General features: G+C 49.5%; 49 protein-coding genes, 2 tRNA genes and 3 pseudogenes (1 of these 54 running past the window's edge). 34 read left to right on the plus strand and 20 right to left on the minus strand.

Translation table 11 applies throughout. The annotated features are described in order from the left end of the window. Nucleotides 1-141: pseudogene (locus H6F76_RS23400) on the plus strand (photosystem II q(b) protein); the annotation flags it as partial. 130 nt (nt 142-271) lie between these two features. Further along, on the plus strand, nt 272-1,201 hold the full coding sequence (locus tag H6F76_RS23405; protein WP_190511908.1) for an alpha/beta fold hydrolase: 930 nt from the start codon (nt 272-274) through the stop codon (nt 1,199-1,201). Nucleotides 1,202-1,641: 440 nt separating this feature from the next. Here H6F76_RS23405 and H6F76_RS23410 read toward each other — a convergent pair whose 3' ends face one another. Beyond that, the gene (locus H6F76_RS23410) at nt 1,642-2,031 is read right to left on the minus strand and encodes an SH3 domain-containing protein (protein ID WP_190511910.1); all 390 of its coding nucleotides are present in this window, start codon (nt 2,029-2,031) and stop codon (nt 1,642-1,644) included. Nucleotides 2,032-2,201: 170 nt separating this feature from the next. On the opposite strand from H6F76_RS23410, the gene H6F76_RS23415 reads away from it, so the two are divergent. The 3 genes from H6F76_RS23415 (at nt 2,202) to H6F76_RS23425 (ending at nt 5,062) form a co-directional block, all read left to right on the plus strand. After that, complete coding sequence (locus H6F76_RS23415) at nt 2,202-3,272, plus strand: alcohol dehydrogenase catalytic domain-containing protein (protein WP_190511912.1); 1,071 nt, start codon at nt 2,202-2,204, stop codon at nt 3,270-3,272. 300 nt (nt 3,273-3,572) lie between these two features. Continuing rightward, entirely contained in the window at nt 3,573-4,067 is a 495-nt protein-coding gene (locus H6F76_RS23420) for a hypothetical protein (protein ID WP_190511914.1), read from the plus strand. 35 nt (nt 4,068-4,102) lie between these two features. Further along, nucleotides 4,103-5,062, plus strand: coding sequence for a hypothetical protein (locus tag H6F76_RS23425; RefSeq protein WP_190511916.1), 960 nt, complete (start codon nt 4,103-4,105; stop codon nt 5,060-5,062). A gap of 292 nt (nt 5,063-5,354) precedes the next feature. Here H6F76_RS23425 and H6F76_RS23430 read toward each other — a convergent pair. The 3 genes from H6F76_RS23430 to H6F76_RS23440 form a co-directional block, all read right to left on the minus strand. After that, a tRNA-Ser gene (locus H6F76_RS23430) sits at nt 5,355-5,446 on the minus strand. A gap of 162 nt (nt 5,447-5,608) precedes the next feature. Next, nucleotides 5,609-6,703, minus strand: coding sequence for a phospho-N-acetylmuramoyl-pentapeptide-transferase (mraY, locus tag H6F76_RS23435; protein WP_190511918.1), 1,095 nt, complete (start codon nt 6,701-6,703; stop codon nt 5,609-5,611). Between the two features lie 90 nt (nt 6,704-6,793). Further along, nucleotides 6,794-7,033: a DUF3134 domain-containing protein gene (locus H6F76_RS23440; protein WP_190454316.1), complete on the minus strand. Its 240-nt coding sequence runs from the start codon at nt 7,031-7,033 to the stop codon at nt 6,794-6,796. A gap of 298 nt (nt 7,034-7,331) precedes the next feature. Here H6F76_RS23440 and H6F76_RS23445 point away from each other — a divergent pair, with 298 nt between their 5' ends. From H6F76_RS23445 to hpxO, 12 genes and pseudogenes are all read left to right on the plus strand, one after another. Then, nucleotides 7,332-7,916, plus strand: a complete 585-nt coding sequence (locus tag H6F76_RS23445; RefSeq protein ID WP_190512305.1) for a PAP/fibrillin family protein — start codon at nt 7,332-7,334, stop codon at nt 7,914-7,916. 146 nt (nt 7,917-8,062) lie between these two features. Continuing rightward, complete coding sequence (locus H6F76_RS23450; protein ID WP_190511920.1) at nt 8,063-8,983, plus strand: PD-(D/E)XK nuclease family protein; 921 nt, start codon at nt 8,063-8,065, stop codon at nt 8,981-8,983. 82 nt (nt 8,984-9,065) lie between these two features. After that, nucleotides 9,066-9,641, plus strand: coding sequence for a GNAT family N-acetyltransferase (locus tag H6F76_RS23455; protein WP_190511921.1), 576 nt, complete (start codon nt 9,066-9,068; stop codon nt 9,639-9,641). Nucleotides 9,642-9,716: 75 nt separating this feature from the next. After that, nucleotides 9,717-10,340, plus strand: coding sequence for a TVP38/TMEM64 family protein (locus tag H6F76_RS23460; protein ID WP_347276101.1), 624 nt, complete (start codon nt 9,717-9,719; stop codon nt 10,338-10,340). Nucleotides 10,341-10,585: 245 nt separating this feature from the next. Continuing rightward, complete coding sequence (locus tag H6F76_RS23465; protein ID WP_190511923.1) at nt 10,586-11,419, plus strand: beta-1,6-N-acetylglucosaminyltransferase; 834 nt, start codon at nt 10,586-10,588, stop codon at nt 11,417-11,419. A 6-nt stretch (nt 11,420-11,425) separates the two neighbouring features. Further along, complete coding sequence (locus tag H6F76_RS23470) at nt 11,426-12,757, plus strand: P-loop NTPase fold protein (RefSeq protein ID WP_190511925.1); 1,332 nt, start codon at nt 11,426-11,428, stop codon at nt 12,755-12,757. A 238-nt stretch (nt 12,758-12,995) separates the two neighbouring features. Further along, complete coding sequence (locus tag H6F76_RS23475; protein WP_190511927.1) at nt 12,996-16,166, plus strand: ATP-binding protein; 3,171 nt, start codon at nt 12,996-12,998, stop codon at nt 16,164-16,166. A 113-nt stretch (nt 16,167-16,279) separates the two neighbouring features. Beyond that, complete coding sequence (locus H6F76_RS23480) at nt 16,280-17,068, plus strand: HAD family hydrolase (protein ID WP_242036816.1); 789 nt, start codon at nt 16,280-16,282, stop codon at nt 17,066-17,068. A 519-nt stretch (nt 17,069-17,587) separates the two neighbouring features. Next, nucleotides 17,588-19,901, plus strand: a pseudogene (locus H6F76_RS31610) (NACHT domain-containing NTPase). Between the two features lie 1,335 nt (nt 19,902-21,236). After that, a complete protein-coding gene (locus H6F76_RS23490) occupies nt 21,237-21,773 on the plus strand; it encodes a response regulator (RefSeq protein WP_190511929.1) in 537 nt (178 codons plus the stop codon). Beyond that, a complete protein-coding gene (locus tag H6F76_RS23495) occupies nt 21,766-22,107 on the plus strand; it encodes a histidine kinase dimerization/phospho-acceptor domain-containing protein (protein WP_190511931.1) in 342 nt (113 codons plus the stop codon). Before H6F76_RS23490 ends, H6F76_RS23495 begins: the two co-directional genes overlap by 8 nt. 105 nt (nt 22,108-22,212) lie before the next feature. Continuing rightward, nucleotides 22,213-23,376 (plus strand): FAD-dependent urate hydroxylase HpxO, encoded by a 1,164-nt coding sequence (gene hpxO, locus H6F76_RS23500; protein WP_190511933.1) that lies wholly within the window; start codon nt 22,213-22,215, stop codon nt 23,374-23,376. Between the two features lie 317 nt (nt 23,377-23,693). Here the strand turns inward: hpxO and H6F76_RS23505 are convergent, their stop codons facing one another. Both H6F76_RS23505 and H6F76_RS30695 read right to left on the minus strand, forming a co-directional pair. Beyond that, nucleotides 23,694-24,563 (minus strand): DUF3298 and DUF4163 domain-containing protein, encoded by an 870-nt coding sequence (locus H6F76_RS23505; RefSeq protein ID WP_190511935.1) that lies wholly within the window; start codon nt 24,561-24,563, stop codon nt 23,694-23,696. Between the two features lie 107 nt (nt 24,564-24,670). Then, nucleotides 24,671-27,613: a tetratricopeptide repeat protein gene (locus H6F76_RS30695; protein ID WP_242036819.1), complete on the minus strand. Its 2,943-nt coding sequence runs from the start codon at nt 27,611-27,613 to the stop codon at nt 24,671-24,673. Between the two features lie 204 nt (nt 27,614-27,817). On the opposite strand from H6F76_RS30695, the gene H6F76_RS23515 reads away from it, so the two are divergent. From H6F76_RS23515 to H6F76_RS23560, 10 genes are all read left to right on the plus strand, one after another. After that, entirely contained in the window at nt 27,818-28,684 is an 867-nt protein-coding gene (locus tag H6F76_RS23515) for an ABC transporter permease (protein ID WP_347276103.1), read from the plus strand. A 7-nt stretch (nt 28,685-28,691) separates the two neighbouring features. Continuing rightward, nucleotides 28,692-29,951, plus strand: a complete 1,260-nt coding sequence (locus tag H6F76_RS23520; protein WP_190511937.1) for an ABC transporter ATP-binding protein — start codon at nt 28,692-28,694, stop codon at nt 29,949-29,951. Nucleotides 29,952-29,970: 19 nt separating this feature from the next. Then, nucleotides 29,971-30,753 carry a TylF/MycF/NovP-related O-methyltransferase gene (locus H6F76_RS23525; RefSeq protein ID WP_190512315.1) on the plus strand — a complete coding sequence of 261 codons (783 nt, stop codon included), beginning with the start codon at nt 29,971-29,973 and terminating at the stop codon, nt 30,751-30,753. Beyond that, nucleotides 30,743-31,612 (plus strand): methyltransferase domain-containing protein, encoded by an 870-nt coding sequence (locus H6F76_RS23530; RefSeq protein WP_242036820.1) that lies wholly within the window; start codon nt 30,743-30,745, stop codon nt 31,610-31,612. Before H6F76_RS23525 ends, H6F76_RS23530 begins: the two co-directional genes overlap by 11 nt. Beyond that, entirely contained in the window at nt 31,609-32,874 is a 1,266-nt protein-coding gene (locus H6F76_RS23535; RefSeq protein WP_190511939.1) for a glycosyltransferase family 4 protein, read from the plus strand. Before H6F76_RS23530 ends, H6F76_RS23535 begins: the two co-directional genes overlap by 4 nt. A 23-nt stretch (nt 32,875-32,897) precedes the next feature. Then, complete coding sequence (locus H6F76_RS23540; protein ID WP_190511941.1) at nt 32,898-33,794, plus strand: glycosyltransferase family 2 protein; 897 nt, start codon at nt 32,898-32,900, stop codon at nt 33,792-33,794. Nucleotides 33,795-33,806: 12 nt separating this feature from the next. Beyond that, a complete protein-coding gene (locus H6F76_RS23545) occupies nt 33,807-34,715 on the plus strand; it encodes a glycosyltransferase family 2 protein (protein WP_190511943.1) in 909 nt (302 codons plus the stop codon). Beyond that, the gene (locus H6F76_RS23550; protein WP_190511945.1) at nt 34,699-35,625 is read left to right on the plus strand and encodes a glycosyltransferase family A protein; all 927 of its coding nucleotides are present in this window, start codon (nt 34,699-34,701) and stop codon (nt 35,623-35,625) included. The genes H6F76_RS23545 and H6F76_RS23550 overlap by 17 nt, the downstream gene beginning before the upstream one ends. A gap of 75 nt (nt 35,626-35,700) precedes the next feature. Beyond that, the gene (locus tag H6F76_RS23555; RefSeq protein ID WP_190511947.1) at nt 35,701-36,465 is read left to right on the plus strand and encodes a WecB/TagA/CpsF family glycosyltransferase; all 765 of its coding nucleotides are present in this window, start codon (nt 35,701-35,703) and stop codon (nt 36,463-36,465) included. Nucleotides 36,466-36,581: 116 nt separating this feature from the next. Continuing rightward, nucleotides 36,582-39,953, plus strand: a complete 3,372-nt coding sequence (locus H6F76_RS23560; protein WP_190511949.1) for an SMC family ATPase — start codon at nt 36,582-36,584, stop codon at nt 39,951-39,953. 99 nt (nt 39,954-40,052) lie between these two features. Here H6F76_RS23560 and H6F76_RS23565 read toward each other — a convergent pair. The 3 genes and pseudogenes from H6F76_RS23565 to H6F76_RS23575 form a co-directional block, all read right to left on the minus strand. Then, nucleotides 40,053-40,250, minus strand: a pseudogene (locus tag H6F76_RS23565) (ABC transporter permease); the annotation flags it as partial. Between the two features lie 98 nt (nt 40,251-40,348). Beyond that, nucleotides 40,349-42,097, minus strand: coding sequence for an EAL domain-containing response regulator (locus H6F76_RS23570; RefSeq protein WP_190511953.1), 1,749 nt, complete (start codon nt 42,095-42,097; stop codon nt 40,349-40,351). Further along, complete coding sequence (locus H6F76_RS23575; protein ID WP_190511955.1) at nt 42,075-42,260, minus strand: hypothetical protein; 186 nt, start codon at nt 42,258-42,260, stop codon at nt 42,075-42,077. The genes H6F76_RS23570 and H6F76_RS23575 overlap by 23 nt, the downstream gene beginning before the upstream one ends. Nucleotides 42,261-42,722: 462 nt before the next feature. Here H6F76_RS23575 and H6F76_RS23580 point away from each other — a divergent pair, with 462 nt between their 5' ends. Further along, entirely contained in the window at nt 42,723-43,175 is a 453-nt protein-coding gene (locus H6F76_RS23580; RefSeq protein ID WP_190511958.1) for a CAAD domain-containing protein, read from the plus strand. 184 nt (nt 43,176-43,359) lie between these two features. Here the strand turns inward: H6F76_RS23580 and H6F76_RS23585 are convergent, their stop codons facing one another. Further along, the gene (locus H6F76_RS23585; RefSeq protein WP_190511960.1) at nt 43,360-43,920 is read right to left on the minus strand and encodes a (2Fe-2S) ferredoxin domain-containing protein; all 561 of its coding nucleotides are present in this window, start codon (nt 43,918-43,920) and stop codon (nt 43,360-43,362) included. Nucleotides 43,921-44,253: 333 nt separating this feature from the next. Between H6F76_RS23585 and H6F76_RS23590 the strand changes: the two genes are divergently transcribed. Beyond that, entirely contained in the window at nt 44,254-44,670 is a 417-nt protein-coding gene (locus tag H6F76_RS23590) for a DUF1824 family protein (RefSeq protein ID WP_190511962.1), read from the plus strand. Between the two features lie 177 nt (nt 44,671-44,847). Here H6F76_RS23590 and H6F76_RS23595 read toward each other — a convergent pair. Together H6F76_RS23595 and H6F76_RS23600 are read right to left on the minus strand one after the other, a co-directional pair. Next, nucleotides 44,848-44,920 (minus strand) — tRNA-Glu (locus tag H6F76_RS23595). Between the two features lie 133 nt (nt 44,921-45,053). Next, nucleotides 45,054-45,332: an Npun_R1517 family heterocyst differentiation transcriptional regulator gene (locus tag H6F76_RS23600; RefSeq protein ID WP_190454208.1), complete on the minus strand. Its 279-nt coding sequence runs from the start codon at nt 45,330-45,332 to the stop codon at nt 45,054-45,056. Between the two features lie 1,004 nt (nt 45,333-46,336). On the opposite strand from H6F76_RS23600, the gene H6F76_RS23605 reads away from it, so the two are divergent. Together H6F76_RS23605 and H6F76_RS23610 are read left to right on the plus strand one after the other, a co-directional pair. After that, on the plus strand, nt 46,337-46,897 hold the full coding sequence (locus tag H6F76_RS23605; RefSeq protein WP_190512319.1) for a hypothetical protein: 561 nt from the start codon (nt 46,337-46,339) through the stop codon (nt 46,895-46,897). A gap of 75 nt (nt 46,898-46,972) precedes the next feature. After that, nucleotides 46,973-47,770, plus strand: a complete 798-nt coding sequence (locus H6F76_RS23610; RefSeq protein WP_190511963.1) for an ATP-binding cassette domain-containing protein — start codon at nt 46,973-46,975, stop codon at nt 47,768-47,770. A 181-nt stretch (nt 47,771-47,951) separates the two neighbouring features. Here the strand turns inward: H6F76_RS23610 and H6F76_RS23615 are convergent, their stop codons facing one another. Then, complete coding sequence (locus tag H6F76_RS23615) at nt 47,952-48,290, minus strand: P-II family nitrogen regulator (RefSeq protein WP_190454202.1); 339 nt, start codon at nt 48,288-48,290, stop codon at nt 47,952-47,954. A gap of 181 nt (nt 48,291-48,471) precedes the next feature. Further along, a complete protein-coding gene (locus tag H6F76_RS23620; RefSeq protein ID WP_190511964.1) occupies nt 48,472-49,041 on the minus strand; it encodes a hypothetical protein in 570 nt (189 codons plus the stop codon). 119 nt (nt 49,042-49,160) lie between these two features. On the opposite strand from H6F76_RS23620, the gene queF reads away from it, so the two are divergent. Next, the gene (queF, locus tag H6F76_RS23625) at nt 49,161-49,598 is read left to right on the plus strand and encodes a preQ(1) synthase (protein WP_199322352.1); all 438 of its coding nucleotides are present in this window, start codon (nt 49,161-49,163) and stop codon (nt 49,596-49,598) included. 103 nt (nt 49,599-49,701) lie between these two features. Here queF and H6F76_RS23630 read toward each other — a convergent pair whose 3' ends face one another. From H6F76_RS23630 to H6F76_RS23645, 4 genes are all read right to left on the minus strand, one after another. Beyond that, nucleotides 49,702-51,213, minus strand: a complete 1,512-nt coding sequence (locus tag H6F76_RS23630) for a GTP-binding protein (RefSeq protein ID WP_190511965.1) — start codon at nt 51,211-51,213, stop codon at nt 49,702-49,704. A gap of 95 nt (nt 51,214-51,308) precedes the next feature. After that, the gene (locus tag H6F76_RS30700; protein WP_347276104.1) at nt 51,309-51,965 is read right to left on the minus strand and encodes a DUF948 domain-containing protein; all 657 of its coding nucleotides are present in this window, start codon (nt 51,963-51,965) and stop codon (nt 51,309-51,311) included. An 8-nt stretch (nt 51,966-51,973) separates the two neighbouring features. Then, nucleotides 51,974-52,327, minus strand: coding sequence for a YtxH domain-containing protein (locus tag H6F76_RS23640; RefSeq protein WP_190454192.1), 354 nt, complete (start codon nt 52,325-52,327; stop codon nt 51,974-51,976). A gap of 318 nt (nt 52,328-52,645) precedes the next feature. Then, nucleotides 52,646-52,993, minus strand: a complete 348-nt coding sequence (locus H6F76_RS23645) for a hypothetical protein (protein WP_190511966.1) — start codon at nt 52,991-52,993, stop codon at nt 52,646-52,648. Nucleotides 52,994-53,304: 311 nt separating this feature from the next. Here H6F76_RS23645 and H6F76_RS23650 point away from each other — a divergent pair, with 311 nt between their 5' ends. After that, nucleotides 53,305-55,479, plus strand: coding sequence for an S-layer homology domain-containing protein (locus H6F76_RS23650; RefSeq protein WP_190511967.1), 2,175 nt, complete (start codon nt 53,305-53,307; stop codon nt 55,477-55,479). Nucleotides 55,480-55,559: 80 nt separating this feature from the next. On the opposite strand, the gene H6F76_RS23655 is transcribed toward H6F76_RS23650, so the two are convergent. Further along, a complete protein-coding gene (locus H6F76_RS23655) occupies nt 55,560-56,768 on the minus strand; it encodes a 4-hydroxy-3-methylbut-2-enyl diphosphate reductase (protein WP_190454182.1) in 1,209 nt (402 codons plus the stop codon). 255 nt (nt 56,769-57,023) lie between these two features. Between H6F76_RS23655 and H6F76_RS23660 the strand changes: the two genes are divergently transcribed. Continuing rightward, nucleotides 57,024-57,317 carry an RNA-binding protein gene (locus H6F76_RS23660; protein WP_190511968.1) on the plus strand — a complete coding sequence of 98 codons (294 nt, stop codon included), beginning with the start codon at nt 57,024-57,026 and terminating at the stop codon, nt 57,315-57,317. A gap of 138 nt (nt 57,318-57,455) precedes the next feature. Here H6F76_RS23660 and H6F76_RS23665 read toward each other — a convergent pair whose 3' ends face one another. Continuing rightward, nucleotides 57,456-57,671 carry the 3' portion of a TIGR03792 family protein gene (locus H6F76_RS23665; protein WP_190511969.1) on the minus strand. 102 nt of this gene lie beyond the right edge of the window, so only the last 216 of its 318 coding nucleotides appear in the window; the start codon falls outside the window, past its right edge; its stop codon occupies nt 57,456-57,458.

Here is a 57,671-nt window from a genome sequence, read left to right on the forward strand (position 1 = left end):
GGTACTTGGGCGGACATCTTGAACCGGGCGAACCTGGGGATGGAAGTGATGCACGAGCGGAATGCGCACAACTTCCCGTTGGACTTGGCTGCGGGTGAAGCGGCTCCGGTTGCTCTCTCGGCTCCTGCCATCAACGGTTAGTCCTGAGACTGTTCCACTGATGCAGTTGATTGCCTGATTAAGCAAAGAGCGCTTCCTCACGTGAGGAAGCGCTCTTTGCATTGGAGGAGTACAGTGTAATTCAAAGTGGTTGAATGCCAGGACGATCGCGATGATTAGCAGCAGAAATATGCGCTTTTACAGGCGGAAACAAGTGTTGCTCTTGATTAGTGCAGTTGCGATCGCTTACACGTTAGCCTGTCTTTTACTCTTCTTTGGGCAACGCTACTTGCTCTATCGTCCCAAGCCTGAGCTTACGATGCTGCCTAATGCAGCGGCGTTTAACTTGCCCTATGAGGATGTGTGGACGCCGATCGCAGGAACGCATGATCAACTACATGGTTGGTGGATACCCTCACCTTCTATACAAGAGCGCTATGCAGTAATCCCTGATGAGCCTGCGAACGTATTGACCGTGCCAAAAGTCATGCTGTATTTCTGTGGAGTAGGTCGCAACATGGGCGACTATAACTACCTTGCGAGAGTTGCTGCTTTCCATCAGCTTGGTTTTTCTGTCTTTGTGTTTGATTACCGGGGGTATGGTCAGAGTAAGGGATCATTCCCTCACGAACGCCAAGTTTATGAAGATAGTGAGGCTGCCTGGTCTTATCTCCACGAAAGCCGTCATATACCGCCTGAACAAATTTTGCTATATGGGGAATCGTTGGGAGGTGCGATCGCACTAGACTTGGCTGTGAAGCATCCTGAAGCGAACGGATTAATCATGCAAAGCTCCTTCACATCAATGGCTGATGTGTCCCAGCATCGGGGCTTCTCGCGGTTTTTTCCTGTACCTTGGCTGCTGACGGAGCGCTTTGATTCACTTTCCAAACTGCGATCGCTGCATATTCCTGTTTTGTTTCTGCATGGAACTGCTGATTCTGTCGTGCCGCCTGAGATGAGCCAACGTCTGTATGATGTCGCTCCTATGCCCAAACAGCTCTTTTTCATTACTGGCGCCGAACACGTTAGGCTTTACCAGCCTGGAGCACAGTCATATTTGAGAGCTATTCAGAGGTTTGTTGGGCTCTTGCCACCCTAATGTTGAGCAGTAGACCACGTGCCCTTCTGTGTTCTTATGGATTTGTCTGCGGGTGAAGCGGCTCCAGTTGCCCTTTCCGTGTCTAGCATCAACGGTCAGTCTCAAGACAGCTAGATTTCTGGAGGATTGATTACACAAGAAGCGCTTCCTCCTAGGAGGGAGCGCTTGTTGCATTTAGAGCCGAATAGCAAACTGACTCAGATAGGGTTCGATTAGGTTCAACCTTTCCCGTATTATGTCAGGCTTAGCTAAAAAACATTTTGACTACGGATTTGCAATTTCAAATCGTCTTAGAATGCTGAAACCTTTCAGCAGGGGCAAATAGCATAGCGTGGAACTGTGATCATTAATTCCCTGCAAGCCTCTTAGTGTCTGCCGTATGCAAGTTCCCTTGAACCGTAAAGGATTCATTAACTGGCTTCAACTTGATTAGAAAGGCTTTAGTCCCGGCATTCTACAGGAGGAAGTTGGACAAAATCTGCACGTACCCAGCCATACGCACGACTTGTAGGAAAGCCCACCTGATACCAAACCTTCCCACTTTTGTCTTTGCGACTCATCCATTGCTTGGGATCACCATTTTGACTTAAGAAGTCAACCCGGTCTCCTGAAATTCCATAGTGGCGCGCTTTGAAAGTAGTGCCAGGTCCTTCCCGCAGATTAATCTGTGCTTTGGCATCTTGAGCACGCAGTTTGGTGGAACAGTAGGTGCCATCTTTGGCTGGTGTATAGCCAGTGCCCGCGCCTGTCCCTCGCGCCTCTGCCACAGATGCAAAACTCAAGACGATCGCTAATCCTAACCCTGCACCTAAACACTGTTTAATTTTCATAGCTTCTAATGCTTTCTGTAGAGATTATTCATAAGTGTGCCCATGGCAATGCTACAAATCACGTTCTCAATCCAATCTCTATCTCTATACGGCTCTCTGATAGTCAGTCTGGTTATGGCTAGGTAAACCAGTAATATAAGTGGTGGTTGGATCAATAGAGTAGAAAAGCGTTGCTAGCAGCATTATTGTACGGTCAAGAAGATCTCCGATTAGAAACAGTTGAAGACCCAACTCCAGCGGCAGGAGAAGTCGTTATCCGAGTAGGATCAGCGACAACTTGTGGGACTGACTTGAAGGTCTGGCGTCGGGGTGGTCATGCTCGGATGCTGAAGCCGCCGACACTATTTGGTCATGAGGCAGCGGGTGAGATTGTGGCGATCGGTCACGGTGTAACGCACTGGAAGGTTGGCGATCGCGTGGTTGCTAACAACTCGGCTCCCTGCATGACTTGCTTTTTCTGCAAAAAGGTTGAGTATTCTCTCTGTCAGAACTTATTGTTCAACAATGGCACGTTTGCTGAATACCTTAAAATTCCAGCGGCGATCGTGCAGCATAACCTGTTGCCCATTCCAGATGCCTTGCCTGATGCTTTAGCGTCTATGACCGAACCGCTGGCGTGCGTGCTACATGGGGCAGCGCGATCAAACGTGAAGCCGGGCGATCGCATTGTGGTTTTGGGTGACGGTGCGATCGGTCTCATGTTTGTGGCAGCGCTGGCATCCGGTCAAGGTGAATGGTGCAACCAGCCATCAACAGTTAGCGGTCAGCCATTTGCTGAGGTCATTCTCTTTGGTGGCAGTGACCAGCGGCTACAGCTTGGCAAAACGCTGGGTGCGGTCAAAACGTTTAACTACCGTCAAGTAGAAAATGTGCCAGCACTGGTGAAGGAATTAACAGAGGGGTGGGGAGCCGATGTTGTGATTGAGGCAACGGGCGTACCATCCGTTTGGGAGATGGCGATCGCCTGCGCACGACCGGGAGCGACTGTTAATTTATTCGGTGGCTGTCCTCGTGACACCAGTATTACAGTGGATACAGAACGCCTCCACTACAGCGAGTTAACGGTCAAAGGTGTCTTTCATAACACCCCAACCTATGTTCGAGCCGCGCTGAAACTACTGGCAAGCCGTGCGTTGCCCTTTGAGCATCTGATTACCGAGCAGCAACCACTGGCGCAGTTAGGTCAGGTGTTTGAGGCGATGAAGCAGCGAAAAGTGGTGAAGGTGGCGATCGCACCCTAACCAACTTTTACAACTGTGTGCGATCGCCCGTACTGAGCGAAGTGTAACGCTGGAGCAAGCATACTAAGCCCTCAGTGAAAGCGTTGAAGGCAGCGAAGCCTTTAAGCAGCCTTAAGCAAGAGGCGGACTGGTTCAAGTGAAAACGCCTGCCCCTTGAAAGTTTTCGCCGCCGATTCGTACAGATGTACTATAATTGTGGAAACGATCGTTCATGGCTAATGGGGCGGTCGTTTTCCTACGTTTGGTTGCTGTATGAATGCTCCACTGAGCCTGCTACAACGCGCGAAGCAAGGAGACGCTATGGCTATTGCAGTGCTGATGAATGATGCCTTGCAAGCTCAAGATATTTGGGTAAAAGCCATACTAGACGGCAGTTGCCTTCAGGTCATGTTAAAGGGACAGATGCCATTGCATCAGGCTAACTGCGTTGCGTTTATCCGGCGAGGTTTACTGCGTCTTCAGCCAAAAGCGATCAATCAGGTCGTTGCTTACGGCTGGATGGTTGGCGATACATTCCCGCTGTGGATCGCAGCCTTTTCCCTGGAGCAATCTCTGCTGCCACAAAAGCCGCTCCACACTCTAGCAAGCGGGGCGACAGAACCAGCGCTGGAGCATCCACTGCCTCCCACAACTGTTCCTGATACCAATACACGACCCAATCAAACGACCGTTCAGCAACCGATCGTATCGCTGGCTAAGTCTTCCAATACTGCCAAGCAACGCTCTGAACTTCTCAAGCTTGGTGTCGTCATTGTATTAACGACGGCAGTTTATTTTATGGTAACGGGCGTGTAGTTCCGGCGGTAGGAGGGAATAATGCGGGTAGAGGTATGGTGCCAGGAGGCGCAAACTCGATGATACAGCCCGATCGCCTTTCAACTACCAAGCGGCTTGCCAAGCAGGGCGATCGCGCTGCCCTTGCCCAACTCATCAGTTATGCCGTTGCCCATAAGCAGATTGCTGCTACCGTAGCGTTTGATGCTGATCGTCTGCACGTTGGCCTGGAAGGGGTAAGCATTCCTAACCAGCAGATTGCTACGACGCTGATTGAGCGAGAGCTAGTAAGTCTTAGACAGGATGTAATTACAACCGTTGTCATCAACGGCACCCAGACTGGAGCTAGTGAACCAGCCTGGGTGCATGAACTTCAGCTTGAGGCACCAGTACCAGTTGTTGCTAGACCGCTGAGACGATCGCCCTATGCAGCGCACCGCTCGCGTTGTCAAAAACCTTTTACCCTTACGGTGAACGATGTCCTGACGTTTTTGGCAACGTTTGACCCACTTAAAGCAGTCTTCGTCAGTCTTCTAGCGCTCTATGGCTTCTTTGGAGCTTCCAATTACACGGTAGACGGTTTCCTGGAAGGTTCCGATCGCATCATGATGTTTCTGCACGGCGTAAATTTGATTTTTCACGAAGCTGGGCACACCATCCTGGCTATCTTTGGGCGCTTTCTACACATTCTAGGCGGCTCGCTGATGCAGGTCATGGTGCCAGCGGTCATTGCAGGTTATTTTGTGGTGACACGCCAGATGTATGCAAGTGCGATCGCCCTCTGCTGGACGGCACAAAACCTTTGGGATGTATCCATCTACATCAAAGACGCGCAGGTGCGCTCACTGCCGCTGTTGGGTGGTGAAGGTGTGTTGCATGACTGGCACTTTCTGCTGCTCGACTTACATCTGCTGACTCAAGATCAACTGGTGGGTGGCATTGCCTTCTTCTTAGGTTCGCTGCTGTATGTAGCTGCGATCGCGGGTGGCTTTTACTACGCTCGGATGGAGACTTAAACCGTTAGCTACCGACGAAATCCCTAGAAGCTACAAGCAAGCGTAGCGGTACAGCATTCCGCTCTAGCTTCGTTGAGTTTCATAGCAGCCGAAGAGAATGTTAGAACAGACCTAAACCTTGAAACTTGCTTTGAGCAAGGGCTTCGATTCATCCCTTATCCTGTTGCTATATAACTCAGACAGCTTTCAGAGGCGGCTGCCTTAACCCTACTGATATCGTTTACCACTACCGACAACGTGTTCCCAGCCGTTATGTAAACAGAACAAGCTAGACAACGATGGGCTATGAGAACGGAGAGGGAGGGATTCGAACCCTCGGTACGGTCTTACGATTCGTACAACAGATTAGCAATCTGCCGCTTTCGACCACTCAGCCACCTCTCCAGGTGATGGAACATCATAATAACAGATCTCGCCTGCATCACACCAGCGCAAAGTAATTTCTTTTACGGCGGCTGCTCAGGGCACGAAGAGCAAGACTCTGTGCCCTAGTTGCAAAAGACATCAAACGATCGCTCTCTTAATTAGCGGTTAATCAGCGAATGCTTAACAAACTGCCAACGTTACAAAAGACAACAGCCCAGCAATAACGTAAAAGGCAGCTACAATGCGTGTCTCGGACCAGCCTGAAAGCTCCAGGTGATTGTGATAGGGCGACATCTTAAAGAAGCGCTTACCGATGCCATCCGAACCCTTGGTTGCCTTGTAGTAACCAACCTGGAGCATCACCGAAAGCGTCTCAATTAAAAACAGACCACTGAGGATGAGCAACGCAAACAAACTATTTGTCATTAGCGCAACACCAGCAAGAGCACCCCCCAAGGCTGTTGAGCCTGTGTTGCCCATAAAAACACGTGCTGGATTGCGGTTGTGCAGTAAAAAGCCCAAACAGCTACCGCTTAGAGCCGCACAGAATAACATTAGCTCTGGCGCTATTGGTGCAACAAGCGCACCCAAACCTAAGAGCGCGATCGCCACCGTGCCACCCGCTAACCCATCAACTCCATCGGTTAAATTGGTGGCATTGCTTTCTGCCGCTAACACAAAGACGGCTAGTAGCCAAAAAGTCGCCCCCAGAGGCAGCACAAGACCAAAGGGGAGCGCTATGGTTGTAATAGTTGCGGGCTGCGTCAAAGCGAGCCAGAGACAGAAGACAGCCCCAACACCAACTTGTAACAAAAGCTTCATCCGAGGCGTAATGCCTTTGTTAGAACAGCCTCGAATAATCTGCCAATCGTCAATCCAGCCGATCGCGCCATAGGCAAGAGTCAAGGCAGAAACCGCTACGACTGACGGAGCAAAACCAGACCAGATCAGTGCTACCAGAAGCGCGATCGGCAGAAAGAAAATGCCACCCATGGTTGGGGTGCCAGCTTTCTTCAGATGCGATTTGGGACCATCTTCGCGAATGACCTGACCTGCTTTGAGCGCTCGCAGCAACGGCACTGCCCAGAAACCAAGACCTGCCACTGCTAGGGCACAAAACCAGAACGGTAGTGTTAAAGAAAACACTTGAGTCAAGGCTCGTCCTGCTATTTCATCTGCGATGAGGGCAAAGGCACCTAGCCCCATCGTTAACAGTACAAATAGCCGTGTCCCGGAAAGATTTAACGTTTGAGTTGAAAATAACTTAGCGTCCACGAAACTCTCACTTCACTCCACACACACTGTCAACACGCGTTTCCTGTCAAGATTCGGAAAAACAACTAGGCTTTCAACAAACCAGGTCATTTAGTCCTCTAGTTCCAATTCATCATCGTCGTCGTCAATGTCAAAACTATTATCTTCCCCTGCCATCAGATCGTTGAGTTCTTCGCCATCTGCCTCGCGGTAACTGACTTCCTGAACATCGCGTGCCAGCAAGCGACCAGTGCTTTCCAGCCAATCCAGGATTGAAGATTCTTGCTTTAGGGGGATGACTGCTGCTCGTTGGCTACGAGGTTCTTCACGAAGAGAGGGATTGTATGTCATAGAGTGCCTTGTAGTTTGTTTCAGTCGTGCAATCAATTCTTTTCAAATCTTAGCCAGAATTAGCACAACATTATTCGACTTTATGAATAAACAACCAGAGTGTATCACCATAGAAAAGAATTGCAAGAGTTTTTGCTGCTTAAAGGCAAGTTTGGCTTGTGGCGGAAGCGTCATGGCTGCATGATACGGCACCTGACCTTTTTTGCCCTCTTTTCTCTTTCCACGGGCTGTCTCTGCTGATCCGTAGCAAAATTAAATTAGATTCTCGTCCAGTTGTTGCATATATAGGTTGGCAGAAATGATTGGTAAAGCATCCTTACTAGAAGCGATCGCCGGTACAAATCGTGGGCTACTTGCCACCGACAGCGACAAGAATGCTATTGCAGTCGCGATCGCTCAGCTAGAAGGATACAACCCTACACCGAAACCGCTTGAAGCAACCGCGTTGCTAGAGGGAAATTGGCGCTTGCTGTACACCACCAGCCAAGAGCTTTTGGGCATTGATCGCGTCCCGCTAGCTAAACTTGGGCAGATCTATCAGTGCATTCGACCTGCAACCGCAACGATCTACAACATTGCCGAAATTAGTGGGCTACCGTACCTGGATGGACTGGTAAGTGTGGCGGCTCGCTTCAGCCCTGCGTCAGAGCGGCGCGTAGATGTGAAATTTGAACGCGCCATCATTGGACTTACGCGGCTGATCGGCTACCAAGCGCCCGATCGCTTCATTCAAGACATTGAAGCAGGCAGAAAATTTGCCGCGATCGACTTCAACATTGGCAATAGCGATCGACAAGGCTGGCTAGACATCACCTATCTCGATGAAGACCTGCGGATTGGTCGTGGCAATGAAGGCAGCGTATTTGTGCTGGCGAAGAAGTGATGGGAGGAGGGAAAGGATAAGGGATGAAGGAGGAGAAGCAGCAGAGGACGGAATGCTAAGGAATTGGGCAGTATGGCTCAAAGTGCTGTTCAAAGTTCCTTTATGACTGCTGCTCCATTGCACAAGCATTTGGACAGGAAAGCGATATGAACGATCAAGCAGATAAGAATGATCAAGTAGATAAGACAGTCGGACTATTAGCCAACGAAAACGCTGTATCCTTTAGCCCTTATCCTTTAACCTTTCCGATCCGGCTGTCTCAATCGCAGTTGAACCGTTTGGCTGCCTGCCCGCGAAAATTTCAACATACAGATTTGGAGCAGTTGGCAGCGCCAAGTGAACCAGACCAACAGGAGCGGCAGAATCAGGGCACACGGTTCCACTTGTTAATGCAGCAGTGGTTGTTGGGTTTGCCCGTAGAGTCGCTGGTGCAGGAAGATCCCCAACTGCAAACCTGGTTTAGTGCGTTTATGGCGGTGGCTCCTAAAATTCTGACACTGGGAGGCGATCGTCCAGCCTGGGGGCAAAGCGAACACTCGCGCACACTAGCCTTTGAAGGCTACTTGTTGACGGTGGTGTATGACTTGTTATTAGCTAACGGTCAGCAGGCGCAAATTCTAGACTGGAAGACCTATCCCCGTCCGCAAAATCCGCGCTGGCTGCTGCAAAACTGGCAAACACGGCTCTATCCCTTTGTGCTGGCTGAAACGAGCGATTATGACCCCGATCGCATTGCCATGATCTACTGGTTTTTTGAGTCCTCTAATGAACAAACTCCAGAAGCCCGACGGTTCAGCGTTGCCTACGATACGATGCAGCATGAGCAAACCCGCAAGGATCTCACCCACTTGTTGAGCCGACTGACGGGTTGGCTAGAACGCTATCAGCAGGGTGAACCCTTTCCGCAAGTGCCCTTAGCCTCAAAGGAATGCGATCGCTGTAGCTTTGCCATCCGGTGCGATCGGGTGACGTTTCGAGATGAAAAGGAGCAATCACAGCAGCCGATCGATCAAGAAAATGCTTTCTCGTTACCCAATCTTGCCGATATCCAGGAAGTTGTTTTATGAATGGGCAGAATTCAGCAGTCAGGACTTCAAGGACAACTAACAACCAAAAACTAACAACTAGCAATCAACAACTCCTTCGACCATGACCGACATTGATAGATCTCCCGACGAATCACAATTAGCGATCGACATTCGCGAGATGGAAATTGATGACCTCGCGCCTGTGTTTCATCTGGGCGAAAACCTCTTCACTAGCGACCTGTACCCTTACATCTACCGCACCTGGGATCAGTGGGAAGTGATTGGGCTGTACAACACCGATCCAGAGTATTGTCTGGTTGCCGAAGTGCAAGAGCAACTAGCGGGCTTCATTCTCGGCACGATTATCAACAAGGCATCCTGGACGTATGGCTATATCATCTGGCTGGGTGTGAGTCCTGCTTTCCATCGGCGAGGCGTTGCTGACAAACTGGTCGATCGACTAGTTGAACGCATGATTGATGATGGCGCACGGTTCATGATGGTAGACACCGACCCAGAAAATACGCCAGCGCTGAAATTCTTTGCTCGTAAAGGTTTCGGCAATATTCGCAAGCACGTCTACCTGTCGATGAACCTGAGCAAGCACGAATACTACGGCAAGCTCATCGCTTACGAACGCGAAAAAGCTGAACGCCAAGTATGGAAACGACCGAGAAAGCGATCGCCCAAAGCTTGATATGATCGCGTCCTCTTTCTACTTTTCCACTGGAGTTTTGACTAATCGGTGAAGAGAATTAGTTCCAGAATTGTAGTGTTTCTACTGGTAGGCGTGGGCCTTGCGATCGCGGGTGTAGCGGTGTATCGCAGTGGTGGCATTTACCCCGGACAGCTTCAAAATTGGTTGCAACAGGCAGGTAACTGGGCACCGCTTTGCTATGTGCTGGCATACATTGTAATGACGATTGTGGTGTTGCCGTCTACCCCACTTAACATTGTCGGTGGAGCCATGTTTGGTGCTGGATGGGGTTTGGTCTGGACAAGCCTTGGGGCATTGCTAGCCGCGATCGTGCCGTTTACCTTTACGCGAACGGTTGGGCGAGAAATCGTTGCTCGACGACTGGCTGGGCGCTGGCAGGCAATGGATGCTGAAGTGCGCCACGGCGGGCTGTTCTATATGTTTGCGATTCGTCTCGTGCCTGTCATGCCATACGGTTTAGTCAATTTTGCGGCTGGGCTAACCGCTGTAAGCTTCAAAGATTATCTGCTGGGTACGGCTCTGGGTACTGTCCCAAGTGTCTTACCGTTTGTACTCTTGGGTAGCTATGGTGTAAGAGCCGTGCAAACTAGGGATGTGCTGCCGCTCATGGGCGCATTGGGTCTAACGAGTGTGTTGGTCGCAGGTTCGACGTGGTATCGCCATCGCATGAAGAAGTAAGGTATGAGGTGTTAGGTGACTGATCTGTAAGTCAAGGTCTTGAGGTGTAACGAAAAACAGCCGCTCTGACAGGGTGTTTGAAAGGTAAGACCATGACCCAAGCGAAGGGGCTTACGATTGGATAAATACTTAAAAGACCAGAGTTCCGACTACCTTTGGAAGTAAAGATATACTGGCATCTAACAACATTCAGCGTTGGCTCGATCGCTAATTTTTTGGATTAACCTACTTTCACTTATGCAAGTATGCGAATTGCTTACATCGTGCTGGTACATCAGTATCCTGATCAGTTGGTGCGGCTAGTCCATAAACTTAAGACTGAAAACACAAGCTTTTTTATACACATTGATCGCAAGGCAGCGCCAAGCATTTACCATGCCATTGTGAATGAAATTGGTAATTTACCTGACGTTTACTTGCTTAAACGGCACAATTGTTACTGGGGAGAACTGGGCCATGTTAACGCTACTATTGAGGGCATCAAAGCACTCTTAAACAGCAAAACCGTCTTTGACTATACCGTTCTGTTAACTGGTCAGTGTTACCCGCTCAAAGCCAATAGTGCTATTGAAATGTTCTTAAACGCACAGCAAGGCTTTTCTTTAATGGAACATTTTCCACTGCCCTCATCATGGCGATGGCGTATTGAAAAGTGGCACATACGGTTCTTTTCTAAAAAGTTTATGGTGCCAAAGCGACAAAGCGATCTTTCCATCAAACGACGCTTTCCGTCTGGTCTTGAACCGTTTGGTGGTTCAGCTTATTGGTGCTTATCAAGAGAATGTATAGAGTATATTGATAAATTTTTGCATCACAACCATAACTTTATTAACTTCTTCCACTTTTCGTTCGCTCCTGATGAAATGTTTTTTCAAACAATCCTTCTTAATTCACCCTTAAAACACACGATCATTAATGATAACTACTGGCATATAAAATGGTTGCCTGCTGCTGCAAATCCAATTGTGTTAGGTGTCGCTGATTTTGAGACTATGACGACATCATCAAAACTCTTTGCTAGAAAGTTTGATGCTACTCAAGATCCAGAAATTTTAGATAAGCTCGATCGCGCTCAATAACGATTCATGACTATTAATGCGTCTCAATTTCTCAAAGCCTGTGATCCGAGTCGAGCGCTGTCGATTAGCAATCCACAAGACCGGAGTTACTACATCGATTTTGCACCCGTACGTGGCAGCAACATTATTCAGGAGCTAAAGCGAACGATCGCCCTACTTGCTGATGAAGGCACCTGCCAGCTTTTTACAGGACACATCGGCTGCGGTAAATCGACGGAATTATTGCGGCTCAAAACTGAGCTAGAACAACAAGGCTTCTACGTTATTTACTTTGTCTCCACCGAAGATTTAGATATGTCGGATGTGGATGTCACCGATATTTTGATTGCGATCGCTCATCAAGTCAGTGAAAAACTAGAAGCGGATCAAATCCGGCTCAAGCCAAAGTATTTTGCCAACTTGTTTGCTGAAATTGGTGACATCTTGCAAACGCCGATCGAAATTTCGCAGGTCGATTTTTCGGTTGGTATTAGCAAAATTACTGCCAGAACCAAAGATAGCCCGCGCTTACGCAATCAACTTCGGCAGTACATGGAGCCACGCACCAATGGCATTTTGCAGTCGCTAAATGAAGAACTGCTGGGGCAAGCCAATCTGCAACTCAAGCAGCGTGGCAAGCAGGGCTTGGTTGTAATTATTGACAATCTTGATCGCGTTGACGCGAGGCAACTCCCCTCCGGACGGACGCAGCCAGAATATTTGTTTGTCGATCGAGGTGAGCAACTTTCTAAGCTCAACTGTCATGTGGTCTACACCATTCCACTGGCGCTTGTGTTTTCTAATGAAGTCGAAATTTTGAAGCAGTGGTTTGGCGGTGGCGTGTCGCCCAAAATTTTGCCGATGGTGCCAGTACAGCGACGCGACGGTACTCATGCTGAGGATGGTATTGCGCTGCTGCGGCAAATGGTGCTGGCACGAGCGTTTCCTGGGCTTGATGCCGCACAACGTCTTGCCCGTATTCCCGAAATGTTCGATTGCGTTGAAACGCTCGATCGCCTCTGTCTCATCAGCGGCGGTCACGTCAGGAATCTGCTAGGTTTGTTGCGTAACTGCGTCCAGCGGGGCGATCCACCCTTTTCGCGCGATGCAGTAGAACACGTCATTCGCGGACAGCGTGACGCGCTGGTTAGGACGATTGATGATCAAGAATGGGCGCTCATTCTCCAGGTGGTGGAACAACAGAGCGCACGTGGCGAAGTGGAGTATCAAACGCTGCTCCGCAGCATGTTTATGTTTGAGTACCAGGATCAACAAGGCGGCTGGTTTGGCATTAATCCGATGCTGACAGAGACGAAGAAGTATCAAACGTGGGCAGAGGGGAGAGGTGTGAGAGCGTGAAGAGAGAGGCAGCGCGGTGGGACGGTGAAGAGTAAAGGGGTGAAGAGTTGAAGGAGTGAAGGGGTGGGAAGGTGAAGAGAGCGGCAGATTGGTGAGACGGTGGAGAAGTGAAGGGGTAGAGGATACAGTAAATTTCGTTGTCACTGTTCGATTTTCGGCTTCTGCTTCTCAAGCTTCTGCCTTTTGCCGTCTTCTTCCACGTGCCAGGACGTAACGTACAACAATAGGGCTTTAGGCTATGAGCACGACTCCGCGACCGCGACCAGAAGCCTATGTGGAGAATGATCGATCGCTGGATACCCTCATTCGCGCTATTACGCTATCGCGGCATCAGTTTGCGCTGATTTTAGTGCGCTGCAACTACACCAAACTGCGCGATCACTTGATGCAACAGTTTAACAAAAACTGTCCGTTTCCCGTCCGTGAATACACTCTGCCCGAATCGGCAAAGACGCTTTATACGAGCATTCGGACGGAGATGAAGGATGACGGGCAGACGTGTGGGGCGGCTGCGGAGACAGGGGCGCAAGAAGAGTTTGCTCAAAGTTTAGAAGTGCAAAGTGCTGCCAACGTTAACACAACGCCTGACGCGCAACTCCTGGCTTCCGGCGAGCCGTCCCCACGCTGCCAGCCGCCGAACGCTCTGATGGTTTATGGATTGGAGTCGGTCACGGCGATCGATCAGGTGTTGTTAGCGACTAATCTGGTGCGCGAGGAGTTGCGCAAAAAGTTTCCGTTTCCGCTGGTGCTATGGATCAACGATCGCATCCTGGCAAAGCTCGATCGACTGGCACCTGATCTCAAAAGTTGGGCAGGCAATACGGTCATCTCGTTTGATGTGGCAGCAGAGGATGTGGTGGAAGGCTTGCGACAGCATACTGATCGCCTCTTTGCGTCCATTTTGGATGCGGGTGATGAGCAGTTTTTACCCAACTGGGCGCTGCTGCAACCGGGCAATACTGGTACGTGGGGTACGAATTCACTCCGACGTACAGAGCTAGAATTTGCCCTTGACCGCGTGCTGACCAGTGGTCAAACCTTTGATCCTGCACTTCAGGCTAGTCTCGACTTTTTGCTGGGGCAGGATGCTCACGCGCAAGGAGAACTAGAAACGGCACGCCTCTGTTACGAACACAGCTTGAAGTTTTGGCGGGAGGAAAGCAAGCGGCAGCAAGCGCAAAAGTTGTCAGAGTCCTTTGTTTTGCTGCCTTCTGCTAGAGAACGATCGGCGTGCGTATTGGTTTACCTGGGGCTGTGGTGGCGATCGCAGGCAATGCAACAGCGCACCGCCTATGCCAATGCCTGCCAGCAAGCACGCAACTATTTTCGGCGCGGTCTGGAAGTGTTTGAGCAAGCCAACCGTCAGGATCTTGTGGCACGGTTCATCATCCCGCAAGCCGAAACGCTGCAAAAGCTGCAACAGTGGCACGAACTGGAGATGATGGCAAAGAAGGCACTCGTGTTGCACAAGCTCTATGCCGATCCGGTGCGGCAGGCTCGTGATCATGGCTTTCTGGCAGAAGTGGCGCTTGCACGGTCTGATTGGGCGGAGGCAAAGCAGCAGGCAGAAACCGCACTTCAAATTCTGGCGACCACTGCTGCCACGATCGAGCAAGTGGCAGATCCGCCACCCAATCCTCATCTTGAATTCAGCCTGGAGATGGCACGACGGTATCATCAGGGCTGGTATCTGCTGCTGTTGGGTAGAGCTGCAGCGAACCTGGGGCAGATAGAAGCTGCGATCGACCATCTAGAAGCAGCGCAGAACCAGACTTACCCACTGGATGATCCCCAGCTTTATATCAACATCCTGCGACATCTACGGGAGCTTTACTTTCAGCAAGGGCGCTACCTGGAAGCGTTTTACACGAAGCAAACGCGACGATCGCTGGAGCATCAGTACGGGTTTCGTGCCTTTGTTGGAGCGCTGCGCTTAGAACCCCAGCAACCCCTGCCAGCCCTGCTACCTGGGCAACCCCTACCCGAAAGTCCCCTGGCACTAGAGATTAAAGCCTCTGGTCGTCAACAAGATGTCGATCGCCTGGTTGCCCGCATGGGACGCAACGACTTCAAACTTACGGTGATTCACGGTCCCTCTGGTGTGGGCAAAAGCTCGATCGTCAATGCGGGGCTGGTGCCTGCGCTCAAAGAACGAGCGATCGGCGATCGTCTCGCGCTGCCCATCCTGCTAGATGTCTACACCGACTGGCAAGCAACGTTAGAAGCGAAACTAGCGATCGCGCTGAGATGGCAAGAAGCAGACGGCAGAAGGCAAGAGACGGAAGACAACACAACTCAAGCCCTCCCTCATCCCTCATCCCCCCTCCCCTCCCTCATCGCCCAACTTCGCCAAGCCACTAGCCTCAACCGTCTTCCCGTCCTCATTTTTGACCAGTTTGAAGAATTCTTCTTCGTCCATGAAACCGTGCAGCAGCGTCGTCCGTTTTACGAGTTTCTGCGTGATTGCCTGCATCTTGACTTTGTAAAAGTTGTGCTGACCTTGCGGGAAGACTATCTTCACCATCTGCTGGAGTTTCACCGCTATGCCAGCCGAGACGGCATCAACCTGGATAGCATCACCGATATTCTTGGGAAAGATGTGCGCTACGCTCTGAACGACTTTTCCCCAGAAGATGCGCGATCGATTATCAAAAGCCTGACTAACCGCGCTCAGTTTTACCTGGATGAGGCGCTGGTAGAAGCGTTGGTGCATGACCTGGCAGGAGAAGACGGGGCGGTACGAGCGATCGAACTGCAAGCGGTGGGTGCTCAACTGCAAGCTGAAGGCATCACGACTCTGGCAGACTATCGGCAGAAAGGACCCAAGGCAAAGCTGGTGGCGCGATCGCTCGACAATGTGGTGGAAGACTGTGGCACCGAGAATGAGGTTGCTGCGCGTAATGTCCTTTTTCTGCTGACAAACGAAAACGGTACTCGTCCGCTCAAAAGTCGTGAAGACCTGGAAACTGATCTGGTCGATTTGGGTTTAACCGCTGAAATCAACAAGCTGGATCTGGTGCTGGATGTGCTGGTTGGCTCTGGTCTACTGTTTCTGGTGCCCGAAAACCCTGCGAATCGCTACCAGCTTGTACATGATTATTTAGTCAGTTTCATTCGCCAACAGCAGGCAGAAACGGTGGCTAATTTGGAGTTGCACGATCGATCGGACGACGCTTCAGAGCCAGAGCAGAGCCGAAAGCGACTCATCAGCCTGCAAGAGCAAAATATGTTTCCAAAAGACAGCCTTCACCCAGCTCGGTTCACCCGGCGATCGCTAAAGCCCCTGCTGCTCCTCTTTTTAATGACACTACTTGCTGCTATGTTGGCGGTTAGCTTGAAGCCGCACTCCAGTACATACCAACCCCAAAAAGCGACAGCCATAGCCAGTCACACCGTTGCTAAACCCTAGTTAATTCTGTCTTTGGCAAACTTATGCAGTGTGCGGCTTGCCTCTGTGTGACTGAGGTTGCACCGTGATGAAAGCAGGTGCGGTACTGTAACGGATGTTGTTGTCTTCCACTCATGATGTCTGTTAACGCCCCCACTGTACTTGCGCTCGACTTTGATGGTGTGCTTTGTAACGGGATGAAGGAATACTTTCAGACAGCGTGGCGTGCGTATTGCAACCTCTGGCAACCTGAAAACACAACACCGCCAGAGGGCTTGGCTGAACGCTTTTACCGCACTCGTCCAGTGGTGGAAACAGGCTGGGAAATGCCGTTACTGCTGCGATCGCTCTTGCTGGGCACTCCGGAAGCTGAGATTCTGCTCCATTGGACTGCGATCGCTCCGTCCTTGGCTGACAAAGAAGGCATCGCACCAACGCAACTTGCGGCTGAAGTAGATGGGGTGCGCGATCGCTGGATCTCTACTGACGTGCGTAGCTGGCTAGCTGAGCAAGAGTTCTACCCCGGCATCATTCCGCAATTACAGACGTGGCTGACTGGTACGACGGCAGTGGTAATCGTCAGTACTAAAGAGGGACGCTTTATCCAACAACTGCTGCAACAGCACGACGTTGATTTCACAAAGCTGCAAATTTTCGGCAAAGAGGTAAAGCGACCAAAACCCGAAACGCTGCGATCGCTGATAGCAGAGCATGGGAGTGATGCAACAGTTTGGTTCGTCGAAGATCGGCTGCAAACCCTTCATGCAGTGCGTCAGCAGCCAGATCTGAACGATGTAAAACTTTTTCTGGCTGACTGGGGCTACAACACGCCAGCAGAACGCAACGCGATCGTGCAAGAACCGCACATCCACCCACTATCCTTACAAACATTTAGCCAACCTCTAACCACCTGGATCGTTTAGTTAGGGACAAAAGGTTGTTTGTTTTCAACGAGCCTCTCCATAATCTGGTACAGCGGTACAGAACGAGAGAACAGGAGTTTTAGTCTTCCTTCTAGCCGCTTTAACTAGTTTGTCCGTCACCATATGCTGAACGACTACTCAAACCCGATTTCATACTCTCTGCCCTTTTTAGAGTTGTCGCTCGACTCAACGCCTTTAAGGTGTTTGAAATGAGCCGTAATGGTTGAATTCGTTGCAAAAATTTAGAAAATTATTCCAGGTGGCTTCACGTCTGGTAAGGCGACAACACGCCAAGCCTGTAGAAGCTGAAAGTCATTCTAGGCATCATTTATAGCCTCAATTACATTGCAGTCTTGAGAACGTGCAGGTGAATCCGCTGGTTGAATTCTTTGTCTTTCGCTCAAGCTTTAACTAGATCGCTTGGCTGATGTATATCTTCCGCCATTCCTATGTTCCACACCGTACAGGGGTCTTAGTATGAAGGCATTGATATGAATTTTTATTGATTAAATTTATTTTATGGTTAAACGATCGCTCCAGGCATCAGAGCTAGGCATTCAGGAAGCAAAACGAGCCTTTGCTTTGAAAGGCTGGACGCAAGAGAATCTCGCTGGCGAGGTGAACTTAAAGACACGCCAACCGATCTGGCGCTTTTTCTCCGGTCAGTCTGTCGAACGCCATGTTTTTCTCGAAATCTGCTCTGTGCTGGGGTTGGCTTGGCGCGAGATTGCCATGAATCCACCCGCAGACTTTCCAGAAACGTCTGGGAATAGTCAGTCTGCGGGCGTTGATCTAGAGGCGCTTGTACAAAAGGTGCGATCGCACCGATCCGCTAAAATTCAAGACCAGGGCGGCATCTTGCAGCTCTTAGATATCAGTCGTCCCGTCAGCATTGATGACATTTATATTGATGTCAATATCTTGGAGGAAATTGCGAGCCAGCAATCGGTGGCGATCGAAGACCTGAAAAACTTGGGACCCGAAGCGTTCGATCGCTTTGGGCTCGGCACGGTAGACCAAAAGCAAGTACCGGGTATACAGGTAGTTGAAACGTATTCTAAGCTCCGAGTGTTGGGCAAACCAGGCGTTGGTAAAACCACGTTTCTACAGCATCTCGCTATCCAGTGCAATAACGGCACGTTTGCCGCAGACCGGGTGCCCATCTTCATCGCGCTGAAAAACTTTGCGGACGAGTCTAGAAGCAGCGGCGAATTCAGCCTTTTAACCTACATCCGTCAAGAATTTTTCACCGCTGGTTTGACCGACCCAACTGCGATCGAAACGCTGTTGCAAGCAGGCAGGGTCATGCTCTTGCTGGATGGTATGGATGAAGTGCTGAATCAAGAGAGCACTGCCGTCCTACGCGAAATGCGTCGCTTTGCGGACAAATATCACAGCAATCAATTTGTAGCAACCTGTCGCACGGCAGCGCAAAAGCTCAGGCTGCGGGGCTTTACCGATGTTGAAATTGCCCCCTTCAGCCAGGGACAAATCACTGCGTTTGCCCAAAAATGGTTTGTTGCCTTCACCAAGACCACTGCTCAGGCAGGGCAGGCAGAGTCCGATCAATTTGTACAAAAGCTGGACTTGCCGGAAAACTGGCAGTTTCGCCAACTGATTGTTACTCCCCTGTTTTTGCACCTTGCTTGCTGGGTGTTTCATGGTCAAGCAAAATTTCCGACCAAGCGCACAGAGTTTTATAAGCAAGGACTAGACCTGCTTTTGGGCAAATGGGATGAAGCCAGAGGCATTGAGCGCGATGATGTGTATCGAGACTTTCTTATTGCCCCAAAAGCTCAAGCTGTTGAGCCAGATTGCAGCGGCATCGTTTGAGCGGGGTCAATACTTCTTTGAGCAGCGCGTGCTGGAACAATACATTGGAGACTACATACGGAGTTTGGCAGCGGTTCCCCCTGAGCCAGAAGCCCTGCAAGTTGAGAGCGAAGCAGCGCTAAGGGCGATCGAAGCACAGCATGGTCTCTTGGTAGAACGGGCACGCGGGGTGTTTTCCTTCTCCTATCTGGCGTTTCAAGAATACTTTACGGCGCGCAACATCGTTGCCAGCTATAACTTGGAGGCATTTGAACAAGCCCTGAGTGGGTTGGTCAGTCACCTCACCGATCCACACTGGCGCGAAATCTTCTTGTTGACTACGGCAATGCTGCGGAGTGCCGACTCTCTTATGCAGTTGATGAAGCAACAGATTGATGCGTTGGTTGCGAAAGACCCTTACCTACAGGAGTTTTTGACCTGGGCAAGCCAAAAAGCGCAGCTTGTTCCATCCCCACCGAAGGTCGCGACGGGACGAGCCTTTTACCTAGCGCTTGCTCGGACACCTCATGTTGCGTCTCAATTTGTTTTAGCCAGCACCCTTGATCAAGGGATGTTTCTGGATGCGGCACTGGATGACCTGCTGCTCAATTGTGCGATCGAGCAAAGCCAGTCTTTTGCTCATGCTTATGCCTGTAGCGATGCGCTCAACAACCTTCTGGTGATTGTGCTAGATGCAGGCTTTCAAAAATCACTGCAACAACTTAAAGATCAATTACCCAATGCCACTCAAAATCAGCATCACTGGCAACTCTGGTGGAAGACGCACTACACCGCCTGGGTAGAACAATTGAGAAGTACGATCGCAGACTATCGCAACATCCACCACCAATGGCGGTTCAGCCCTGAGCAACAGCAAACGCTGCAACATTATTACGATGCTAATCAACTCCTACTGGATTGTTTACGCAGCAATTCTGAGGTAACAGCCGCAGTGCGACAAGAAATTGAAGCAACATTATTATTGCCGCAGAAAGAACTTGAGAAGAGAGAGTGGGAATAGAAGTTAGCTTGCGATTCTTTTTGCTAAAGTTCAAATTTTTAGCTTAACTTATACAATCTCAACTTTATTCAAACAGTCGGTATACGCGATTTCTAACCTCTGGTTGTTACGCTTGAAATAGAAGCTAAACAACCGTCGATTTAGAACAATGTGCAGACAGCAAATCTGTCTTACATAAACGTTGTCTTTTATTGAAAATTAAGGTAATGGCTTAAGACAGGAAATGAAACCGGGTTACAAAAAGCTTTTGTAAGAAAGCGATACCGTTGTCAAATTAAACGTCATCTACAGTGAATACATTCATGTCTGCGTCAAGTTCATTCTCAACGCATTTAAGGCTCGATCGTAGTCATCAGTTATTTTCTGACACAGTAGCCAAACGCTCAACCCCATATCGGCATCATTGCTTGCTTTGTTCAGCAGTCTTACTACGTCATGTGCGCTCAGGTGGGCTTTATTGGCGCTGTAGCTATTGCCAGGAAGAAATGCCAATTTTATAAAACGACATTGGTTTGAACGAGACTAGAAAAAATAGCATCAAAGCTTGGGGCTCTATAAATCTGATCAAGAATTGTCTTTCTTTAGGCAAAGATCAGTACCTCCAAGTTTAGATCCAGAAACTTGCTTTCTCCCTGACTCTAGCTTCAAAGAATGGTGTTAGAAACCCTCCTCTGCTTGTAGATTCTGCCTCACTAAGCACCACTATCGTTTTGGCACCCACTCAGCTATAGATTGGCGCTGTACCTAACACCATTTCAATCGGATAAGTAGTTGAGCATAATTATTTGTAAGCTGCATTGAGACATTCGACGTGAGTTTTCGACCTAAGCGCTCAAGCCGAAGGGCACTCAGCCCTACATATACGCGGGTTGAGCGCAATCGAAGCCTAGTCTCTCACTGGTGCTTAATTCAACCCTCCTGCTAGCAAAAGGATGAGGGTTAAGGGATAAATCGAAGCCCTTGCTTAAAGGAATTTTCAAGGTTTAGGTCTTCCTAACGTTCTCTTCGGCTGCCATATGTCCATTTTCCGGTTTCAGAATGAGAGCTATAGAGGCGCTTCTTACAAAGCTTTAGAGCAGACGTACACCAGAAGCTAGGACATTTTGAAGTCAGTCCTAAGCCTTGTTACATTTTGTGTCGTACTCACTCAACCGATCTAATTCGCTCAGGAGATCAAACGGTCATCTGCCAATGTGTAGAGATTGAGCTTCTCATCTAAGTTCAAGCAGAAAGCTTCTCCTTAACTGTTGGCTAACCCGATCAGTTTACTCTCTTGAGCCGATTGGGTTTTCTACTTTTCCATCACGGGTGTAACGCCTATCTGGAGGTCCTAATATGCTTCTTACCCATCCCCGATCTTCTCGAATTGAGCTACTTAAAAGCGTGCAGGTGCTAGTGGTTGATAACGATCAAGACAGCAGAGTGCTTTACCATGCTTTGCTCAAAGGCTGTGGCGCAAATGTCGTTAGCTGCGACTCTATCAAGGAAGCGTTAACTGTCTTTGATTGGCTCTCACCTCAGATTTTGCTTTGCGAGATGCGCTTTTTAGGCGAAAGCATTGAGACCCTGGTCACAAAATTGCATGACATGGAACGAAAGGGCGGTCAGTACATTCCAGCGATCGCCATTACGACCTTGATTACGGATGGCCTTGCCCAAATTCTCAACACTGGTTTTGAGGGCTTTTTGTTGAAGCCAATTGATCTAGATGAGTTAGTCTGCATGATGCGGCATCTAGTGCGTACCAGAAAAACGAAGCTCTTTGCTTACAGCCCTATAGAAACTAAGTTAAGAGCTAAACGAGCAACAAAAACTCATGTGCCAGGAGCGCTGACAAGCTCCACACATCCAGTCGAGAATTATAATGATTAAAAGTGCAAAAGCATCGAGCGAAACACAAGCAAAGCTTGAGCAACTTAAAGATAACTTCTTAAGCACGGTTTCACACGAACTGCGATCGCCAGTGACTAATATCAAAATGGCGACTCAGATGCTAAAAATCCTCTTTCAGGATGACGATCTGCAAGCGCCACCAATTACTGCTCGTCTAGGTTCAGCTTCAGCTTCTAAGCCAACCACAGACTCCTCTAAACAGGTAGGTGAAGCACTCCTATCATCATTAAAAGTAAGAGCAGCACATTACATCCAACTTTTAGAACGTGAGTGCGATAAAGAAGTTAATCTCTTAATTCCTAGATTTAAGTGAGCCAGAAAGCAAAAACTTTCTCCAATGGGCTGCTTTTGTATCAAACAATTCAGATCCTTTAAAGCAGCTATGCGGTGCTGGTAAGGATGAGACGAGGAATGCAGCATGGATAATCTGAAAGTGATTGTGATTGGTGCTGGGATGGGTGGCTTGACCACAGGCATCGCCTTGCAGCAGGCGGGCTACACCGTTGAGCTTTACGATCGTGTCCGTGAGTTACGTCCCGCAGGTGCTGCCATTTCGCTCTGGTCAAACGGGGTGAAGGTGCTAAATCAACTGGGTTTAAGTCAGGCGATTGCTAGCATTGGCGGACAAATGGATCGCATGGCGTACTACAGCCACACCGGCGAAAAACTCAATGATTTTAGCCTGCTCCCTTTAATTGAACGGGTGGGTCAGCGTCCGTACCCGGTGGCGCGGACTGATCTGCAACAGATGCTGCTGCAAGCCTTTGGGGCCGAGAATGTGCGTCTGGGCATGAAGTGTGTTGGTGTCGAACAGGATGTGACTAGCGTGACTGCTCGCTTTGAGGACGGCAGCACTACAACAGGCGATGTGCTGGTTGCAGCCGATGGCACGCACTCGCTCCTGCGCCCCTACGTGTTGGGGCAACCGCTCGATCGTCGCTACGTGGGTTACGTCAACTGGAATGGGCTGGTGCCTGCAACGGATGAACTGGCTCCTCCTACAAGCTGGGTCATCTATGTGGGTGAACACAAACGCGCCTCGTTGATGCCGATCGCGGAAGATCGCTTTTACTTCTTCTTCGATGTGCCTATGTCGAAGGAGAAGGCTCAGGAGTCCGGTGAGCTTCGTGCTGAACTGGAACACTCTTTTGCTGGCTGGGCGACCCCGGTGCAAACGTTGATTCAACGTCTGGAGCCAGACAAAACCAATCGCGTGCTGATTCATGATATTGAACCGCTAGAAACTCTGGTGCGTGGTCGCGTCGCACTACTAGGAGACTCGGCACATGGTGCTGCTCCTGATCTAGGGCAGGGTGGCAGTCAGGCGATCGAAGATGCGTTTGTGTTGACAAATTGTCTGAAAACTACAACCCTTAGCGTCGCTGATGCCCTCCAGCACTATGAAGCCGATCGCAAAGAGCGCGTTGCTGATATCATCACTCGTGCCCGCAAACGTGCCGATATGATCCATGGCAAAGATCCCGCAAAAACCCAAAAGTGGTACGAAGAACTGAAGTATGACGATGGCACAGAGACGATCGACGGAATTGCGAAAACAATTCTGGCTGGACCGTTGGGGTGAAGGTCTGAGGAAGGGAAGGGGTGAGGGGGTGAAGAAGGGCAGAGGTGAAGGGGTGGGGATCGTTCGCGCCTGACATTACATAAGCTGCCTACGTAGGCTAGCAGGCATCAAGGTTGGAGCATCCGCGTAGGCAGTTTAAGCTTTTTGGGTATGGCAGTCGAAGAGAACGTTAGGACAGACTCAATCCTTAAAATGTCCTTTGAGCAAGGGCTTCTATTCACCCTTCATTCCTCATCCTTTTGCTATATGGCTGCGCTAGTGCTTCTGTAGCGATGGTTTTGACTGCTCAGCAAAGAGATGTGTCAGGCAGTCAAATCCTAACGTTTACCAGCGGTAGTGTTGGGTAGAAACACGTTCAGCGCACCATCTGGCTTAATGTGTGCCCTTAACTGGTTATGGCTGAGAAAGTATTTGCCAGAGGGTTGCAGCGCCAGAATGACATGGGGAAAGCCGAAGTCGTAGAGAAACGTAATTCCTTTGTCGCTGATCGTAAAACTATCGAGATGCTTGGTTTGAAAGCGTTGATTCTTGAGCTGCTCCCGCAGATCGGCACCCTCCTTGTCGCCGTTTGCGATCGCCTGTTTTACTTCAGCCTGCATCGCTTTATTAACCATCGCCGCGATCGTGCTCAGTGATTCCCGCTTGAACACATCTGCCGCTTTTACCACTTTGCCCGTCTTCAGGTTGACCAACCGATGCTTGTTAGAAGAACTGGGATAGGCACCACTACCGCTCCTGGTAAACGTGAGATCCAGCAGCGAGTTTTGGTTGTAGTTCACCGTATAGTCAATTTCGCTCAACCACCAGCTTGCCAAAAACTCTGCCCGTAGCTCTGCGATCGACTGCCCCAAAACGCTTTTAAGACTGACGGCTGACTGCACATTTCGCAATACTGCCGGATTTGTCAGCCCTGTCACTTGAGGATACTTGACGATCGCTTCTTTGTAATCTGGGTACTCCTGCCCTTTTTTGCCACGAACGAACGTCACCGTTTTGGTTTCAACCAGAACGCGATCGCCCTGTGGCGGTTTAGGAGACAGAGACAAGCGATTGGATCGATCGATTGCTCCGTCTCCTAGTCTGACTACTGATGCCTTGGGAGACGATAGCTCGTGAGCCTTTAATGGCACGCTAGCCATCAACACCGAGCATCCAGCAAACAACCCAACGAGAAGGGAAATTTTCATAAAATCTTGACTTAAGCGACTAGGTTTAGTTTTGACAAATGATGCTAACTATTCCCAGCCAACCTAACACTTGTTCAATCCATGTCAATTCCTTGTTACACCCATCCCTACTCTGCTTCACCAATCAGCGTAAAGGCTGCCCAATCTTGTGGCTTGGGGTACTGCTTGAGCGTATCTAGCATGGCGCGTCGAAGTGCCTGTGCTTTGTCGGGTGTTTGGGTGAGGTTTTGATAGAACGCGGTCATAAGAAACGCCGTGGGTGCGTCGGGCACTGCCCAGAGTGACACAACGAGGCTAGGAACGCCAGCCGCAATAAAGGAGCGCGATAACCCGATTACTCCATCACCTGTTAACCGCCCTCTTCCGGTGTCACAGGCACTTAAGACAACCAGTTCAGCCTTAAGCTTTAGATCGAGAATTTCGTCAGCCGTCAAGAAGCCGTTATCTTTGCCAGAGGGAGCCAGCGCGATTGCCCCTGGTATACCCAAACCCTTAAGATCATCCAGTAGCCCATGCGTTGCCAGATGGATGATGCGTTCCTGAGGCATTCGCTGCACGATCGCCGCTTTCGTCGCCCGATCCCCTGTAATGGCTTGTGTGCCAAGGAGGGGCGCGATCGCCGCCGCCTCTAGTTCCGCTCCTGGCAAACTCCCTAACTGTTCTGCTGGCTCTCCCGCTTGAGTAGCCAGAAACGGCATGGTTGGATTACCCACCACAAGGGAGCCAGAAGTCGGAAGTGGGGAACCAGGTAAATTAGTTGTTCTTACCCCCTGCTCCTCCCCTCGACTCGCTCCCCCTGCTCCCCGTACTCCCCCTGCACCCCTTATTCCCCTTACTCCCTCTGCTCTTCTTACCTCTCCCCCCCCACTGCTTACTCCTCTCTCCCCTCCCCTCTCTCGCTGTTGCTGCGTCAGCGCCAGCACCTGAATCGACGGTGCAGTCAGAATGGTATGTCGCTCGATCAAATACTTGCCAGCCGGATCTTGCAGGGCAGCAAAGGGCACTAAAAAGAGCGATTGCTGGGGGATGAAGGTGACGCGAGCGTTGGGGTCTTTTGGCAAGGCATCGGCGATCGGCTGAATGAGCAATTGATACAGCCCTTGAGACTTTGCTAGATCCTCGGCTGGTGCAGTGTTTTTAGGGGCACCGGAACCGCGACCACTCACCCCAATGGTTTCTCGGCTACTGGCAACGAGGTCGCCTAGCGCAAACCGACCCTTTGCCTGAGTTGTCAGGTCAACGTTACGGAAGGTGATAGTGCCATCCGGCGCGATCGCCCAAATAAGCAGTTCCGCCTCGCGTGGTTGCACCTTACCATCTATCAGAATGTCTTCATAGGTGATGGAATACTGTACCAGAGTTGAGTTTTGGGCTTTGGCAATTTGCTTGATTTGAGCGATCGTCGGTGGTGGCGTTGCTGGTACGGCAGCAGTGGGTTGCGTCTCTGCACCAGAAAGCCGTCGTGAGAGAAGCGCTACAAAGGCTCGCGCTCGACCACGTTCGGCAATTTCTAGCGCTGCATCGGTTTTGTTTTGAGCCACCAGCACTCGTTGAAGGAGGCGATAGGTACGGGCTTGCTGCTCGAACAGCGAAATCTGGTTGCGATCGTTGTTGCCCAAATTTGCACGTAGCGACTCCCAAAGCGTAAGACTGCTTGTAAGAGCGCTTTCTGCCTCTGCTAACTTGCCTAAACGGAACAGCGCTTTGCCTAAATTGTTCAGCACCAAGCCTTCGGTGGCGCGATCTTGCGTGTCACGGGCAATCGCCAATGCTTGCTGGTAAGACGTGACGGCTTTGTCAGATTGACCAAGCTCGTCATATTCCACCCCCAGATTTGCCAAAGCACTGCTTTCACTCGCTTTGTCGTTTGACTGACGGGCAAGCACTAACGCCTGCTGATGATAGTCGATCGCCTTCTCATACTGACCCATCGAGCGATACACGTTGCCCAGGTTTGTGAACGCAGTCGTCACGCTGTTGGTATCCTTCATCGCTCGACCTGTTGCGAGCCGCTTCTCGTGGTACTCGATCGCCTTAGGAAAATCTTGCACGATGAGATAGAGGTTGCCTAACTTGGTGAGAAAGGAGGCTTCTAGCAAGGGATTCTGAATGTCTCTGGCGATCGCTAACCCTTTGAACGCAGTGTCGATCGCCTGGTTATAATCACCCAGGTCATAGTAAACAGTGCTGAGATTACCAAGTGACTGCGCTTCACCTAACCGATCCTGAATTTGACGGGCAATAACAAGGCGCTGATCCAAATAGTCGATTGCCTTGCCATAGTTGCTCAGTGCGTAGTGGTTTGTCCCTAAATTGTTGAGCGCCGCCGCCATGCCCAGCCGGTCATCTAAACTGCGGGCAAGGGTAAGCTGCTGCTGCGAATAGTCAATCGACGTCGCTTGATCGCCTAGCCCTGCAGAAACAACGCTCAAGCCGCCCAAACTATTTGCCTCAAGCCGACGGTCTTTGATTTCGCGCGCAACAACAATCGCCTGCTGATACGCTGCGATCGCCTTAGGATAATCTCTCTGGTTAACCGCAATCTCAGCCAGATTGCCGATCATCTGCCCTTCTCCGAGCCGATCCTTAATTTGGCGATAGAGCGTCAACGCTTGCTGATAGTACTCTGCTGCCTTGTCAGCCTTGCCCAGATTGATGGCAATCACGCCCAAATTGCCCAGCGCTGCTGCTTCGCCTTCCAAGTTTTTGGTTTTTCGCGCCAGGTCAAGGCTTTGTTCATAAAACGCTACCGCTTGCGGATAATTCGTCATCACAGAGTAGGCATTGCCCAGGTTCCGCAACGTTTTGACAACCTTGGGCTGATCTGCCAGTGCTTGATAGAGCTTTAACGCTTGCTGAAGAGTGGCGATCGCCTGCGTTGGCTGCCCGGTGCGATACTGCTGCGTCCCCTGCTCTAGCAGTTGGTCAGCCTCAGTCTGCCGCGAGCCATTTTGTTGAGCCAGAGGAGAGTCAGCTTTGACGAATGGCACCAATGCTGTATGGCAAAACGCAGTCACAGCGACAATAAAAACAATCCGGTACAGTTGCATAACCTAAACCTGACCAATGCTCCAAGACATGACTAAAGCGAGCAGAACCGCAACTCGTTGCGTATAACGGTTCTACCACCAAAGGAAACAACAGATTTGAACCATTATCGGAAAATATACACAAGCGATCGCAAAAGTTTTGCAACCTTTATGAAGGAGTTGTAAAGCCACGATCGCTCTTTTCTTCATTAGGGAACCATTAGAGTGAGAACCCCACTCACCCCCAGTGATCATCGCCCCATGAGAACACAGTCGAAGAAAATTGTTATTCGCCCTGGCAAACAGCCGTTAGCAGAAGCACTGCAAGAATTTTGGGAGTATCGGGATCTGCTCTGGATGCTTGTTGTACGTCAGGTAAGCGTTCGCTACAAGCAGACCGCCATCGGCATCATCTGGGTTTTGCTGCAACCGCTGACAGCAATGGCAATTTTTACCGTCATCTTTGGCTATTTTGCCAAACTCGCCACAAACGGGTTGCCCTATCCCATTTTTGTTTACTCTGCCCTAGTTCTGTGGACGCTCTTTTCAGAAGGCTTATCGCGGGCGGGCACCAGTCTGATTGCAGACGAAAAGCTAATCACAAAAGTTTACTTTCCTCGCCTCATTATTCCACTGGCAGCGGTTGGCTCTGCCTGGATTGACTTTGCCATCTCTCTGGTAGTGCTGCTGCCGCTCACTTACCTGTACGGTCTTCGACCAACCTGGAGTTTGCTGCTGCTACCACTGGCAATGTTTGTCACAATGGTGCTGTCATCGGGGGTGGGGATGCTGCTGGCAGCGCTGAATGTAAAATATCGAGACTTTCAGTACACGGTACCGTTTCTGATCCAAATCTGGCTGTATGGTTCACCTGTAGTTTATTCCACTAGCATTGTGCCAGAGGCGCTCCGCCCGTTTTATTACTTGAACCCAATGGCTGGATTGATTGAGCTATCGCGGTTTGCCGTTACCGGGCAGGGCACAATTCCCTGGATGGGTTTGGGGATTTCTGTCGGTGTGGCGATCGCCTTTTTCCTCCTCGGCTCTACTGTATTTCGGCAAATTGAACGTAGCTTCGCAGACGTAATTTAGGACAGGTATGGAACCCATCATTTCTGCAAGAGGGCTGGGAAAATCCTACCAGATCCGCACAGGTGAAAAGAAGCGTTATCACACCTTACGGGATGATCTGATTGAAGGTGCACGTGGATTTGTACAAGGTAAGTGGAAGCGATCGCGCATTGAGGAATTTTGGGCACTTAAGGATATAGACCTAGATATCTATCCAGGCGAAGTGGTTGGTATCGTCGGTCGCAATGGTGCAGGCAAAAGCACGTTGCTAAAAATACTGTCGCGGGTCGTCCAGCCTACTACAGGAGAAGCGGTTTTGCATGGTCGGGTTGCCTCTCTGCTAGAAGTTGGGACTGGCTTTCACCCAGAACTAACTGGACGGGAAAACATCTTCATGAGCGGTGCCGTTTTAGGAATGCAACAAGCTGAAATCAGACGCAAGTTTGGTGAGATTGTGGCGTTTGCTGAAGTCGAAAAGTTTTTGGATACGCCTGTAAAGCGCTACTCCTCTGGGATGTATGTGCGGCTGGCATTTGCTGTTGCTGCTCACTTGGAACCAGATATTTTGCTAGTTGATGAAGTCCTTGCGGTTGGAGATGCTGCTTTTCAAAAAAAATGTCTGGGCAAAATGGAGGATGTCAGCAAATCAGGGAGAACTGTACTGTTTGTGAGCCATCAAATGGGAATGATTAATCAGCTTTGTGATCAAGCCTTCCTACTAGAAAAAGGAACAATCGTTCAAAAAGGTAAATCAAATGACGTTATCACCTCTTATCTAGAGAAGTCATCCTCAAACCAGCAGAGAAGTTTTATCCGAGATAAGCCTTCGGAAATCAATAAAAAGATTTTTGTTTCTGAAGCTCGGACTCTTAATAAGTCAGGTATTTCTACATCTGAATTTGGTCATACAGAGCCAATACTTTTGAATCTTATTTGCTTAGGTAAACAATGTCCAAATGATACGTTATTAAGTATTACAGTAAAAGACAGGCTTGGGAAAAAGATATTTAGTAGTGAAGTTAATCTTAACTCCTATGCTGAAAACATTAATAAAGGAGCTCTGTCAGCAACTGTTAGAATGCCAGAGCACTTTTTAACACCAGGTCGTTATTCTTTTTTTATAGGTTTACATATCCCAAAACTAGAAATTTTAGACTCTTTGGAGGATATGTGTGAATTTACAATCATAGATACGGGTTCTGAATTCGCAATCTATGAAGGGCTTGATTACGGCTGTGTTTTTGCCAAATGCGATTGGAATATAACAACCGTCTTTGAAAATCACTAATTTCTATCTGCAAAGAGCAATGAAGAAGTCTATTTACAAGTCGATTAAATCATTACTTAATCAAGTAGGGTTCGATATTGTTCGCTACCAGCCTCCCGGTTCATGCCCTTCCTTTCCACAAGATCTTGACGATTCAATAGTTGACATTATTCAAAAAGTACAGCCGTTTACTCAAACGTCTATAGAAAGGTTAGCTGCTTTATGTGAAGCCGTTAAGTATGTTGTTGAGAACCAAATTCCTGGGGACGTGGTGGAGTGTGGAGTGTGGAAAGGAGGGAGTATGATGGCAGTTGCTCACACGCTATTACTTTTAAAGGATTACAGTCGCCATCTGCATTTGTTTGACACCTTTGAGGGTATGACTAAGCCGAGCGAAGAAGATGTATCGCTGAGTGGCGATCTCGCTTCTGAACTTTTAAAGACCCATCAGAAAGAAGATCAAGATTCTATTTGGTGTTATGCTCCCTTAGATTTCGTGAAAGCATCTGTAAGCAGCGTCGGCTACAATACGAAAAAAGTGCATTTTATTAAGGGCAAAGTAGAAGATACAATCCCTGACAAAGCACCAAAAGCTATCTCCTTACTCCGGTTAGACACTGATTGGTATGAGTCAACTCGTCATGAATTGATTCACTTGTTTCCTCGGCTTTCGCCTGGAGGTATCATCATTATTGATGATTATGGGCATTGGAAAGGGGCGCGAAAAGCAGTTGATAATTATATTCAAGAGAACAAGGTCAAAATTCTTCTAAATCGTATTGATTATACAGGGCGTATTGGAGTGAAATTGGTTGACACCTAACATGAATTTTATAAATATTGGCTGTGGAAATACCTATCATACTGATTGGGTGAATTTGGATGTAGCATCAACATCGCCGGATATCCAGATTTATGACTTACGTCAGGGTATCCCTTATGCAGACCAATCGTTTGATGCTTGCTACAGTTCTCATTTGCTGGAACATCTTACTAAAGATGATGCAAAAAATCTTATAGCTGAATGTTTCCGTATCCTCAAACCTAAAGGTGTTGTTCGAGTTGTTGTTCCTGACCTAGAAAATATTGTTAGGGCATATCTATATGCTCTTGAGTGCATAGAAAATAGTGCTTCCAAGTCAAACACCTCAGAGAAGATTGAAAACTATAATTGGATCATGTTAGAGCTGTTTGATCAAGTTGCTCGCAGTGAGTCGGGAGGAGATATGATTCGTTATTTGAGAAAGCCCAACCTAATCAATAAATCATTCATTAAGTCACGCTTTGGCTGCGAGGCTGAACAGCATTGGAACTTGCCTTTGGCAGCTCAAGATAAGCCTAAGCTACTATTTGGTTGGGATGCAGCAAAGACGAAACTTTCACCTCACCCAACTCAGAAAGTTAAACTTAAGCTCATTAAACTCCTGATTAAATTTGTTTTTGGAAAGCAAGCTTGCCAAGCGTTTGAAGAAGGGATGTTTCGTAACTCTGGCGAGATACATCGCTGGATGTACGATCGAGTCTCCCTTCGTCACCTTTTAGAACAAACTGGGTTTGTTGAGGTTACTGTCTGTAGTGCAGATCAGAGCCGTATTCCTAATTTCGCTCATTACTCTTTAGACGTGGTTGAGGGAGCTGTTCGTAAGCCTGATTCATTATTTGTAGAAGCAATGAAGCCATGAATGTCCTTCTACTAAGCACTAGTGACATTAATGGTGGTGCCGCAAGAGCAGCGTATCGATTACATCGAGGTTTGAAGCGGATTAACGCTTCTACTCAGATGATGGTGCAGATAAAATCTAGTGATGACGATGCTGTGATAGCCCCACGCCCTAATTTACGAAGAGACTTTGCCAAAGCTCGACCAGCGCTGAATGCTTTACCTCTCAAGCTCTATCCACATCACGGCTCAGGAACCTTTTCAACACAATGGCTACCAGATTATATTTCACCTAAAGTTCGGCAAATCACCCCTGATATTGTCAATATACATTGGGCTTGCGATGGGTTCTTGCAGATTGAAACCCTTGCAAAGTTGAATTGCCCTCTGGTTTGGACGCTGCATGATATGTGGGCTTTTACTGGAGGGTGTCATTATAGTCAGGAGTGTGACCGCTACACCGCATCCTGTGGCAGTTGTCCACAGTTAGGTAGCAACCGAAACTTTGATCTGTCGCGCTGGATATTGAAGCGCAAAGCGAAAGCTTGGAAAAACTTGAATCTGTCGATTGTTACCCCTAGCCACTGGTTAGCAGAGTGTGCCCGTTCTAGCAGCCTCTTTCATGCCTTACCAGTCCATGTGATTCCTTATGGTATTGATTTAGAACGTTATCGATCGGCTGATCGTAAGTTCGCGCGACACATCCTTAAGCTACCGCAAGATAAGCAACTGATTTTATTCACAGCTATTGGGGCAACCAGCGATCGCCGCAAGGGGTTGCATTTACTTCAAGCCGCTCTACAGTATTTGGAGCAGATAGGATGTGCACAGCAAATTGAGTTGTTAATTGTTGGTGCTTCTCAACCTGATACTCACGTTGATCTGAAGCTTCGGATGCACTACTTAGGCACATTGAGTGATGATATTTCCTTATCGCTAGCTTATGCTGCTGCTGATATTTTTGTCGCTCCATCAACACAAGATAATTTGCCCAATACGGTTATAGAGGCGCTTGCTTGCGGCACTCCATGTGTTGCATTCAACATTGGTGGAATGCCTGACTTAATTGATCACCAGCAGAACGGATATCTGGCTCAACCATTTCAAACTGAGGATTTGGCTCACGGTATTACCTGGGTCTTATCTAATGAAAAGCGCCATCAATGTTTGGCAGATGCCGCTCGTCAAAAAGCAGAGCGAGAATTCGCTTTGGAAAAGCAAGCAACCCGTTATGTTGATCTATTCAAACAAATACTTAACAGCTCCTTCCAAGCCCTTCCCTAAAACAATTAGTGTGCGATAGGCTGATGCTCCATAAAGAACCTACTTATATTTTAATTCCAGTTCATAACCGGAAACTAATTACCCTCAGTTGTTTGGAAAGACTGCATCAGAACAATGATTTAGGTCGTTACCATGTTGTTGTTGTGGATGATGGCTCTACCGATGGTACGGCTGAATCAATTCAAGCGTTCTATCCTGATGTTGTGGTATTGCATGGTGACGGTAATCTATGGTGGACTGGAGCGATTAGGAAAGGCATGGAATATGCCTATGAACAGGGCGCAGAATTCCTTATCTGGCTTAATGACGATACGCTCCCGTCTCTCGGGTGTATTCCAGCGATCCTCAGTGAATGTACTCAGCACCCAAACAAAATTGTTTCTGCTCAGTGTTATGCTTCATCCGATTTTAAGACACCAACCTATGGTGGGCAAAAGAAAGGGTTGCTTTCAATTAAACTTTTCCCTACTCCGCCTGATCAGACAATTGCCTGTGATTGTATGAGCGGAAATCTAGTTTGTTTACCCCGCTCTGTTGTAAACAAAATTGGTTATCCTCCAAGTCGACAGCTACCTCATTGTCTTGCAGATATTGTGTATACCTGGGAAGCCAAAAAAGCTGGATATGAACTGGAAGTTTTAGGGGATGCAACTGCTGTTTGTGATTTTAATCCAATGGATGAAGGATGGGCATCTAGCTCAATTCCAATGGAAAAACGCTGGAGATTACTTAGCTCTCCTAAATCAAATTTGTATCCATCTGCATACTGGAATTTCTGCAAAAGCTTTTATGGAAATCTAGCTTTAATTACATTTATGCGGGTTTATTTTCGTCTAACTTTATTTACGGTTATCCGGTGGATACTGCCACTTCGTTGGCTTAGAACAATGAAAGGATTGAAGAAAAAACTTTTATCTTAACAATCCTCAAATATGACCTTAAACAAATCTGTTTTTATTCTTATTCCCGTTCACAACCGGAAGACGATTACCCTGGCATGTTTAGAAGCACTAGAGAAAAACAGTTACTTGGAGCGCTACCAGGCTGTAGTCATAGATGATGGATCTGTAGATAATACAGGGCAAGCAATACGGGCTACCTACCCAGATGTAACAGTTCTAGAGGGGAACGGCAATCTCTGGTGGACAGGGGCGATCGCGCTAGGAATGCAATACGCCTATAAGCAAGGGGCAGAATTTTTTATTTGGCTCAATGATGACTGTCAATTTGCGGCAGATACGCTTAGTCACTTAGTTAACTTTGGGCAATTGCATCCAAGTAGTATTATTGGTTGCCAGGGCTTTGAAGCAGGTAAAGCTGGGGTGATCGCCTTTGGTGGCAAGCGCAAAACATGGCAGGGTTATCGCTTTCTTGAGGCTGCGATCGGGCAGGTCATTCCTTGCGATTTACTCAGCGGTAATATTGTTTGCATCCCTCGCGCTGTTGTAGAAACGATCGGCTATCCTGACCCTAAGCTAGTGCCTCATTATGGAGGCGATTCCCTTTTTCTCATTCGTGCTAAAAAGGCGGGCTTTCCTCTCTTTGTTGATGCCACAACAACGGTTTTTAACCTGCCTGGTGAGTCAGCATTGTATCCCACTCATTGGCTGCTACAGCCGGGCGATCCACTTAAGCTGCTGAAGTTGGTCTTTGTGCCACAGTCTGGATTAAGCTGGCGGGTTTGGCTCAGACTAAACTGGGAAGCTTACTCGCTTTGGGGCATCGTAATGTTTCTCAAAAAATATAGTTCGATTCTACTCATAACGCTTTTACGCTTTTTACCGTTGTCTTTGCGTCAGCAATTTAGCAAACTAACATCAGCCCATGAGCCTAACAACTAGCACTATTAGCGTTGTTATTACCTGCTACTCAGAAGGGGAGCTGATTTTTGATGCAGTCAACAGTGTCTTAAAACAGACGTTGCCAGCAAACGATTTAATTTTGGTGAATGATGGCTCCACTGATACCAAAACGAATGAAGTCTGTCGTGAATTAGAGCAGCAAGGCGCTATTCAAGTTATCTGGCAGAAGCCAAACGGAGGACCTTCGATCGCCAGAAATCGTGGTTTTAGTGCCGCAACGGGCGATCTTTTTGTTTTGCTAGATGCTGATGATGTGTTGCCATCAACGGCACTAGAACTCATTCAAGCAGCATTCGATCAGCATCCCGATGCAGGCTTTATTTACGGAAATTATATCCGGCAAAATGAAGCGACTGCTGCTGGTACTTTAGTTGATCCGGGTAATATTTCACTTCAGACAATGCTGAGTCCAAAGTCTTTTTCGCTTAGCTCTCAATGGAAGCTCGTTGGTACAACACCACTACGGCGATCACTGTGGGAAGCCCTCGGCGGTTACGATCCTGAGTTTGGTGTACAAGATTTGCACGATGTCGAGTTTTGGATGCGTGCGATCGCCTCTGGTTGCCCTTACTATCACCTGGCAGAACCAATTTACATCTGGCGAAAATATTTGGGTCAAAATAGTCGCAAAGTTACACCGCTTGCCTGGTACAAAATTGCTCAAAAGCACTTTGAAATTTATCGCCAGGTAGGTTTAGAATGGCGAGCCTACGAATTACTCTTACTTGGCAGCAAATGGCTTAATCAAACCGCTTTGACGAACACCTATGCTCAAAAACTATTGAAATTTCTTTGGCAAGGTAATATCCATTTTTCGTCCTTAGTTGCTCTGGCTTTGCCGACTCAACTGCTGCGTTGGTTGGCAAAACGTGCGACCTCCAAGCGTTGATTGTGCTATCTACAATGCTTGCCAAAATTTGACAACCGCTTGCTTTAACTACACTCTTGTTTAACTAAAACCCTTGTGATTAATTCGCTCAATCCTATTCAGATCATTGCAACGCCTGTGTATCCAACCAGTTATGAGGATGCGTGCGATCGCATTCAGGCATGGGCACAGGCAAAAACCTCCTGCTATGTTGTGGCAGCTAATGTTCATGTGGTGATGACTGCCTATTGGCAGCGATCGTATCAGCAAGTGATTAATGGTGCCGCACTGGTAACACCGGATGGTATGCCGCTGGTGATGGGTTTACGCCTGTTGGGAGCTAAGCAGCAACAACGGGTCTACGGTCCTGATTTGATGCTGGCATGGTGTGATCGTGCGGCACAAGCAGGCATCCCGCTGTATCTCTATGGCGGCACCAAAACCATGCTGGACACACTTCAGCAAAATTTGGTGCAGCGCTTTCCGGGACTGCTCATTGCAGGCACTCATGCCCCACCGTTTCGCCCGCTGACTTTAGAAGAGGAGCGTGCCGATCGCGATCGTATTCATGCGTCTGGTGCGTCTGTTGTCTTCGTAGGGTTAGGCTGCCCCAAGCAAGAAGAGTGGATGGCACGACAGCAGGGCAAGCTCAACGCAGTGATGGTCGGCGTGGGAGCCGCTTTTAGCTTTCATAGTGGCGAAGTGTCTCAAGCACCACGCTGGATGATGGCATGGGGCTTGGAATGGCTGTACCGCTTTGCTATGGAACCAGCACGCCTGTGGCGGCGCTATCTCATTAACAACCCCGCCTTTCTCCTTTTATTTTCCTGGCAGCTAGTACGATCGCGACGATCACACTAACGGCAGGCTCTTCTCTAGATCCAGGATCGGGTATGGGTTGTGCGATCGTTCAGTGCAGGCGTATTAAAGTGCAAGTGTACTGCTAACCTGGAAGGTAGCTCTGCGGCATTAGCAGCATGATCCCCCTGAAGCTAGTTCTTAAAAATTTTCTTAGCTACCGTAACGCGACCCTGGATTTTCGGGGTCTGCATACGGCGTGTATTTGTGGTGCCAATGGAGCAGGCAAATCATCGTTGCTGGAGGCGATCGCGTGGGCAGTTTGGGGGCAAAGCCGCGCCGCTTCTGAGGATGATGTCATTCACATTGGCGCTCAAGAGGCGCAGGTCGATTTCATCTTCAGCAACAACCAGCACACCTACCGCATTCTTCGCAGCCGCTATCGAGGGCAGTCATCGTCTCTAGAGTTTCAGGTGGCGCAGGGGGAAGGCAACGGGAAAGTAGAAGGCGAAAAGCAGAAGGTAGAGGCAGTAGAGGGTGCAGCAGCGGCGGGTGCAGAGGAAGCATGGGAAGCAGAGGGGCAGGGGAGAAGGGTAGGGCTGTCTAATCCCCGCTCCCCATTCCCTACTCCCCATTCCCTACGCTTCCGCACTCTCACTGCCAAAGGCGTTCGCGCGACGCAGCAGTTGATCCTCGAGCACCTGAAGCTAGATTATGAGACGTTTGTAAATTCAGCGTATCTGCGGCAGGGTCGGGCAGATGAGTTCATGCTGAAGCGACCCACCGAACGCAAGCAAATTCTCGCCGATCTGCTGAAGTTGGAACAGTACGATCGGGTTGCAGACCAAGCTAAAGATCAATCACGCCAGTTTAAGGGACAGATTGAGCTACTAGAACGCAGTCTGGAAGCAATGCAGTCACAGCTACAGACGCGCGATCGTGTTGTGGCAGAGCGAGCAGCGCTGGAGTTAAAGCTGGCAATGCTGCGCGAGCAACAGATGGCGGATAGCGAGCAGTTACATACGCTTCAGGCCATGCAGCAGCAACGCCAGACCTGGCAGCAGCAGCATACCTGGCAACAGCAGCAGCAGCGCCACCTGGAGCAGGACTGTCAGCGGTTGCAGCAAGAACTAACGGCAATCCAGCAGCAGCAGCAAGAGTTAGGGGCTTTATTGGAGCAAGAAGCTGCGATCGTGGCTGGCTACCGTCAGTTTCAAAACTTACAGGCGCAAGAAGAAAGCGTATCGGCTCGGTTCAAAGCTCATCAGCAGGCGCAGGCACAGCGTCAGCAATACCAGCAGCAGCAAAACGAGCGTTTAACAGAGCAGCAGCGTCAGATCCAGCAGGTGCAGGCACAGTTAGAGGCGCTCACCCAGCAGGATGCTGAGTTACAACAGACCCTTGCCAAAGCGGCAGACATAGCGGCAGCAGTGCAGCAACTTCAGCAGGCACGTGCCCATTTGAGCCAACTCGATCAGCGGCAGGTGCAGGCTTCTCCCCTTTTACAGCGTCGTCAGGTCATTCAAAGCCAGCTTGATCGCCTGAGTACTCGTCTCACCACACGCTTAGAGGAACTACACGCCTCCGCGCAGCAGCTTCAAGCGCAGCAGTCGTGCCAACCCCAGCTTAAACAAGCCGTACAGGAAGTGAGCGATCGCATCGCTGCCCTGGATGCACGACGCGCCTATCAAGAACGAGTGCGCGAGAAAGGCTTAGAACGTCGCAGCTTCATGGAGCAGCTTCAAGAACAGCAACGGCACTGTGAAGGGCAACTGGCAGCATTAGAGCAAAAAATGCAACTGTTAGTGGCGGAGGACAGGGGAGAGGAGGGAGGAGAGGCAAAAGGCAAAAGGCAAAAGGCAAAAGGTAAACAGCTGGAACATGAATTTACTCAAGCCGCAGAGTCTTCTAGCGTAGCAGCGCACTGCACAACGCCTAATGCTTCCCCACTCCCTACTCCCCACTCCCTACTCCCCACTCCCTATCCTCCCTGCCCTCTTTGCGATCGTCCCCTTGACGAACAGCACTGGAACCTGGTGTTAGAGAAGCATCAAATTGAGCAGCAAGCCGTGTTAGACCAAGTGTGGGTCATTCGGGAGCAGCTATCGGCATCCGAACGCGAAATTCAAATTTTGCGAGACGAATACCGTGCTCTGGAGCGCGAACTAAAGCCATACAGTGCAGTGCTGGAACGTCGGGGACAACTGCAAGAGCAGCTTCAAACGACGATCGCGGTGCAAGCAACCTTGCAGCAGGTTGTAGCAGAAGCGGCTGAGTTGGAGCGATCCCTTCAGCTTGGCAATTACGCGACTGAGCTACATGATGAACTGCGCTTACTCGATCGCAGTTTGCAGGAGCTACATTACGACGAGAAAGATCATGCACTCGCGCGGGGCGAGGTCGATCGCTGGCGTTGGGCAGAAATTCGCCAAGCCGAAATCAAACAGGCACAACGACGACACGACCAACTGTCGCAACGGCAACCCGACCTTTACGCTCAACTCACGGAACTGCAAGCCAACCTGAAGCAGTTAAATGCCGAAACGGCTACCCAGCTTGCCCTGTTGGATCGTCAAATCGCTGGGATTGGTTACGAGTTGGAGCAACATAACGCCCTACGACATGCCCTGCGCGAAGCGCAACATTGGCAATTGCGTTATCAAGAAATCGGTCGTGCCCGCCAGCACTATCCTCAGATGCAGCAACGAGTCAGCGAATTAGCCCAGGCGTTGGACGATCGCCAGCATGGCTTGCAGGCGGCTCAAATGCAGTTGCAGCAACTGGTACAACAGCTAGAGCGCACCCCAGACTGCCAGGCACAAATGCAAACCCTGGAAGCACGGATGCAGCAGCAACGATCGCACCTAGATGAACAACTGGCATCCCTCGGTCGCCTACAGCAGCAACAGCAGCAGCTTGAAACACTGAATACTCAATACTCAGCGCTCAACACTCAACTACAAGCCGTTCAGCGACAGCAGCGCATCTATCAAGAATTAGCTCAAGCCTTTGGTAAAAACGGCATTCAGGCGTTGATGATCGAAAATGCGCTGCCGCAACTAGAAGCCGAAACCAATCAAATCCTTAGCCGCCTCAGCGCTAACCAGCTACATATTCAATTCGTTACCCAGCGCTCAAACCGTCGTGACCAGGTGCGTCAGGCAAAAGCCAGTAAAGCTCGCAACACCCTGCAACAATCAAAACTGATTGAGACGCTAGATATTTTGATTGCCGATGCTCATGGCACCCGCCCCTATGAAACCTATTCCGGCGGCGAGGCGTTTCGGGTCAACTTTGCAATTCGGCTGGCGTTAGCGCGACTGCTGGCACATCGATCGGGCACCGCACTGCAAATGCTCATTGTTGACGAAGGCTTTGGCACGCAGGATGCAGAAGGCTGCGATCGCCTCATTGCCGCCATTAACGCGATTGCCCCCGACTTTGCCTGCATTCTCACTGTCACCCACGTCCCTCACTTCAAAGAAGCGTTTCAATCACGCATTGAGGTCTTCAAAACTGAACAAGGTTCTCAGGTGAGCTTAGTCATTTAGAGTTTGTTTGCGCCTCATACTGCCAACGGTTCCGGTCGCACCACGGCTGAACAAGGTTCTCAGGTGAGCTTAGTCATTTAGAGTTTGTTTGCCGCTCCTCTAACTGAGTTGGCTGCGAAACTGGTTGACGCTAATGGTTAGCAGAACGATCGCAATCACTGCTAGTGCCAAAGCGTGCATCCACAGCGCTTCTAAACCAACTCCTTTCAGCAAAATGCCTTGCACGATCGTGATGTCGTGCCGCAGTGAATTGAGCAGCGACGCAAGCTGGAAAAAAGTTAGCATGGTTTCGATTGGATACCATTAGAGATGATCTGCTCAACGCCATCGAACTGCGTGAAGATGGCTGAGTGGCTTTCTTTATTGAAAAGCGACGTAGTCGTTCGTATAGAACGCTAGTCCTTTGCAGCACCTGGATCAAAGCGCTTGTCAGCCGCTAACAGTTCTTGGAGTTCAGTTCCCGACAATGGAGTGCTGAACAAACTACCCTGCATAGCATGACAACCACTTTGCCGCAAAAAGTTAAACTGTGCGACTGTTTCGACCCCCTCCGCAATGACCTTAAGCTGAAGGCTTTGCCCGACTGCAATAATCATTTTGGCGATCGCGGCATCATCAGTATCCGTCATCATGTTTTGAATAAAGGACTTGTCAATTTTCAGGCTGTCGAGTGGAAAGCGCTTGAGATAGTTTAGCGACGAAAAGCCGGTGCCAAAATCATCAAGGGCAATTTGCACCCCGATCGCTTTAAGTTCCTTAAGTTTCAAAACAGTCAGTTCGACCGCAGACATGGCGCAGGCTTCGGTCAGTTCCAACACCAGTACATCGGCAGAAAGCCCGGTCTGCTGCAACGTGTTTGTCACAGTCGTGACCAAATTTTCTTGCTGGAACTGGTGCGCTGAAACGTTTATTGCTAGCCGCAGCGGTAGAGCCATTGCTGACTGCCATACCGTTGCTTGACGGCAAGCAGTTTCTAACGCCCAACGTCCGATCGCCAGCTCTGTGGCAGGATCTTCGGCATTAGCAAGAAAAACGTCTGGATTGATTAGCCCATGCGTTGGATGGTTCCAGCGTAACAGTGCCTCAGCGCCAATAATCCGCCCTGTGATCAAGTTAACCTGTGGCTGATAGTAAACCTGAAATTCCTGCCGCTCAAGCGCAAGTGCCAGTTGACTCTGCATGAGCTGTTTCTCAGCCTCTAGCACAGCTAGTTCGGGTGAGTAAAGCTGGTACTGATTGTTCTGCGCTTTGGCGTAGCGTAAGGCAATTTCAGCATGGTCAAAGAGTTGGTCAGGGCTGCTGCCATGCTCTGGGTAAAAAGCAATGCCCATCCTTACCTGGATCTGCACACTCTGCTCATCCAGCTCGTAGGGTTCTGTAAGGCTTGCCAAAAGGTTCTGCACAAGGTTGTCGATCGTCCGTTCATTACCAACTTCGTCGCTAACCTGATTGAGCAACACGCCAAATTCATTCGCAACAAGCCGTGCGACCGCATCACTTTCGCCTACAGCCCGCTTGAGTCGTGTGGCAACTTTTTGTAACAGGCGATCGCCGTTGAAGTACCCCAACGCCGTGTTAACTGCACCAAAATCTTTTAGATTAAGGTGCATAACGGCGACACTATAACCTGCTTCCTGTGCCTGTTGAATGGCGTTCTGGCATTGGTTATGAAAGGAAATGCGATTGGGCAGATTTGTCAGGGGATCAACATACGCCATCTGCCCTAACATACTGGCTGCCCGCTTCATTTCACGAATGTAGGGCTGCGTCAGGGTATCGCGTTTCTCCAACCGGGCGGCAATGGCACCCAGCAACTCTGCCCGCTTGAAGGGCTTAGTCAAATAATCATCAGCGCCCAGTTCCATACCCTGGCGTAGATCAGTACGATCGGCTTTGGCGCTCAAGAAAATAAACGGGATCGTTGCTGTTGCTGGTTGATCCCGCAGTTGCCGCAAGACTTCGTAACCGTCAAACTCAGGCATCATCACATCACAGATGATTAAATCTGGTTCATACATCTGTGCAAGCTGAACGCCTGTGGCACCATCATTCGCAATGAGTATCTCAAAGGCTTCTGCTTTCAGTAGCTTGAGCATTAAAGTGCAGACAAGTGCATCATCTTCAATCACCAGAATCTGGGTCATTTTCCTTGCTCTCTTTGGACAAGAACGGTGCTGCGATCGCGGTGAGGCACTGGGGCGATCGCCCCCACTGGTCTAAACAGCTTTGCGCCTGCTCTAGAAGACGATGTGACTCTAGAAATCGATATGTAAGACTGCCAGCTTTACTGTTGAGGCTCGATAACATCTAAGTGAGCCTTCTATGCAATAATCTGGCGACAGCTTACTACGCCAACAATACTACCAGCGACAGCTTTAGCGTTCTTTTTTAACGTTCCCTAAGTGTAAAGAAAATCAACCCAGGCAGTAGGTGTCTCTGTACCAGTGGTCTGTGCATTGCAGCAGCGCAAGACAAACCTTTGTAGGTAAAATGGCGATTGAGCAGTATAATTCAGGCGCTTATAGCTGAGATCTTCACAGCTAAACGCTTTAGCAGTCAGATCGTTTTAACCTTAAAAGGTAATTGAACAGATGTTCTGCCAGTAGTGCTGGTGGAAGCAACGCACTCTTGCTTAATCTGTCTTACTAATGATAAAACCTGATTCTAAGGTTGTTAGTGTTAAAAAAGCTGTCAAATCAGTCCCGTTATGGCTGAGAGTGCTTGAAATCTCTCCAGCCTTGCCCAGGTTGTTAATTCCAGGTTATGAGTATGAGTTCTGACGTTCAAGAATCTGAGTTTCCCGATACAAGCCCTTCTGGTTTTGCTCCTGATCTAGGCATGCCAACGGATGAGCCTCTGTTGCTGCCACCTGCCACTGAATCCGAGACGAGCCAACAACTGAAGCAAGTCGGCGATCGTATTTATAAGTTTCTGTCCGGCTTGCCTGACTATTTGTCAGACTTTTTTGGCGAGTACAAGCGCCCTCTTATAACGCTGGGTCTTATTTTCGGCTCGATTGTGTCTGTTAAGCTGACCCTTGCGCTTCTGGATGCCATCAACGACATTCCTTTGCTGGCACCAACGTTTGAGCTGATCGGCTTTGCCTACACTGCCTGGTTTATTTATCGTTACTTATGGCGAGCCTCTAACCGAGAAGAGCTAGCCCAAAGCTTTGGCTCCTTAAGAGATCAGGTTTTAGGCAGAGGCGCACCCAAAGTCTAGCGATCGCTGCTACAAGCAACGGGCGAACGCTTTGTTCTGAATGCCCTCTTTCCCTTTGCCGTTGAGATTGCTTCACGTTAAGCAGCCGACATTAAGAGTGTGTAGGCAAAAGGGTAGGAGGGTATTTTCGATCGCGTTTTTGCCGAGACGAGGCGATTACACGATGCCTTTGCATAAGTTAATTTTACGGGTCACGCGGAAATTGTTCGTCAACGAGGGCGGCAACGTCTCGGGCAGCAACACGACTATAGCGGGTTTTCTCAGGCATGAAGACAACATGCGGTCCTGCTTTACACTGTTTCATGCAGCCTGTTCCCCGAAGCGTTACCTGATCGGTAAGGTTGCGATCGCTCAGAGCTGCTTCCAACGCATGACAAACCGCTTTACCGCCTCGCTTTAAACAATCAGACTTTTGGCAGACCAAAATAGTAGCGCTGGCTGGACGCTCTGGTTTTGCAGGCAGCACTGGCTCTGCTTGCCCAGGAGCGACGGTGCTAATTCTAAAGGCTTTCAGCTTTGTAGGATCAGCTTTATAGCCGCTTTTCTTTTCACCCCAAACTTGAATCCAGGCTCCAGGGACTAGGGTTGCACTTACTGAAGCACGTAATTCTTTTGCTAGCTTGATGCAGTACTCGCCATCAGCCGTCATTAACCGCATGTACTTAGGCTTACCATCTTTAACGAGCAAGCTCAGAAATCGCCCTTCAAGATGCCATACCGCTACTGGTTGCGCTGGTTTACTCATGATGTTTTCATAATGAAGCTCAACAATTTATTGAGAAACTTATTCAATAAACTCTAGCTCTAGCCTACAGCAAAACGCATTCTTTGCCAGCCGTGTTTCTCTGCTGACCATGTCTCCGCTGACGATAACAGTGTGTTCTTTCACACTTATGCTTGCTCGCGTTCTGGTCTCACGGCTAGGTTTGAAGCCTCCTGAAAAGTATGTACATTAGAAACCGGGGGAGCAGGCGACCGCATGAAAGGATGAAGAAAGTATGCATTGACTAATCAATCACATCAGCTAAAACTTTTGCTGTAATGTATGAGACGCACAAAGTGAAAGCCATTTTAATCTATGCCAGCGCTTGACTCTGAAAATCTCACTCTGGATGCAGCTCAAGGTATCCTTAACCAGTTTGTTTGCCTTGATCGATCGCCTGCCGTTATGCCTCAAGCGCCTCTGGTCCGGCAGGCAATTTTGCTCGTCGCAGCCCATTCTGACTATCAGATATTAGGCATCTGTGCTGACACGATCGCTCAGGCAATGATCGCCCTAAAACGCTATCTGATAGCGTTGGGTTACGAGACAATGCCTGAAGTGCCTACCCTAGATGGTGCTGTTTATGTCAAATTCAACCCTAACCGCAATGGGTGTCATGTTGCTCCCTACAACGGTAACCATCGCGGTGTACTTATTTCTTGCCAGTCTGCCTATGATGGCGGCGTGAATGAAACCTTTGGGCATTTGCCGCTCGATCTATTTGACTGCTAAAGGTTGGACCACCCTGGATAGGTGTAATGCAGCTTCTAACGTTAAGACACTGAATCGTAGACGTACTGCTGTCTAAGTAAGAACTGTCGTATACCCCTACAAACGCCTTCTGCTGAACGCAGATCTTTAAATAAAAAAGGGAGAGCTATTAAGCTCTCCCTTTTTTAGTCTTTCCGATACCCCCAGGGGAATTCGAATCCCCGTCGCCTCCGTGAAAGGGAGGTGTCCTAGGCCTCTAGACGATGGGGGCGTATTGACCAGACCTTTATAAGAATAACGAACACTGCTGCGTTTGTCAACCTAGACTCACACGTTATAACCAGACCATGAGGACATTGTGTGATGCGTGGCGGCGTTCCTTACCTAATGTGGGGTTGTGCGGATCAAGCAAGATCTTTAGAGTTGCGTAGACGAATCAACCGCCGCCGCATTTGGGGGGAGGCTTCAGTCTCAGACAGCTCGTTAGCGGCAACCTCAATTTGAATTGGCTCTAGATACTCATCTGTACCGCAAGTAAAAGCATCAATGAGCAGTTCTAGAAGACGATCGCGATCGTTCAATGCATCCTTCTCCTCAATTAGCCTAAATTTGAGATGGATTTCGCATTCGTAGACACCTACCTCAGGAACGGTGGGCGGCTGACACTCTAAATCGTGGTTCATTGTTGAGGTGACTCGCTAGCACTGCAAAGAAAATTCAGGTTACACACGACCAACCTTTCGTTGGACATTTTGAGTGGTTTGAGCAACTACTTCCAGTAGAAACCTTTCACTACATTGCAAAGCTAACATCCCCACAAAATAACTCAAATCCGCTAAATAGCTGAACTTGAAGTTGCTTGTTCTAGGGGTTATTCCTAACTTTAAACCTGCTTTGCAAACTCTTCATAATTGCAATTAGCAGACCTTTAAAGTAAACCTTCTTGGAACTAATCTTGCTATCGAAGCAATTGACCTGGGGCTGCTATAAAGATCCTTTAGAAGGTGGTTAGAGAGTTGAAGAGTGCTACGTCAGAAGCTGCATCGCAGTTTTTTTCTGGCAATGTTGGTTAGTGCTTCAGTAATAGCGAGGCTTGCATTGTGGTCAAAGGATACATTAAGTGGCTACGTGTCAGTCGCTTCAGAGCCGTGAAGATAAATGAATGAAGAATTAATTCTTACCTTTGAAGTAAACATTAATCTTTAAGAATGAGCTTAATGTTTACTTCTGAGCAGGTATAAAATTGCTGTTTGAACTTTAAGTATACAAACCCTTGTTGAATACCTTTGCTTGGTAGAAAACCTAGAAAATATACCGAGAATGAATCGTGAAATAATTTGTTCTGCACTGTTTTCGCTGTTTGGCATAAGCTCAAAGTGATAATTTGTTGCTGCTAATTTGGCATTTTTTCATACCTGCTGTACTGAGATATGCTTGTGTTTAGCACACTTAACAAGCTGCTTCCGCTATCAGTCATTCTAAGCTTGAAAGCTCAGTACGCTGCTGCGAGCGTAGAGTGCTAGAAGGGCTACGTGTACTCGGTGCTTAGATAGGTGTTTCAAGAAATGGTACGCAGACAAAAAAGGCTATAGATTAGAGAAAAGGTGAAGGCGAGGCAACTGTGGAAAACGATCGAGCATCTCAGCTTGTAGCAGGCAGCTATTCTGAAGCATCGGAAGACGGTGTTTTGCAGAGTGCAAACGTTGATCCAACGGCTTCACTTTTCAAGCTTTCGCCACTGATTCGGCTGACGCTGTTGCTCTTGTACGTGTCTTTAACGCTACCGTTGCCGTTTCTAGCAGACATGACGGTAGCCGTAGTACCATCCCCACTTTTATGGGTAGGCATTGGCTTGGGTGGCATCTTGCTGTATGCCGCGTTAAGTGAACGGGTTGTACTTGATAGCAACGGCATTCAAGTAACCTATGCTGCTTGGGTGCCGCGTTTCTTTCGTCAAGGGTGGTCGTTACCGTGGGCAGGCGTAACAGCATTGAAGCCCCGTTCTACTGGGCAGGGCGGACTAGTTTACTATCTCCTAAGTAAGTCGGGAAAGGCATATCTTTTACCGATGCGGGTTGCTGGTTTCAACCGTATGGTACAGCGAGTGCAAGCGGAAACGAACATTGACATGGCTGATGTGCGTCCACTCGCGCAACCCTGGATGTACTTCATTCTGCTTGGCTGTACGGTGCTGTTGCTAGCAATTGATGCCTGGACGATCGTGACCGCTTTAAGCCAGACGGTATAAGCATTGATGAGTGCGATTAGCGCTGTTTCTCACGCTGACGATAAACTGGGCAAGAGCCTTCGAGAGCGGTAACTAATGCACACTGCCCGTACTAACCAGCTTGACGTGAAGCAGGTGAGCCTTGCGTCTGGAATTATTGCGTCTGCCAAACATCGACAGCGCTCCACAGTGTTTGCTGAGACTCATTATTTGCTGAAGGACATCTCGTTTGAAACAGTTCAGGGCGATCGCATTGCGATCGTTGGGGCTTCAGGCTCAGGCAAAACATCGTTGCTACGGTTGTTAAATCGATTGAGTGAGCCAACGAGTGGTGTGATTCTCTTCAACCAGAAGGCGCTGACTCAAATACCGACGCTGACCTTACGACAGCAGATTGTGCTGGTGCTACAAGAATCAAAGCTCCTGGGTATGACGGTGCAGCAAGCCTTGGAATATCCGCTCGTGCTCCGTCAACTGCCGAAACAGGCGATTCGAGAGCGGGTGCAAAAATGGAGCGATCGCCTGCACATTCCCTCAGCGTGGCTGTCTCGTACAGAGCTACAGCTTTCGGTAGGGCAACGCCAACTGGTGGCGATCGTCCGTGCGCTGGTGACAGAACCTAGCGTGCTGCTGCTTGATGAACCCATGTCTGCGTTAGATGTCGGTCGGAGTGAGTTGCTTTTGAATGTATTTAGGGACACCACGCAAGTAAACGGTATGACGGTCTTGATGGTGAACCATCAACTGGAGCTGGCAGAGCAAGGTTGCGATCGTGTCCTTTACCTTGAGCAAGGGCGGTTGCTGCAAGACATTCCAGCTACGCAGATGGACTGGCAAGCTCTCAGGCAAGCTCTCGTGCAAGCAGAGGCACAGGAGGCAGAAGAGTGGAGTTGAGAGAACGCCTTGCAACTATTGAGAAACAGCAGTTATAGAGAAGCAGCCATATTAATAAACCGCTTAAAGCAAAGAGGCGCTCACTGGCAAGCAGGAGCGCCTCTTTCTAAGACGAGTGGAGCCACTTAAAAGCAGACCCACATCGTCGATCGCCAAGCAGATGCAAGGCGTGACCGTTAAACTAAATCGCTTCTATATTCTTCTCTCCAGTGCGAATGCGGATGATTTGATCCACTGGAGTAATAAAGATTTTACCGTCACCAATTTCGCCAGTGCGGGCAGCAACAATGATCTTCTCTACCACCATATCGACTTGATCGTCTTCAACGACAATCTCAACCTTGAGCTTTTGCAAAAACTCAACAGTGTACTCAGAGCCCCGGTAACGTTCAGTTTGCCCTTTCTGCCGCCCAAAACCCCTGACTTCAGAAACGGTCATGCCGACGATGCCCGCATTGACTAGCGCAATTTTAACTTCATCAAGTTTAAATGGGCGAATAATCGCTTCAACTTTTTTCAACTCCCCAACTCCTTGTTTTTAGCTACTCGGTCTTCTCTAGCAAAACACTTTCTATCACCGTCAAAAGCGTGTGTTTTGTAAACTGAGATACAATTCCTGACCAGCACAAGCAAAGCTTGTTGGCAAGAGCGTGATCAATCAGCTCTTGCTATCTCAGCGCTCTGCCTTGTGCCGCTAACCGTTAGCGTGATGGCAGTAACGGACGCACAATTAGAAAGCCGGTGCCAAATGCTGTCACAACAATAAAGCAGATGACGATCGCCAGCCACCAACCACCCATTTTTTCGGCGTTTCGCTCTGTTTTAGACCCATGACGCGGTTTTGCTTCTTGTTCTGTAAACAGAGACTTGGGTGCCGTCGATCTGGGATCTATTTGATCGGGCGCGATCGCATCGGTACCATGAGGCGGTGCAGCAGGCGGGTTTTGAAAGTGTAGTTCTAGCCCTTGCAGCGAAGACGAGGATGCCGGTAGCGTCGGCGTTGGCAGATGAGCATCTGCCACTTGGCGAAGCTGAAGCGCAGACTGCACAACCCGCTCGATCTCTAGACGCAACTGCTGATTTTGGTGCGTCAACTGCTGGTTTTGCTGGGTTAGCGACTCCATTTTTACCTGGGTCGCTTTCAGTTCGGTCGCAACTTCTCGATAGAGCGAAATGGGCACCGATGGTGAATGGGGATTGGCTGGAGTTTTTGGAGAACTAGCAGTTTGAGCCTTTCGCAGAGGCTGCTTGGCGTTTATTCTAGAGGTCATAGGTCTATGTCTGAACGCGAGAGTCGATAAGCTACGCTCACAATAGCCGCAATTAGGGTAATCGAAGCGGATTTTACCAAGAAATTCTCAAAAAGCTAGAAACATTTTTACGCACGACCATGAGCCACCCCGAAACACAACCGTTTTCCACTGCTGAATTGAATGTTCAGACCCAAGCCGACGAACCGAAGTACGGCGAACGTTTGATTACCGAAGGCAAGCTTATTACCTTTCCCAATCCCAGGATCGGGCGACGATATGATATCCATATCACGCTGCCAGAATTTACCTGCAAGTGCCCCTTTTCTGGCTATCCAGACTTTGCAACGATTTACCTCAGTTACGTGCCGAACCAGCGGGTTGTGGAACTGAAGGCAATCAAGCTCTACATCAATAGCTACCGCGATCGCTATATCTCTCACGAAGAATCGGTCAACCAAATTCTGGATGACTTCGTTGCTGCCTGCGATCCCCTAGAGGTCAAAATCAAAGGCGATTTCTTGCCACGTGGGAATGTGCATACGGTGATCGAGGTGGCGCACAAGAAAGAGGTGTAGATTCAGAATCTGGTCAACTTTTCCTGCTGAAAGTCCTGATGGGACGATTGCGATTACTGCTTATCACGTTGACTTGTGAAGCCCAACATAGAGCAGACAATAGCTACAGTTCCTTTGCCACAGGGTGTGGATTAGCTTTACGTCGATTCAAATCGAGTTTGGCGCGGAGTTCGTCTTTGATGCGGTTGAGGATGGAGGTTTCGTCGAGGGAGGCAAGAATGCGGGTAACGACGGCTTTCGGTCCATCGTCTCCCCAGGAGGCACCGTTGGCGAGGTAGGCTTTAGTGACTTGCCCGATCGCATACGTTGAGACACCTGCAACGCCCGCCTGGGTCAGAGCGACCGACATATAAGCTCCGAGGGATACACCACCTGTTGCAGGTGCCGCTAAACCGAGCAGACTTTTCAACGAACCAAGTCCCAGCGTTGCCAGCAGTTCACCAGCTGTTACACCACCCATTGCCAGGGCAATTTTTTGCAACAGGCTGATGGCACCGTGCTGGGTCATGCTAATGCCATACAGCTTGGAGAGAGAAAGGATCATCGCGACATCGATCACGGCGCTGCTGAGGATGTCAACGACGGTAATGGGATTGAGGGCGATCGCCACTGATTTCGTAATCACACCATTCCAGATCACGCGATCAGCACTCTGATTGCGGATAACCATTTTGCGATCGACCAGGCGCTCGTTTACATCGTCGGCAAACAGCATCGTGTTAAGGGCAACGAGTGCTTTGCCTTCGCGATAGAGAATTTCGAGAATTTTTAGCTTGAGTTCGTCGATTTGAGGTTCGCCTGTGCTGAGTTGTGCGGCGACGCGACCATCGGGACGGCGAATAGCCTTTGCCTGTAGCGGTGATGCGGCTGCCATGACAATTTCATCGGGGGAGAGCAGTTCGCGCACGCGCTCGTCTCGAATTTTGTGGTAGATGGCAAGGCGATCCGCATCGGGATATTGGTCAATTTTGTTGAACACCAGGAGGATCGGCTTGCTGGCATCACGTAATTCCGACAATGCCTGGTATTCCACCTTCGTCATGTCGCCTGCAATCAGAAATAGGATCAAGTCTGCTTGCTTTGCAACCTGCCGCGCCAGGGCTTCTCTCGCTTCGCCATTGACTTCATCAATGCCGGGAGTGTCAATGAGTTCAATGTGAGAGTCACCAACGCTAGGTAGGGCAACGCGCAGAATAGGACGGTTGCTACCAGCAATGGCTTCGCGCTTGATGTTCCAGCTTGCAGTTTGAGAGTCACGGGTGACGCCATGAATGGGTCCCGTTTCAAAGACCCGATCGCCCAGTAAGGCATTCAGCAAGGATGACTTACCACGTCCCACCATCCCAAAAACGGCAATGTGAACAACTTGGCGATCGAGCTTGTCTAGCAGCGATTCGAGGCCACCAATTTCTGGCTCTAGTCCACGCCGCTCTTGAGGGGTCAAGTCCAGATTCTCGACCAGATCGTGAAGTGCCTTTTGAGCTTGTTTATAGTTTAATTCTGCTTGAATGTCTTCAAAGCCCAGAATGGCTTCGTCAAGCTCCTGACTAAATTGGCTGAAGCTTGACGGATGGGGGCTTTGAGGCGCGCCTAGCGCTGGAGCTGGCTCAGACATAGGTGACAACAAGCAGTTGAGTACGGCTAGTAGCGTGCTTCCATCCTAGCGATTTAGTGGAGGCTAGGAAAAAGGGTTTGCTTGATTCCTTGCTGCTATGGCTGGTCAGGAGGCAATTGGGTCTCAGGATGCTCGTCTGAGTCTAGGCTCTGGTGTTCTGCTAGGGGGCGATCGAGTTGGTTGAGTGTGTTCCGAATGGCAGGTGGGTTAGGATTGGACGATCGCGATCGCTCGACTCTTGTTAAGGGTTCTACCCTCTTTTCACTCATGCGTCCGTCCGGTAAGGGTTGGCTGATTCGTTCGCTTTCTCGCAGAGCTGGGCTAAAGTCAGTTGCACTACGGGGGGATGGCAGTCGATCGACGGGACGACGAGGTGTAGACGGTTTGGGCGATCGTGTAAACGTTCTCCAGGCAGCTTTAATGCCAACAACGACACTGCGGGTGCTGGACTGGATACGCTGTGTTTGTTGGCGCACGTCGCTTAAGCTCTGGTCTACTTGTTTTACTACCTGACCAGCACTCTGCACCCCTTCGCTGACATCCTCTGTCAAGTCGCTGATCTCCAAACCAGTGAGGCGAATTGCCTGTAGAGTGGGCGGAAATTCGCGTCGCAGGGTATCAAACAGCTTTTCAGCACTGCGGGAGGCACGTGCAAGCTCTCTCAGCGCTGGAATAGCTACTACCAGCACGATCGTCAGGCTGACCGTGACAAACAACAGAGACAGTACTAGCCAGAACAAGGGATCAGTCACAGGTTTGCCTAGCGCAAATTATCGTGAACAGGCGGTTCGATATCAGGCGATCGCCTGAAGTCAACCGTCTCTAGCATCTGCTGCTCTTGCTGAGATGCTTCTAGCCCTGCGGCGATCGACTCTCGCAGCCGCACTAACGTACCATCCCAATTTCGGAGTGCTGATTCAGACAGGCGATCCGCTTGTAGCTGCACGCTGCTCGACAGATCTTCTGCCAGTTCAGGGAGGGCATCGGCTGATTTTTTCAAGAACTGACGGGTCTCACGCCCTGCACGAGGGGCTAATAAAATGCCAGTTAGGGTGCCGATCGCAGTCCCAACCAGCAATCCTCCTAAAAACGCGCCAGAGCGATTGTTTGACATCGTTTGCTTTTTCCCTTTCTTTATAATTTGCGACGATAGCCCATTGCTACTACTTGCTAAACCGCTCATTTGGACAGTACGACTGTTAGCAACGTGTTTAGTCTACAGCCGCCGCTGACAGTAACGGAGAGCCATAAATAACCAACAGACTGATGACCAACAGGTTAAACAAACACAGTAGCCATGACACTGGCTTGGCTTGTCCCCTCTAATCTACCCCAACAATACCTCAATCATTTGTCGTCTGTGCATGAGGACTGTCAGCGGAGCGCTAGCAGACACTTGCCAAATGCTTGCCTCCTTACGACGCGCCACACTCTAAAGCGATCGACGTGCGGCTTGGCGGGTCGAGCGTGAACGTGGTGCAAGAAACATCAAGCGACGTTGCCACAGCGATTGTCCCAAGCTGAGTAGTGCCAGCGCTTTTTGGGCACGCTGCCACTGTGGTTCCAACCCCTGATAAGTTGCTCGCAACTGCTGGATACCACCATCTTTCCTGTAAATAGCGTCTGGGGCACGTTCAAGTACATGCTGCACCGATCGCTCAAACGCTAGAAGGATGTCTGCTGCCCTTGCTAACCGCCGTTTAAAGTGCCACAGTTGCCATGCCGTCAGCAGGCAGAGCAGCCCAAGCACAAGATTGCTGACAACGACGACTGCCCACATAACTGAACGTCCCTTTGGTGTGCGTTTTCCTTTGCAGCACGTGACTCTCTCCTGGCACAGTTCGCCAAGCATAGTCAGCAAGGCGTCACCAAACGCTTTTTGCGAGCGCCCCAGCTTGCTAAACAAAGGGACGAGCGTCACGCGTAACCCTTTCGCTTATTGTAGGAGCGATCGCTGCTGATCAGCCCTCATCCTCTCAACTACCGCCCTGCACAAAGGAGGTTAAATATCAACGAATGCAACGCGGCATCGCCGAATCTTTAATTGAAGGCAATAATCGTTTGAGAAAGAGGCGAGAACAAGGAAACATTATGGTGCAAGCGACTCCATCGATCACACGGTTTGTCAACGCAACGACCGGCAATGACGGCAGCAATGGAACCCAGGCGGCTCCCTTTAAAACGATCACTCGTGCGCTTCAGGGCGCTCCAGCAGGTACGGCAATTCAACTTGCCCCAGGCACTTACAGCGCTGCTACTGGTGAGACCTTTCCCATCAAAGTTCCTGCTGGCGTAACGGTGGTAGGTAATGAAGCCAACAAGGGCAGCGGTATTTTGGTGTCTGGTAGTGGCATCTTCCCCAGCCCTACCTTTGCGAATCAGAATGTCACCTTTCAACTGGCAAACAATGCCCAACTGAAGGGCGTGACTGTCACCAATTCAGAGATTCGTGGGACAGGGGTATGGGTTGAGTCCAGCAATCCCACGATCGCCAACAATACCTTCACCAACTGCAAGCGAGAGGGCGTGTTTGCCACAGGCACCGCTAGCCCTCTCGTAATCGGCAACGTTGCGATCCAAAACGCTGCCAGCGGCTTTTCCATTACTCGCAACTCTAAAGGCGAGTGGCGGCAGAATGTGTGTCGTCAGACCGGGTTTGGGATTGCTGTTGGGGATAGTGCCGCGCCGCTGCTGGCAGAAAACCAGATCTCTGAGAACCGCGCCGGTATTGTGATCAACAAGCAATCAAAAGCTGTACTGCGTGGCAATGTGATCCAGAACAACACCGAAACTGGCTTGGTTGTAACAGAAACAGCCTTACCCGATTTGGGTAACAGTCAGGCTCCAGGCGGCAATATTTTTCGGCAAAATGGGCAGTTTGATATTCAAAACGGCACGAGACTGACGCTGATCTCGGTAGGCAATCAGATTGATCCGACTAAAGTGCAAGGGGCGATCGACCTTGTTGGCAACGAGATCCCTGCTCCTGCACCTACGCCTGCTCCTACGCCCGCGCCCACAGCTACGCCTGCGCCCACGTCTACCCCTGCGCCTACGCCTGCGCCCACGCCTGCGCCCACACAACCACCAACCACCCCAGCGGGCTTCACTGACACACGCGGGCATTGGGCAGAGAGCTTTATTCAAGGTTTGGTCAGCCGAGGCTTTATCAGTGGTTTTCCCGATGGCACCTTTAAGCCAGAGGCACCCATTACTCGCGCTCAGTATGCAGCAGTGCTAGCTAAAACCTTTGATTTGCCTGCCAAACAGCCTGCTAAGAGTTTTAGTGACGTACCGCAAAACTTTTGGGCAGCAGCAGTCATTGCCAAAGCGAATCAGATGGGCTTTATTGCCGGGTTTCCTGACAATACGTTTCGTCCTAATCAGAACTTGACGCGCGCGCAGTTGATTGTCTCCTTAATTGGTGGCGTTGGGCTGACAGGTGGCGTGTTGGATGTGTTAGGGGTCTACAGCGATCGTGCTCAGATCCCCAGCTATGCCACTGAAACGGTCGCAACCGCCACGCAGCGCCGCATTATTGTTAACCATCCCAACGTCCGTCAACTAGAACCCATGCGGGATAGCACCCGTGCGGAGGTCGTCGCGATTATTTACCAAACGCTTGTAGCGTTGAATCGCGTACCGGCGATCGCCTCTCCGTTCATTGTTGTACCCGATGTAACGCCATCTGTCTTTACGGATATTCAAGGACATTGGGCTGCCGCTTTCATCACCGGGCTGGCAAACCAGAACCTCATCAGCGGCTTCGAAGACGGTAGCTTTAAGCCGGATCTCACCATGAACCGGGCACAGTATGCCGCCATTATTGCCAAAGCCTTCAACCCACCGCCCAAGCGCCCTGCATCCAATTTTGCGGATCTTCCAGCTAACTTTTGGGCAAAGCCTGCGATCGACCAGGCATATCGAGGTGGCTTTATCTCTGGCTTTCCCGATGGGACATTTCAGCCGGGTCAAAATGTGCTGCGGCTTCAGGTTTGGCTCTCGCTAGTAAGCGGTTTGGGGTTGCCTGCTGGTGATCTCAGCCTACTAAATGCCTACGACGATCGTGCCACCGTGCCCCAAAATGCCCAGGTTCAAGTGGCAACCGCAACGAAAGCAAAAATCGTCGTGAATTTTCCCAACGTGCGGCAGTTGAATGCGACCCGCGAGGCAACACGCGCAGAGGTCGCCGCGATCGTCTACCAGGGACTGGTCCAGGCAGGACGATCGACTGCGATCAATTCGCCGTACATCGTCTCGGTCTAGCGACAATTAGCCTAGACAAAGGCAATAACCGCAGAGACGCTGAAGACATAAAAAAGCTGCGTCTCTGCGGTTTGCACTGTTTATGCCACGGTTGCTGCTGCCTTTAACTCAAAGATCTTCTCCAACACATCTGCCACAATTTTATCTGGTGTTGATGCGCCAGAGGTGATCCCCACGACGATCGGACCTTCGGGCAGCCAGTTCTCAACTACCTCCAGGTCGCGATTCAGGGGTTTGTGCTCGATGCGGTTGCCACTACCAATGCGGCTAGCGCTATCAATGTGATAGGAGGGAATGCCGCGCTCGGTTGCAATTTCCTGGAGGTGCGTTGTGTTTGACGAGTTGTAGCCGCCAATAACCATCATCAAGTCAAGTTTTTCTTCGACAAGCTGAAACATGGCATCCTGACGTTCCTGGGTCGCATCGCAAATAGTATTGAAGCTCAGGAAGTGCTGGTTGAGTTGGTCAGGACCATACTTCCGCATCATGGTGCGCTCAAACAGTTTGCCCAAGCGTTCTGTTTCACCTTTAAGCATCGTTGTTTGGTTAGCGATCCCCACTCGTTCGAGGTCACGATCGGGGTCAAAACCAGCAGAGCAAGCGCGGCTGAATTTTGTCATGAACTCAGCGCGATCGCCACCATTGAGAATGTAGTCAGCAACATACTCGGCTTCTGCCATATTCAGCACGATCAGGTACTTGCCTGCAAACGAGCTAGTAGCAACAGTCTCTTCGTGGTTGTACTTGCCATGAATGATGGAGGTGTAGTCTACCTTCTTGTGCTTCTCGACTGTGTTCCAAACCTTCGAGACCCAAGGGCAGGTGGTATCGACGATCGTGCAGCCTCGCTCATTCAAAAACTGCATCTCCTGCACGCTGGCTCCAAAAGCGGGCAAAATCACTACATCGCCGCGATCGACACCCGAAAAATCTTTTTCATTATCCTTAACATCAATAAAATTTACCTTCATATCCCGCAAGCGCTGATTCACTGAAGGATTGTGAATAATTTCATTCGTAATCCAGATCTGCTCAGTCGGAAAATGCTGCCGCGTTTCGTAAGCCATTGCGACTGCTCGCTCTACACCCCAACAAAAGCCAAAAGCCTCTGCCAGTCGAATCGTGACATCACCCCGCTGAATGGTGAAATTATTGCTGCGAATTTGCTGCACCAAATCGCTTTGATACTCAGACTGCATCTGGTCTGACACATCAGCCTCGTGCCCAAACCCCTTCCGGTGATAATTGTCTGAACTGTTCAGCGATCGCTTAAAGGCTCTCGTATCCATACTTTTCCTCGGTTGCAACCACGCCCGGTGTTTGACTTCACCTCATCATAAGCGCTGGAGCCATTGTTAGAAAACTACCCTTGCAGTCTCCTCCAATTGGTTTGTAGACTTTTTGCCAGCTTTGTGCTGCTTCTTAAGAAAGATTCAGCTATAATATTTTTCAAAAGAATCCCAAGTTGGTTTGGTGAGTAGCCAAAGTTCTTTGGTCAACTGCTCCAGTTTGGGATGCCCCCTCAAATTTGGTTGGAGACAAGCGTGACTATTTACGTTGGAAACCTATCTTTTCAAGCGACCGAAGAAGACTTGCAGGAAGTCTTTGCAGAATATGGTGAAGTCGGTCGTATTAGCCTTCCTACTGATCGCGAGACAGGTAGAAAGCGAGGGTTTGCCTTTGTCGAAATGAAGGACGAAGCGAAGGAAGATCTGGCGATTTCTGAGCTAGATGGTGCTGAATGGCTGGGACGCGAACTTAAAGTGAACAAAGCCAAGCCGCGTGAAGGTGCCCGCCCTTCCGGTGGCGGTCGAAACTTCTCTAACAGTTCCAACTAATTGGTTGTAGCTCACCAGTCTAAGCCACCGATTTCTTAAAGTGGTCGAAGATCTGAAGTGTGTCGCATGGACGCTAGTCGTCATAGGCTGCGTCTATCCGACACGTGTTCAATTGAACGTCAGGCTACGATCGCCAAGCTACGATCGTGCCTGAGGAAATTTCCGCACTTGATATTCCCCCGCCTCAATAATTTTGTGAACGCCTTCGCCTATTGCCTGCACGAACCGCTTTTCTGTTTCCTCTAGTTCCTTGGCGGGCACTGCTTTCCAGGCTTCGCGAGTTGCCCAGCGACTAATAAGTACAACGATGTCTGCATGTATTGGGTCAATCCAGACCTCTTTGCTGAGGTGTCC

The organism is Leptolyngbya sp. FACHB-321 (assembly GCF_014695975.1).
Classification (GTDB): Bacteria; Cyanobacteriota; Cyanobacteriia; order Leptolyngbyales; family Leptolyngbyaceae; genus Stenomitos.

Bases quoted from the DNA above. Each gene is read 5' to 3' on its own strand.
- H6F76_RS23405 (WP_190511908.1), top strand. From the start codon at position 272: ATGATTAGCAGCAGAAATATGCGCTTTTACAGGCGGAAACAAGTGTTG.
- H6F76_RS23410 (WP_190511910.1), bottom strand. From the start codon at position 2,031: ATGAAAATTAAACAGTGTTTAGGTGCAGGGTTAGGATTAGCGATCGTC.
- H6F76_RS23420 (WP_190511914.1), top strand. From the start codon at position 3,573: ATGGCTATTGCAGTGCTGATGAATGATGCCTTGCAAGCTCAAGATATT.
- H6F76_RS23425 (WP_190511916.1), top strand. From the start codon at position 4,103: ATGGTGCCAGGAGGCGCAAACTCGATGATACAGCCCGATCGCCTTTCA.
- H6F76_RS23440 (WP_190454316.1), bottom strand. From the start codon at position 7,033: ATGACATACAATCCCTCTCTTCGTGAAGAACCTCGTAGCCAACGAGCA.
- H6F76_RS23445 (WP_190512305.1), top strand. From the start codon at position 7,332: ATGATTGGTAAAGCATCCTTACTAGAAGCGATCGCCGGTACAAATCGT.
- H6F76_RS23450 (WP_190511920.1), top strand. From the start codon at position 8,063: ATGAACGATCAAGCAGATAAGAATGATCAAGTAGATAAGACAGTCGGA.
- H6F76_RS23455 (WP_190511921.1), top strand. From the start codon at position 9,066: ATGACCGACATTGATAGATCTCCCGACGAATCACAATTAGCGATCGAC.
- H6F76_RS23465 (WP_190511923.1), top strand. From the start codon at position 10,586: ATGCGAATTGCTTACATCGTGCTGGTACATCAGTATCCTGATCAGTTG.
- H6F76_RS23470 (WP_190511925.1), top strand. From the start codon at position 11,426: ATGACTATTAATGCGTCTCAATTTCTCAAAGCCTGTGATCCGAGTCGA.
- H6F76_RS23475 (WP_190511927.1), top strand. From the start codon at position 12,996: ATGAGCACGACTCCGCGACCGCGACCAGAAGCCTATGTGGAGAATGAT.
- H6F76_RS23480 (WP_242036816.1), top strand. From the start codon at position 16,280: ATGATGTCTGTTAACGCCCCCACTGTACTTGCGCTCGACTTTGATGGT.
- H6F76_RS23490 (WP_190511929.1), top strand. From the start codon at position 21,237: ATGCTTCTTACCCATCCCCGATCTTCTCGAATTGAGCTACTTAAAAGC.
- H6F76_RS23495 (WP_190511931.1), top strand. From the start codon at position 21,766: ATGATTAAAAGTGCAAAAGCATCGAGCGAAACACAAGCAAAGCTTGAG.
- hpxO (WP_190511933.1), top strand. From the start codon at position 22,213: ATGGATAATCTGAAAGTGATTGTGATTGGTGCTGGGATGGGTGGCTTG.
- H6F76_RS23505 (WP_190511935.1), bottom strand. From the start codon at position 24,563: ATGAAAATTTCCCTTCTCGTTGGGTTGTTTGCTGGATGCTCGGTGTTG.
- H6F76_RS30695 (WP_242036819.1), bottom strand. From the start codon at position 27,613: ATGCAACTGTACCGGATTGTTTTTATTGTCGCTGTGACTGCGTTTTGC.
- H6F76_RS23520 (WP_190511937.1), top strand. From the start codon at position 28,692: ATGGAACCCATCATTTCTGCAAGAGGGCTGGGAAAATCCTACCAGATC.
- H6F76_RS23525 (WP_190512315.1), top strand. From the start codon at position 29,971: ATGAAGAAGTCTATTTACAAGTCGATTAAATCATTACTTAATCAAGTA.
- H6F76_RS23535 (WP_190511939.1), top strand. From the start codon at position 31,609: ATGAATGTCCTTCTACTAAGCACTAGTGACATTAATGGTGGTGCCGCA.
- H6F76_RS23540 (WP_190511941.1), top strand. From the start codon at position 32,898: ATGCTCCATAAAGAACCTACTTATATTTTAATTCCAGTTCATAACCGG.
- H6F76_RS23545 (WP_190511943.1), top strand. From the start codon at position 33,807: ATGACCTTAAACAAATCTGTTTTTATTCTTATTCCCGTTCACAACCGG.
- H6F76_RS23550 (WP_190511945.1), top strand. From the start codon at position 34,699: ATGAGCCTAACAACTAGCACTATTAGCGTTGTTATTACCTGCTACTCA.
- H6F76_RS23560 (WP_190511949.1), top strand. From the start codon at position 36,582: ATGATCCCCCTGAAGCTAGTTCTTAAAAATTTTCTTAGCTACCGTAAC.
- H6F76_RS23570 (WP_190511953.1), bottom strand. From the start codon at position 42,097: ATGACCCAGATTCTGGTGATTGAAGATGATGCACTTGTCTGCACTTTA.
- H6F76_RS23575 (WP_190511955.1), bottom strand. From the start codon at position 42,260: ATGTTATCGAGCCTCAACAGTAAAGCTGGCAGTCTTACATATCGATTT.
- H6F76_RS23580 (WP_190511958.1), top strand. From the start codon at position 42,723: ATGAGTTCTGACGTTCAAGAATCTGAGTTTCCCGATACAAGCCCTTCT.
- H6F76_RS23585 (WP_190511960.1), bottom strand. From the start codon at position 43,920: ATGAGTAAACCAGCGCAACCAGTAGCGGTATGGCATCTTGAAGGGCGA.
- H6F76_RS23590 (WP_190511962.1), top strand. From the start codon at position 44,254: ATGCCAGCGCTTGACTCTGAAAATCTCACTCTGGATGCAGCTCAAGGT.
- H6F76_RS23600 (WP_190454208.1), bottom strand. From the start codon at position 45,332: ATGAACCACGATTTAGAGTGTCAGCCGCCCACCGTTCCTGAGGTAGGT.
- H6F76_RS23610 (WP_190511963.1), top strand. From the start codon at position 46,973: ATGCACACTGCCCGTACTAACCAGCTTGACGTGAAGCAGGTGAGCCTT.
- H6F76_RS23620 (WP_190511964.1), bottom strand. From the start codon at position 49,041: ATGACCTCTAGAATAAACGCCAAGCAGCCTCTGCGAAAGGCTCAAACT.
- queF (WP_199322352.1), top strand. From the start codon at position 49,161: ATGAGCCACCCCGAAACACAACCGTTTTCCACTGCTGAATTGAATGTT.
- H6F76_RS23630 (WP_190511965.1), bottom strand. From the start codon at position 51,213: ATGTCTGAGCCAGCTCCAGCGCTAGGCGCGCCTCAAAGCCCCCATCCG.
- H6F76_RS23640 (WP_190454192.1), bottom strand. From the start codon at position 52,327: ATGTCAAACAATCGCTCTGGCGCGTTTTTAGGAGGATTGCTGGTTGGG.
- H6F76_RS23645 (WP_190511966.1), bottom strand. From the start codon at position 52,993: ATGTGGGCAGTCGTCGTTGTCAGCAATCTTGTGCTTGGGCTGCTCTGC.
- H6F76_RS23650 (WP_190511967.1), top strand. From the start codon at position 53,305: ATGGTGCAAGCGACTCCATCGATCACACGGTTTGTCAACGCAACGACC.
- H6F76_RS23655 (WP_190454182.1), bottom strand. From the start codon at position 56,768: ATGGATACGAGAGCCTTTAAGCGATCGCTGAACAGTTCAGACAATTAT.